This window comes from Vibrio hangzhouensis, assembly GCF_900107935.1.
GTDB lineage: Bacteria > Pseudomonadota > Gammaproteobacteria > Enterobacterales > Vibrionaceae > Vibrio > Vibrio hangzhouensis.
Map to the genome: position 1 here is coordinate 1 of NZ_FNVG01000019.1, position 57,671 is coordinate 57,671.

Consider the following 57,671-nt stretch of genomic DNA (forward strand, 5'->3'; position numbering starts at 1 on the left):
TCTACAAGCTCGCAATGAAGCGGGCTTTATGATCACCTCTCATCACAAACCTATACTCAAGTGACCTCAAGATGCAGGACTCAGAGCTTCATCAAGGTGTTCAGTTCAAGGAAAATAGTTGAAGGAATGGCTATTCCCTTTCGAAGCTATTTGACGCAGAAATGGGCACCTTGATGAGCTCCCAAAGGGCGAGTTTACTTGGCTTCTACGCTTTGTTAGCGATTTTCGATTTAGAGCCACTAGATCTTCAAATCACTGCCGCGCCTAGAAGCCAAGTAATTCTCGCTGAACAAGCATCTTGAGGTTACTTGAGTATATACATAAGCCTATTATTTTCAATAAGTTGGCAACAGACTTTTAGAGATAAATCTAAACTGATGCTTACAAATTTGTATCCGTTTACCAGCCATATCACAGCCTTTTACTGCTATGATTCGCGCAAACCAATGAACCTCCAATTTTTCTCATCCTATTTATTGGTCAATCGGCCTGTCAGGCTCAGCATCTGACGGGCCTTTTTACAAAACGAGCAAACAAAAACGCCCCGAATGGCGATATTCAGGGCGCTATTTTTTATTGTCTGTCACTCTTATGATGCCCTCAAACTATAAAGGGCGAAAAGCAACGTAATCGGATTAACCGCCAATCAGAGCAGGAATACCTGGTAATTGACCTACGACAGCCAATGACCCTACGCAAACGACAAACGCCAATCCTGGAATCAGGTATTTATCTTTAGCAGAAAGCTCTTTCGCTCGTTCACGGTCACCAATAAAGCCCATGTTATCGAGCAGCATGGTTGTCGCCCAGCCAAATACCGGATTAACAAACGCACACGAGAAAATACAGATACCTGCACTCAGAGAATCTTTGTGCTTGTGAATCATCTGCATACCTGCTTCAAGTAGTGGCAGGAACACGCCCACGATCAATGCCACGCGAAGTACTGGTTCCCACATCGCCAAATCCATTGGATAGCCAAGTACAGACGCTAAAATACACAAGATACCAGTTAACAGAGCGCCTCCCGGAATAGGACGCTTAGCGATCGCTGCCGGAATCATGTAGGTTCCCCAAGAGGACGCAAGGTTACCGCCCCCTAGCAACGCACCAACACCCTGACGAATAGAAGCCCCCATCATGGTATCGTCAACGTTCATCAGAACACCCTTGGCATCTTTCGGGTAGTTGAGCTCCTGAAACACTCGGTGTCCCAGATAATCAGGGGACCACATTGCCACTGCAAGCAGAGCAAAAGGGATAACCGCGATGTAGTGCTCAAGCGTCGGCCAACCTAATTGCCAGCCAGTATCTTCACCCCACCAGTAAAACGGACTTAGATGAGGCAAGCCCGGTTCAGTGGTGAATGCAAACTCAGCCCCCATTGCATAAGCCACAATACCCGCCAATGCGGAGCACAATGGAATCGCGAGCCAGCGCTTGTTCACTTTCGCCAGATACGCATACACCAGTACGGTAATCCCGATGACGGCAAAAGAAATGTAACCGTGGCCACTGGCCGAGGCCCAGGCTTCGGTTTTATTGATCTGGCTTATCAATCCAACCGCCCCGAGGTAGATCAGCAAACCGCCCCGGACGCCGACCCCGGTTAGGGCCATCAGCTTCGATCCCCCCTTAGTAAAGGCAAGTATCAAACCAAAGACACAGACCATAAGCCCCAGTGCCAACGGGTGTCCGCCCGCTGCAGCAATTAACGGGATAAGAGGAATCATAGGGCCATGTGTACCCGCCAGGTTGGCATTGGGGTTCAGGATAGCCGAGAAAAGAATCACAAACAGAGCACCAGCGATAAGCAATTCATAACGCACGTTCTCTGCGACAAACTCTGGCGATAAGCCAAACTGAGCGGCAAATGCCGCTACCATTGCCGTTACCATAACCACTTTACCAATGGTTGCCGCAATGGCTGGTACCCAGTCTTCGATCTCTACACTGTAATCACGAAACGGAAGGTGGATCCCCCAGCGACGAAAACTCATGATTCTCAAATCATGATCGAGGAACTCTTCCCTACTCTCAAATTCCTGCGCCTTGCGGCGCATATCCCTATAAAAGGTTTTACTACTTCCAGACATACGTCTATTTCCTTAATGAACATGAGAACAACCTTGAATCGCTTTGCTCTGCTTACGTAAGGTATATCAACCTTCGATTGATACGAGACGACATCCCAGCCGCTACCGAACTTCTTCTTTTGACGCCAGAAGAGAGAGTAAAGTATTTGGTTTTCTCCTTAGTGATAATCAGCAAGCAATTGCTCACCGATTGAATCCGTGTTTCAACATGGAAGAAAATGTAAGCAAAATTTACGTGCTATTTTTTGATTTGAATTAGCGTCCGGCCACTCTTAACAAGGTAAGGTGGTATTTTTGTCGTAGTTGTGAAGCGGCGCACAATGACACTTGTTATGTATCTTTTTGAAATGCAACGAATTTAATAGGGCTAATATGAAGATCTCTGAGCACGCAAATCGCACCGAGAAGCTTTATGGCATAAGGGCTGAAGATATTCATAAGTGGATTGATGGTTTCTTTGACTACGACCGATTCGACCACGCGCTAAGAATGGGATCCGTCGTTGGTCGGGACCCCTATGACCATCGTCGCTTTCGTCACTGCAAAGAGGCCCTGGAAGAAGCCTACTCGGAGTTCGACAGCAAGTATTCTCGCCAGCAGATAAAAGACGTGTTTGAAGCCCACATCAAAGACGACTACGACGGCTATCTACCCTCTCGAACCGATTTTGAAAATGGCACATTCAAAGCCAAGTATCATGATGCCCGAGACTCGGACGAATTACGCGCAGTCCTGAGCGCTAACGAACTTGCCGAGTACTTTGATGGTTTGCACGCCACCAAGGAAGATGACCGTCGTTTTTTCACCCGGTTCAGCCTGCGTATTGTCGCCCCTTCTGTTTTAGCCTTAGTCCTGTTTGTCTCAGCCATCATCTTTATGATTCTGCCCTTTGTTGAGGACTCTATGGTCAATCAAAAGCGCCAGATGCTGGCAGAACTGACTTCTTCTGCCGTAAGTATTGTCGACAGCTATGTGGACCTGGAGAAGCGTGGTGTACTTTCCAGACAGGAAGCGCAGAATAGAGCCAGCACCGAAATCGGAGCTATGCGGTACGGTTCCGAAAATAAAGACTATTTCTTTATCATCGACATGCATCCAAATATGGTCATGCACCCTTATCGACTCGATTTAACCGGACAGGATCTGACGGATTATCAGGATATCGACGGAGTCGCTATTTTTGTTGAGTTCACCAAACTGGTACAGGCGCAGCAGCATGGCTTTCTGGAATACCTGTGGCAGTGGAATGACAGAGCAAACATTACCGCACCAAAGCTGACCTATGTAGAGGGCATTGAAGAATGGCAATGGATCATCGGTACCGGTGTGTATTTCGATGATGTTCAGCAAGGCATCGATAAACTGGAAGGCTCCCTGTATCAGATATTTGCCGCTATTTTCTTTGGCCTGTTAATTTGTATGGGCTTTGTCATGTCGCAAAGTAAGTCGATTGAAAACCGAAAAAAACGTGCAGAGCTCGCTTTACACGAGGCCAAAGACCGATATCGTGCCTTGGTCGAATCCTCCAACGAGGGCTACATTCTCGAGACTGACGGCAATATCCTCTATTCCAACGATTGCTTGCATCGGATGGTTGGCTACAGTGAATCGGAGCTGCGCGACCATTCAATCTGGCATAAACTGTTCCCTGAAAGCCCACAGAACTCGCCTGTCGTGCAACACCTGCTGGCACTGTTCAGCCAAGCCGCAAAGCCGGGCGAGTTCGAAGCGCAACTTCGAACAAAGAGTGGCAATACCGTTGATATTCTCCTTAGTTCATCTCGAATCTTCCTGTCTGAAAAACAAGGGCACGTGCTGTCGTTTCGCCCCATCACACGTAAAATATATGGCGGCAGTTTTGGTCTGGTTGAACAAGTCAGTAACTATCAGGAATTAACTAGCGCCATCACGACTGAGATTGAACAGAGTCAAACTCAAGGGCATGCGGTAGACGCGCTCAACCGACTGGCTGATGTGATCAGAGAAATGATTGAATCGGGCTCACGCCCTGATATTTTACGCCGTACTATCGGGACGGCCTACGATGCGGCAATCCGACGTTTTATTGATCTGACGATTTCGGAAATTGGAGAACCGCCTGTCCCGTTCAGCTTTATTTCGTTTGGTAGCAACGCGCGCCACGACATGACGCTCTTTTCCGATCAAGACAATGCCATCGTATTTGAAACTCCCGACCCTGACGACCTCAAGACGGTTCGGCGCTACTTTCTCCATCTGGCTGAGAACGTCTGCGCCATGCTAAATCAAGCCGGTTACCGATATTGCGAGGGGCTTATCATGGCCTCGAATCACCAGTGGTGCCTGAGCCTGGAAGAATGGAATAACAACTTCAGTCACTGGATTGAACAGGCCACACCAAAATCCATACTTGAGCTCAATGTTTTTTTCGATATCCGTGCAACTTATGGGGATCCCAGCCTGATCATGGCGATGCAGGATAATATTCAGGTGTTGCTAAAACACAATCCGGCATTTCTGCCCATTTATGCCAAAAACTGTCTGGCACACAAGGTGCCCGTCACGATGACCAAGCACATCAAGACAGAGAGACTGGACGGGCAGCCAACACTGAACTTAAAAGAATGTTTGCGTCCGATGGAGATATTTTGCCGAATCTATGCGCTGAAACATGATATCCGCGAAAGCAATACCGTGACCCGGCTAAAACAGCTGGCAGCGAAACAGGAAATTGACGCACCGACATTACGTGAAATGCTCTATGTCTTTGATCATATTTGGCATTTACGCTTTATGAACCAAATCGTAGAGTATACTGACTTGCGGAAAATCAACGATAACATCGTGCTCAACGAACTATCCAGTCTGGAAAAGCAGCATCTGGAAGCCGTGCTCAACCGCATCGTTGTTTTTCATGAAAAAGTGCAGCGAGACTTCCTCAAATAGCCGGTTTTAGTAAAGGGCATAATCACTTCATTCAGGAAGGTGCTGAATGACATTCCCTACAGTGCCAGCGTTCAAAACAGTATATCCCTGCTTTTTTAACCACAAGCAGGCACTACCTGAGCGCATACCAGAAGCACAGTAAACCACTAGGGTTTTACTCTTATCGAGTTTTTTAGTGTTTCCGGCAATCAGCGACTGTACCGGGATATTGATACTTCCCGGAGCACTGATGCCTGCATACTCCATTTCACTGCGCACATCGAGCAACTGGATGTCATCGAGACTAAGCTGCGCCAAGACACGACTCGCGCGGTTTGCTTTCCACTTTTTATAGATAAAAATGACTGCCAACAAACTAATTGCGATTAAAAACTGTTCGTTCACCTATACTCTCCAAACCGAAATATGACCTTTAACGCGCACCAGTATAACTACATTAATTAGCAATTGCTAATATTACTTAAGTAAGCTGCAATTAAAAACAGTCCTGAATCAAGTTGTCATTTTTCAAACAAACGTACCGTGAGGCTTCCTCCAGTAACCTTTGCCAAGAGGGACGCAATGCGCTGCTTTGCGCCCTCTCAAAGGTCAGTCATCCTTATTTCGCAACGCCACCTTTAGAACGGCAGGCGGTCATCGGCATCGCTACAACCTCACCATTTAACTGGCAGTCGACCAGAAAGCCAATTTTGCCGGAGCTTGGCCCCGCATAAGTCATGCTGGAAATCGCCAACAACACGCCAGCTAAAAACGACAACATCCTCTTCATAACAACATCTCCTTACTTTTGCCAAGTGGCTCACTAAGTATGAATGACCATAAAAAATACGCCGCATTCTCTTGGAAATAATTGTCGCTCGCGGCTTTTCATCGTAGTGAGAAAACTGCCTGGACCTCAAACAAAGGGCGAAAGGGATACCCTGACCAATAACTTGCTCACACTTTAGAAGTTACGGAATTAGCGACTATAATAAACTAAATGAATAGAAATCTATTGCTTACGTCCATTATTGCATCACTCATTATTACCCTCTCTGGGTGGTATTGGGTGTACTCGCTTACAACTCATCTCCAGCAAGATAAAATTATTCACGCCCAGCAGGTGGCGTTCGATAAAGCACGAGCGATTGAACTGGGACTCACACAGGCGCTTTCCATCACTCGCGTACTCGGGTTATTCGTTACACAAAATAGCGGCCGTGTAGACAACTTTGAAACATACGCGCATCAACTTCTCACGGACACTACGTTTATCGGCAACATCCAACTTGCCCCAGATGGAATCGTACAGCATGTCTATCCCTTGAAGGGGCATGAGGCAGCGTTAGGTCACGATCTACTGAACGATCCTGAACGACGGCTTGATGCCCTGCATGCCATCAATACTCAGGAATTGACCTTAACAGGCCCTATTCAGCTCAAACAAGGTGGAAGAGCATTAATCGGGCGGCTACCCATTTTTATTGAAAACCACCAAGGTACGCCGACGTTCTGGGGTTTTGCATCGGCACTGATTTACTTTGACACACTACTAAATAGTGTCGGTTTGGCCGAGAAAAATGAATCGTCTCATTGGTATAGCCTAGCAGTGGTAAATACAAAAACGGGTCAGCATTTACCCGTTGCCAACAATAACACCTTCAAATCACTAGACACTCAGGCTAAAGCTACCTCCCCAGTTTTATTGCCAAATCAACACTGGCTTTTGACTATTGGCGTACCCACGGCCACCTGGGAAGTCGTCGCGACACGACTCGGCTACTTCATGGTGATGTTAATTGGCGTAGCTACTGGTTTTTTGACCTGGAAATACTTACACCTTCCCAATCAACTACAACAAGCTGTCAAAAAGAAAACTCGGCAGCTAGAAACACTCTCCTTCACTGACAGTGTCACAGGGATTGCCAATCGTCGCTTTTTTATCAAGACATTGATTTCTGCACAGATCAACGAAAAAGCATACCACCCCAATGTTTTATTATTTGTCGACCTCAATGAGTTCAAGGTTATCAATGACAGGTATGGCCATCTTTTTGGCGACAAAGTGCTAAGGAAAGTAGCACAACGAATCGAGACGTGTACCCAAGGCCCAGATATCTCGGCTCGATTAGGCGGTGACGAGTTTGGACTGCTACTCTGTGATTGGGGTGATATCCAGAATCTTCAGCGGCGACTGACTGAACTCATGACATCACTGACTCAACCGATAGAAATTTCGGGCAATCGACTCACCCTTTCGGCCTCCATCGGAGCAGCTCTGATCCCAGAGCACGGTCTCCACGCCACAGAACTATTGAAGGCCGCTGATATCGCGATGTACCACGCTAAACAAATTAAGAACGGTCCACAATGCTGTTTTTACGAACCCTCAATGGCACAGAACTACAGGCGTTTACCCGAGTTTAAACGTGAGTTCGGCGACGCTTTGTCACATGGGCAGCTAAGGCTTTACTATCAACCTATCTACTGTTTAAAGAGTCAGTGTATTGCTCATTATGAAGCCTTAATTCGGTGGCAGCACCCGACGAAAGGGCTGTTGGCACCTGGTGATTTTTTAGACTTGGCGGAACAAACCGGATTAATGAAAAGCATGGAGACTTGGGTTCTTTCAAAAGCCTGTTCGGATATCGCAACCCATCAGGCGCTTTACAACCAAACCGTTCGTGTTGCCATCAATATGAGCCCGAACTTTTTGACGGATTCGGATTTGCTGGATTCAGTAGAGCGCTGTCTCCACCAGTACCAGTTAGCGTCCAACGCAATTAAACTGGAACTGACGGAAAGCAGTGTTCTGAGCAACCATGACATTGCTTTGAAAACACTTGTTGAACTCAAACACAAAGGTATTCAGGTCGCACTCGATGACTTTGGCACTGGGTACAGTTCTTTTTCGCTGTTGCACGAACTGCCTCTGCACTCCCTTAAGCTCGACAAAAGCTTTATTGACAAACTGCTTACCGACAATCGCGATTACTGCGTGGTAGAAAGCGTTATCGAGTTAGCCCACAAGCTCAATTTAGAGGTCATCGCTGAAGGCATCGAAACGCAAGAGCAAGAAGATAAGCTCACTACTCTCGGGTGCGATTTCGGTCAAGGCTATTTCTTTGCCAAGCCACAACCGGAGTTCAGCTCAACCAACCATGCTGCCAACTGCACTCAAAAACATTCGTGTCATCACCCATGCCTGCAGTCCACAGAGACCGACAGAGCGGATGCGCCAATTCCTGTGAACGCCATCATCAGTAAGATAACAGCTCACCATAATTTATAACAAGGGGCACGCTAGGCTTTGTGGCTAAACTGCGCTTGTAAAAATGGCAATAACAGCAAGCCTATCGTCGCCGAGCAGACTGAGATCACAACAAAAAAGCCATCCCAGTGAAAATAATCCAGCACTATCGCGATGGGATACCCCGCCAACGCCGCCCCCATATAAGCAAACAGACCGACAAACCCGGTTGCGGCTCCCGCAGAGTCTTTGTGAGAGCACTCTGCCGCAGCCATACCTATCAGCATCTGCGGCCCAAATACAAAAAAGCCTATGGCGAAAAAACCCGCTGACTGAAACACGAAATTGGTTAAAGGCATAAGCCATAATGCAGCCACAGATAAAAAAATACCCATAGCAAAGATCAGGTTCATTGGTCCTCGGTTGCCGCCAAACAGCTTGTCTGATCCCCAGCCAGCCACCAGCGAACCTACAAATCCACCGACCTCAAACAAAGACACCGAAGCATTGGCGTTGATCAAGCTGTATTGATGCTGCTCGGTGAGATACAGATTGCCCCAATCATTAATGGCCGTGCGCACGATGTAAACCAGTACATAACTGAAAGCCAGCAGCCAAATGTACTTATTATTCAGCACATACGACCAAAGGATCTGTTTGGGCTTAAGCCCCACCCCATCATTTTCCTGAGCCAGTTCCAACTTGTCATTTCGCCACTGACCAACACTTGGTAGACCCATCGAGGTCGGTTTATCACGCAGTCGCCAACAGAGAAATAAGCCTATCAGAACGCTTATTACACCCGGAATAATGAACCCTTCGCGCCAACTATAATGAAACGTTAAAAAGCCCACCAGCAAAGGAATCATCGCGCCACCGACGTTATGTGCGGTGTTCCAAAGAGACCAGAAAAACCCTCTTTCTGTTCTTGAGTACCAGGTGGTCAAAAGCTTGGAACAAGACGGCCACCCCCATCCCTGAAACCAGGCATTGAGTATCCACAGTGTAAACAGCGCAAACAATGAACTCGACAATCCAAATGCAACATTGACAAGCCCACTGGCTATCAGGCCAAGTCCCATAAAATAACGTGGATTGGAGCGGTCAGAAATGATGCCGGAGACGAACTTGGAGACTCCGTACATCAGATAAAAAAGTGTCCCCATCAGACCTATATCACCTTTATCCAATCCCAAGTCAGCAATGAGCGCAGGGGCCGTATAGTTGAACGTTTTCCGGCTCAAATAGAAACCGGCATAGCCCAGATACATACCCAGCATGATGTGAAAGCGCCAATATCGATACTGGCTATCGGTATCCACACATTTCTGTAGCTGAGTTTGACTTGCCGTCAGCATAAATCGCTCTCCATCATTTCAACGGTAAGTGCGCATCGATGGTGGTACCGTGCGAATGATCACCTTCATCCATCTGGCTGCGAATTGTCAGTTTGCCGCCCAACGCCTGTACGCGTTCCTGCATTCCCTTAAGACCAAAGCCTTTCTGACTATCTTCGAGACGAAAGCCAACGCCATTGTCTCGAATGCGCAGATTTATCGCCGTCTCCATGGTGATCACAATACTTACATGATTGGCCTTTGCATACTTGAGCACATTGTTCAACGCCTCCTGACACAGCCTGAACAATGTCACAGCCATCACATCCGATAACTCAGTTTCTGTATGACCATTAATAGTCAGCTCAACTTGAATACCTAACTGCTCAAATTCCATCTCACGCACCATCTGACGAATTGCAGAAATCGCATCAAGGTCATCCAGCGTTTTGGGCCGCAGCCGTGTGAGAAGTCCCTTGGTTGTGTCATAGACATTAAGCGACAGCGACTCAATAGTATTGGCGCAGCCTACACTCAGCTCAGGGTTACTAACGCGCTTGATGATGCTGGCCTGTGTTCGAATCGCCGTTATGTTCTGGCCAATTTCATCGTGCAACTCACGTGCTATGTCCTTGCGCACCGATTCCTCTGCCTGTACTAATTGTTTGGAAAGGTTTTTATTGCGATTAAGCTCGGTGCGTAATTGCTGGTTGAGGTCACGCTGTCGCTGAACGGCCATACCTAGCAGGATCCCTGTCAGAGACTGAGCACTGATAGACAAAAGCAAATCCGTAATCTCGATTTGCGATACACCACTTCGCGCCGCAATAAGTGCACAGCTATTCAATAACGTACCCAACAACGCTCCCTGCCAGCCATAGCGAAAAGCCAGCAAAATGATGGGAATCGCCAGACAAAATGGAGCAAAGCGACGCAACTCCTCGGGTAAACCAATCTGTAATGAAATACTGATAGCAAATAAAGTGACAAACAGCAGTATGGGCTTGACTGTCAACTCAAAAGGATGATGAATCAGGTTTGAAGTTAGCGGGCGCCAGGTGCTTTGGAAAAGGTAATTCCAGATGAGATAACAAGTAGGAACCAGCATCAGCCCACCCGTGATACTCACCAGACCAACAAAACTCAACGAATCAGTATGGGAGCCAACTGCCACGATATTGATGCATGCGCAAACAACAATGGCCAATGCCTGAACCGATAACCGTTGCCATTGCGCTCCCTGATAGAAGCGTGTTGCCAACAGAGCAACGGGTATGCTCGACACGCTGGCAGCTAATACCGTTAACCACTGAGGTTGACTCATTAAAGTCGCCAGTGAGATAGCCAATAACCATTCTGCGCTGTAAATGGAGGGCCAGTATTTCTTGGCGGTATGCAGAGTCAACCCTAAGCGCAGCGCAAAAGGAAAAAACAAAATGGCCAATTCCGCATCGTTGACAAAATAGTAGGAAATCACCCATAAGCAAAACCAACTGCATAGGGTTATGAGCCAGGCACTGGCACTCTCAACAAAAAAAGTACGCACTAAAACGCCGCTTCAACTCTGAATAGCTGAGCAAGTTCAACATTGTTTTTTATTGCCAGCTTATCCAATGCGTTAGCCCGATGCACATGCACCGTTTTGTGGCTCAGTCCCAACTTGGTCGCCACGGACTTAACATCTAATCCCGAAGCCAATAATTCACACACTTCGTACTCACGTTTGGTCAGCTTAGCTACCGATTGTTGAAAAGGTCTCGGTGAAGCAAGCTTTACTGCGATATCCGGCGTGAGGTAACACCCGCCATTGGCACTGGTGCGTACGGCTTGGATCAGCTCATCTGGACTGCAGCGTTTGGTCAGGTATCCCAGTGCCCCTAACTCCAGAGCCTTTTCCACCATAGCCGGTGAGTCATGGACACTAAGCATGATGCACGCTACTCCCTTAGGCATGACTTCCAATAACACCAGACCACTCTCATCTGGCATCGAAATATCGAGAATACACACATCCACCCCGCTGCCGGGCAATCCTCTTTGCGCGTCGGCAACAGAACAATATTCACCCACCACATTGATGTCATTCTCCAGATTAAGTAATTGAGCAAAACCAGAACGAACAATGGTGTGATCGTCGACCAAAGCAACATTTATCATAGAACTACCAAAAATTAGGAGGGAGAAAAGCGGAGGGTAAATTAACGCTGATGCATAGATTAGGCAAATAGCATTTCGTTCTAAAAAAGGCGCTATCTATGATGACGCTGATTCAGGCAAATCAGAGCAAAACATCCAAATAGCGCCACCTTGTCGCGTTAAGCTGTCACTTGTTCTAGCTGCTTTTTCGCTTTACGAATCTTCTTCTCTTCAGCAATAGCAACGAAGGCCAACAGTACGATACAAATAGCCGCTGAGGTATCCAGAGCCGCAAACGTCCCTTGCCATCCAGTCAGACCAAAGATAGGCGTGCCATCAGCAATCATACCCAGACCCAACTTGGCAAAACTGTCACCAATCAGATATGCAAACGTCCCCTTAACACCATCAGCCACACTGATCGCTTTCTTCGGAACAAAGCCAACCGCAGCCACACCAATAAGCAGTTGAGGACCAAAGACCAGGAAGCCTAGTACGAACAACGAAGCCAGATACATAAACTCACTTGTCGCATGTTGGTAGAACTCGAGGCTAACAATGATCAAACCTAAGGAAACACAGGCTACCAATGCACGGCGACCATTGGCCAAATCCGAAAGGTAACCCCACATCAGAGTTCCTACAAGCGCGCCAACTTCGAACAAAGTGAAGCCTGAGATGGCCGTTTCTTTTGACAGGCCAAGTTCCTGGTATGCGTAAACCGTTGACCACTGGTCGATACCGATACGCACGATGTACAGAAAGATATTGGCGAAACACAGTAGCCAAATCACTTTGTTTTTCAGCACGTACTCAATAAAGATTTCGCGCTTAGTCATTTGATTCTCTTCTGCCGCTTCGTCTTCCTCACTGACCGATTCATCAAACAACTCTTCCACTTTACCCAGACCGTATGCCTCAGGGGAGTCGCTGCCGTAACGCAGCCCAAAGAAACCAACAACCAATGCAATCATTGATGGGAAGACAAACATGCCAATAACATGACCATCAAACAGGTAATTTGCACCAAACAGTGCCACACCCGCTGCACCGGCACCACCCACGTTGTGCGACATGTTCCAAAGACCAAGGTATGAACCACGTTTGTTGCGCGGTGTCCACTTAGTAATGGTTGAGTAACTTGATGGGCCACCGGTACTTTGGAAAAAACCGCTTAGCGCATAAAACGCAATCATCAGAAACAGGCTGATACTGCCGCCACCCATACTGAAACTGAAGCCCAACATCGCCAGACCCGACAAAATCAACATAAACGGCAAGAACTGCTTAGTGTTTTTGCCATCGGCATAGTAAGAAACAACCGTTTTACCGATGCCGTAGGTGATCGAAAAGCCCAAACCAATCATACCCAGTTCGGTCATCGACAAACCGTAAGTCGAAATCATATCGTTTTGTGCGATATTGAAGTTCTTACGGATCAGGTACATCGTCATGTAACCAATAAAGACTACTAAATAAGACTGTAAGAAGGGTTTAAACCACATTTTGCGTCTTTGCTCGACTGGCAGATCCAGTGTCGGCTTACGCACTTGTTCTAGAAATTTCAACATGATGAATCCTTAGACTCTCAACATAGAGGAAGCACAACCCAAAGAACGACCCAACATCGGCCTTGGATTGGTGCAAAAATATTTTCATTTGAGGATCAGCGCCCTTGGCACTGAAAATCTATGAGCAAGAGTGTAAGAATCGGCAGCGAGAATGGCTTGAGAGGGGGTCCTAGGAGTACTAGGAAAAATTCCTAGTACTCGTTAGTTAAGTAACAATACGTGAATCACATCACAGTTGTACGGGCATGAAAGCGTTCAGAGCTTTTACTTTTTGCTTTTAAACTGACTGGCGCGCGTCTTTTTGTTGGTGCGTCGATTTGCTTGCTTGTCTCGTTTAGGACGCTTGCTTTCCCCTGTCGATGGTTTATCGGTCACCGGAAACTCAGCGAGCTCCTCCAGCACCAAGGCTCGACCAGTTAACTGACGAATCGCGTCAAGATAAGCGGTTTCGCCATGGCAAACTAACGATAGCGCCTGTCCAGCTTTTCCCGCTCTTGCTGTACGCCCCACTCGGTGCACATAAACGGATGGATCGCTTGGCAACTCAAAGTTAATCACTACAGGAAGATCATCAACATGGATCCCACGTGCCAGTATATCGGTGGCAATTAATAGCTGAACCTCACCTTGTTTAAAGGCTTGTAGCGTACGTTCACGCTCCGATTGGTCTTTATTGCCATGTAATGCACCACTGGCAATACCCGCCTTATTCAGCTTCTTACAGAGGGCGTCGGCATTGTCTCGCGCACCAATAAACACCAACACTTGTGGCCATTGATGTTCGGCAATTTGCTTGATCAGTACATTGGCTTTACTGCCCTTGTTTACCAAATAGAGCGTTTCTGCAATCTGCTCCACCACGCTATTGGTTTTGTTGGCGGCAACGGTTACCGGGTTGTTGAGCAGTGTCGTGACTTTTCCGTCCAACGTCTCAGGTAAAGTGGCTGAAAACATTAAGGTTTGCTTCCTATGGTTAAGCACACTCAGTATGCTCTGAATATCTGGCCAAAAACCCATGTCGAGCAGACGATCGACTTCATCCAGCACCACAGCCTCAATGTCTTGAGTGTCCACCAACTGTTTGTTCATCATATCTAGTAAACGGCCCGGAGTTGCAACGACGATGTCTGGAGCAGCGTTGAGCTGGTGCACCTGTTGTTCGACATCTTCGCCACCTCGAACCACTACGACGGAATAACCTAATCGCGTTGCAATAGGATCAATGGTATCAGCAACCTGTTTCGCCAGTTCCCGTGTAGGGACCAATACCAGCGCTTGTTTTATCTTATCGTTTAGCCGTTGGTCTATCAGTCCAAGTCCAAATGCCAACGTCTTACCGCTGCCCGTTTGCGCAAGTGCCAGAACGTCTCGCTGCGCAGTGATTGCAGGAATCGCCAGGGTTTGAATGTGAGTGGCATCAGAGAATTCACTAGGAATGGCATCCATTAATGCCGAGCTTAACGTTAACTCAGAAAAAGACATGATAGATTTACACGTTCGCAGAAAGATGAGCGGATGATAGGAGGAAAGCGCTGGGAACTCCAGTTTCTGTATCAATAAAAGTGTCGAACGTTAGTAAGCTCTTAGACAGAGCAAACCTGCTCGAATGAATGAGCAGGCTCTGATAGCCATTAAGACGCGGTAGCGTACTCTTCTAGCTCTGCGTGCGATGCCGTAGTGATGAACTCTCCGTCTAAATAGAAATCAACCGAATCGTTACCGCTCACACCCACAAGCGAGCGCAACTTGCCAGATTCGTCGATAAAGTCCATTTGTGTCGTGTTGTCATCAAGCATTGATAGTTTCACTGGAGCAGTAGACAGGTTCTTACCCACTTTGTGGTTCACTTTGATATAAGATTCTGCCGGAGTATCTGCGACCGCTTTTTTCTTGGTAATTGGGTTGGTACCCGTCCAGAATTCAATGGAGTTAACCACAAACAAGTCCGCCGCTGCCGTAATGGCATAGACCGGAGACATTAAGGTATACAAACCCGCTCGCGCATAGCGGTTATCGACACCTTTCAGGTTAACTTCATACATCACTAAGCCTGTTGTCGCCATTTGGCCAATACATCCTGTAAGCATGGTAGACATAAGTGCTGCAGCAATCGTAGTTTTAACAAGTTTCATTTTTTCGAATATCCTCACACACCTCATAATGATGGTGTGACTGACTAACAATGACAGTGATATGAATTGGGCTGAAAGGATTAGAACACTCATAACCACTACCAATAAATTGGCGCGGGATTATAGCCAATATAAGGTGTGCAACAATCTCGAGTTTGAATCGAAAAAAAGTGTGCGATGGCGGGTAAAAAAGGACAAATAACGCGAAAGCTGCCAATAAAAATCTTTACTAACAGACAGTTAATTCAAGAAAGTGTTTTGGGGACAGAAAAAAGAGAAACAGCCGACCAGCGACAATTGCTCCTCTTATTTCTACTTACAGGTCGATTCCTACAGCATCACCAGACTTGCCGTACCCAGAAAGGCAAAAAAACCGACAACATCGGTAACGGTCGTGAGAATCACGGAACCGGCCAGAGCAGGATCCAGATTGAACTTGTCTAGCACCAAAGGTATCAAGACTCCGAATAAAGCGGCAGTGATGATATTAACGATGATTGCTAGCGCAATAGTCGCCCCTAATATCGGTGACTGGAACCAAAGCCCGGCCATCGCGCCGATAATAACCGCCCAGAGCAGACCGTTAATGGCACCAATTCCCAACTCATTTTTGAGCAAAGCAACGCGGTTACTAGCCGTGACCTGATTGAGGGCCATTGAGCGGACAATCAAGGTCAATGTTTGACTGCCTGCAATCCCCCCCATAGAACCGACGATCGGCATCAGAATGGCGAGTGCGACAACTTGAGCAATCACATCCTCAAACAGCCCGATAGTGACTGAGGCTAATATAGCGGTCAGTAGATTTATACCCAACCATACTCCGCGTTTCTGGGAACTTTTGACTACAGGCGCAAACAGATCATCACCTTCATCCATACCAGTTCCCGCCATCAAACGGGACTCGTATATCTCACGCTGCGTGCTCAGCGCGAACTTCCAGTCGATTTCCCCCACCAGCAACCTGCGGTCATCCAAAATCGGCAGTGCACTGAAGGAAGAACGTTCCATGGCTTCGACCGCTTCCGCCAGACTGAGTTTCGCACTGAGCGTTGTGACGTTGTCCAAAATCAGTTTATAGATTCGCTCATTGGGTTCACTTCTCAGCACATTGTTATAATCCACCATACCCCTGAAGCATTTATTTTTATCAATCAGATAGATGTGCGTTGGTTGCTCGTAGTTGTATTTCTCAATGAGCAATCGTGCCCTTTCCACAGAAATGTTGAATGGAATGGCGATTACCTTTCGCTCAGCCCAACGCCCAAGCTCTTCCTCATCGTACTCATTGGCTTGGTCGTAGAGCTCAAGTTCGTCTTTCTCTAATAATGAAATCGCCTCGGTAATGATTTCATCGGGCAACGAATCCGCCCACTCAATCAAAGAAAGATTATCTAGCTTGGCAAGTGTCAGTTTGAGTTCCGTCTCCGACAGCGCATCCAGAATGGAGAAGCGCACCTCGGCACGCGAGTCCGTCAATACCTCAATATGCATTTCAAGGGGAAGCTCCCGCCACAAGCGAACCCTCTGTTCAATGGGGAACGCTTCAAGAATCAGTGCCACCGAACCCGACTCTAAACCCTGTTCGATTAACTGATTCAAAATGTGAGGTTGCTGCTGCTCTTCTACATGGGAGATTTGCTCGATTTGAATCGACAGATCTTGGAATTCGCTCACTGCGGGCTCCCTTTGCAACTCTATTTACTGAACGAAAATAGGCCTGGTGAACAGATCGCGCATCCATTCACTTAAGTGATAGTTTTCAACATTCTACCACGGCTGTATGCTTAGCCAACAGCGGTTAATCCTAGCGAGGCTGATCGTTCTGCCTGCACATTCTCCCTTCTACTCTAACCTCACAGGGCATGACAAACACACAAAAGCTGTCGCGGTTACCAACGACGCTGCCTCGGCTGAAACTCAGGCAGCGTTTTATTTCGAAGGGCTTTTTGCACTCTGGGAAAGTTTCTCCCAAGCATAATGCGTATCTGGCTGTAGGTTTCATAGGCCAGCAGTTTCCATGCAGGGGCTGTCCAATATCTGGTATACATATGCTTCATTGCTGCGGTGACGTCCGGTGACTTTTGTATGATCTGCTGGCAAAGAGCCAACGCCTCATCCATAGGAGTATGGCTGACCTGGGTCACCAACCCAAGTGACTGAGCTTCATCCGCATCCAGTTCTGTGGCTAGGATAGAAATCCGCAATGCTTGATCTTTGGGCATGATTTCACGCAAAGCGACAGAGCCTCCCATATCGGACGTAAGCCCCATTCTCGACTCCATAATCGACAAATTGGCATCGGTGGAACAGATACGAAAATCGGCACCCAGAGCGATCTGCATCCCGGCTCCCCAGCAATAGCCTTCTATTACTGCTATCACTGGTACCGGAAGTTTTCGCCAGTTAGTACTCACTTGCTGAGCTCGATTTGACTGTCCCGGCAACCACTTAAACAGCAATCGCGCGGCAAAGCTCTTATTCTTCATCATTGATTTGAAATCCAGCCCTGAGCTGAAGTGACCTCCACTTCCCGTTAGAATCACCGCCCTTAATCGCCTGTCACGCCTAAGTAGTTTGCTTATGTAAATAAGCTCATCAAACATGGTCATGTCGACACCATTCAGCTTATCGGCCCGGTCTAAACGGACGGTGACAATATCTTGCTCACGGCTCACTTTAATTCTCTGATACTTCATACTATTCCCTTTCAATTTCGCTTAAAAAGCGCGATAACTCCTTGTATTGTGTTCCTAGTGTAGTTGGGAATTGGTTAAAAAATAGATTAGTTACTCTAAAATGAGAATCAGTACCGACCTACAACATCATGCACCTAACGAGGAGTGTGAGATAAGTCTACTTCTGACAAGGCAGTTTGTATAAACCATGAGGCCGATCCAATTAATCTTTCTATCAACTTGAGTCTCAAGGCCCACTCATTGGATAGTCAAGGCTGGTTTGGATAATGGTAGGAAACAGTCACCATGATTAAGGACAATCGCCCACAGAACCAAAACTCTCAGGATGAGTCACTCTGGCACAGTGCCCTGTTCGCTGGATTCACCTTTATATTACTAAGATTCGTGCTGCCCAATCATGCGCAGCTTGGCAGTCAAGCAGAAACTGCAATCATTGAGATCGCAGCAAACTATGCATTAGCAATTTCAACGTTATGGTTCATTCCACCGCTGGCGGCACGAATCAGACGTCGAAAACAGAGCGCCTTACAACCCGATTTGAAAACATCACTCTAAAATTTGCACTTACTCGCAGAAGTAGCCTGAATAAAAATTTTTCGTCGCTTTTTTTGATAACTATGCGTGTTTACAACAGGTTACAACTAGCACGTCAAAATCCCGCAAAAAGTGTGAGCAAGATCAACTTGATCCCATAAATTCATAATGTTACTGTGGTTTTGATGACGAAAATATGACCACAAGGAGTGTGCTTTGCCGAATATTCAAGTGAGTCGTTGGCGTGTTGAATCTTGTCCTGAAGCTCTGGAACAGAAGATCATTTCAGCCGTCGCCTACAAAGAAATGAAGGGAACTATTTCTGATTTTGAGTTGTGTCAGATATTCGGAGAAACCGTTTGGAAGAGCGGTGATGATTACCATACACATGCAGTCTCGGTTTTGATTGATGAAGCCGAAAGATGTTGTAGAGTCATACCAAGGCAGCCTGTCATTTAGCTGCACAGACATCAAAAAAGGTCTACCTACTGGTAGACCTTTTTTATTACTCTTAACTTAGCGGAGCGATTTAGCTCTCTGAGTAAATAGCTTCAAGCTTATCGTCCTTACGTTTCCAGACATCGTTCAGCCAATTGTGAAAACGGCGCTTAAACACTTTGTCATTGAAGTAATCACCGTTGAGATTTTCGTCCATGGCATGAACATCAATTTTGACAACGACTTTACTTAGCTTTCCTTTGAGCATATCGCTAAATGGGGAGGTACGGTTCTCCGGGTAAGCCAAAGTAATGTCAACCACACCATCCAGTAAGTGATTCATGGCATTAAGCGTAAAAGCCACACCGCCTGTTTTCGGCTTTAGCAGGTGTCGATAAGGTGTTTTCACTGTCGCCAGTTTCTCTTCTTTGAACCTGGTTCCTTCAACGAAACTGATCATCGTCGTTGGCACATACTCAAACTTCTTACATGCTTTACGAATTGCATTGAAGTCATCGTTGCGTCTTTCTGGATGCTTAACCAGATACGCTTGTGAATGACGCTTCATGAAAGGCATGTCCAATCCCCAGCACGCAAGGCCAACAAACGGCACATACAGCAGGCTTTGTTTAAGAAGGAATTTACACATTGGCATTCGATTTTTCATCACGGAAGTGATGATCACGATATCGGCCCAGCTCAAGTGATTTGACAATAGCATATACCATTGCTCAGGAGACAAATCCTCGCCACCTTCGACCTGCCATTCAATATTGTTGTTCAGGTTCAGCAGCCACAGGTTTAATGTCGCCCACAACCACATCTGCTTGTTAGACAAGCTGGTCATCGAAGTTTGCACAAACTTAAGAGGCAGGATCAACTTGATAATGGAAAATGTACAAACCACGAGTGCTGTGATGGCGGTGTTTGTCATAACCAACAGTGAATTAATAAACAGTCGTAGATTGCTAAGCATACATTTTGTTACATCTGGAAAAATTGATGCCAATCATAACAACTTTTAACCAAAGGTATAGTAATGCTTTGTCAGGAAAACGGGCCATAAAAATAGCCCGTTAATTTATTGTTTTATAACAGTAAGTTACTAAATCCAGCCTGCCAGATGTCCGACCAGATATAAGGCAATTGCGGCCATAATTCCGGCAACAATATCATCAACCATGATGCCCAGGCCACCGTGAACACGCTTATCCAGCCAACCTATCGGCCACGGTTTTACCATATCGAAAAAGCGAAATAACACAAAGCCGGTGACTAGCCACTTCCAGTCATCGACCGGCAACTTCAGAATCGGCACAATGGCCATGGTGATCCAAAAACCCGCAAACTCATCCCAAACGATAGAGCCATGGTCATGCACGCCCATATCATCAGAAGTCACCTGACATATCTTGATGCCAATGACACAAGAGACAAACACAAGGAATAAGTACACACTTAGTGGCAACTGAACCAGCAGTAAGTAGAGTGGCACAGCCGCCAGCGTCCCCATGGTGCCGGGAATGATGGGCGATAAACCACTACCAAAACCTGTTGCAAGCAGGTGCCAAGGGTTTTTCAGTGAGATGAGATTAAGTGGATTGCTCATTGATTTACCTTAAAATGATCGAAGCCACCTAACTGCCAGTTAAGCGTCTGTTCGTTTTCGTGAAGTTCGAGATACTCAGTGCCAGTGATTTGACCAATACAGGTAAATGGCGTATTAACGAGTGCCACTTCCAACTGACCTCTGTTGGCCTCGGGTACGGTAAAGCATAGCTCGTATTCTTCACCGCTGGTTAACGCATACTGTCGCGCCTGAGTATCGTCTTTAATGAATGCTCTCAGTTCAGTTGATAGTGGTAGCTTAGCAACATCAACTCGAGCCCCGACATTTGAACGTTTTAAAATATGCCCCAAATCAGAGATCAGTCCGTCGGATATATCAATGGCAGCGGATGCAACATCGCGCAATGCAAGACCCGCTAAGACTCTGGGGACAGACTCAAAATGACGACGCTCAAGCTCTTTGTTCAGCGCACTGTCATCACTGATGTTCTTTTCAAGAATGACGTCCAGTCCGGCTTTGGCGTCACCCAGTGAACCGGTAACGTAGATCCAATCTCCGACGCTGGCCCCACTGCGAGTCAGCGCCTTACCTTCAGGTAGGCTGCCCTGAACCGTTAGCGTGATAGCTAATGGTCCTCTGGTGGTGTCTCCACCGATAAGTTGAACGCCATAGTAATCCGCCAGCTCAAAAAACGCCTGACAAAAACGCTCTAACCAAGGCTCATCAACTTCGGGCAATGAGATCCCCATTGAGACCCAGCAAGGTGATGCCCCCATGGCGGCCAAATCACTGATATTTGAGGCCAGCGCCTTATGAGCTATCCATGCGGGATCAGCATCTGCTAAAAAGTGAGTGCCCGATACCAGCGTATCAGTACTAATGGCAATATGGGTGCCAGAGGCAGGTGCCACTATTGCGCAATCATCACCTTGCGCCAATATGACATCTTTACGTTGCTGTTGCCTGTGTGCGAAATACTTATCGATTAAACTAAATTCACCGGCCATCTTGTTGAATGCGTGCGGAAAAGATGGAGAGAGTATATAAAAAAGGCCAGCAATTTGCTGACCTTTTTACGAATAGACAAACTTAAACCGTTACTTTTTACGAACGTGTGGTGCAGCTTTATCCAGTACACCATTGACGAACTTGTGGCTGTCTTCTGCTGCGAAAACTTTAGCCAGTTCGATCGCTTCGTTAATAACCACTTTGTAAGGTACGTCTTCACGGCTCGTCATTTCATACATCGCAAGACGAAGAAGCGCGAGCTCCATCATGTCCAGATCTTGCATAGGACGAGATACGAATGGACGCAACTTGCTGTCTAGTTCCGTGTGATTCAACGCGACACCCGTGAGCAGGTCACGGAAATATACAACGTCAGTCTCTGGCGCAGTCAACGCAGGCTCAGCAGCATGATGTTCTTCTTCATCATACTTACCACCTGATAAGAACTGTTCTTCAACAGTGGCAACATTTTCTTTAGTAATTTGCCAAGAATAAATTGCTTGCAGAGCAAATTGACGTGCATTACGACGTGCGGCTGGTTTCACACTGGCCCCCATTAGGAATCGATTTCAGAAAGAACGTTGATCATTTCAAGCGCGCTCAGTGCAGCCTCTGCACCTTTATTACCAGCCTTGGTTCCTGCACGCTCGATTGCTTGATCGATGGTATCAACAGTCAGTACACCAAATGCTACTGGTAGGCTATATTCCAGAGACACTTGTGCAAGACCTTTATTACACTCACTACAAACATAGTCGAAATGTGGTGTACCGCCACGAATAACTGTGCCTAGAGATACGATTGCATCAAACTTACCTGTTTTTGCAACACGCTGAGCAACCAATGGTAGCTCAACCGCACCCGGGCAACGTACAACAGTGATGTTGTCTTCGCTCACCTGACCGTGACGTTTTAAAGTATCGATAGCACCAGACAGTAGGCTTTCATTGATAAAACTATTGAAACGAGAAATAACAATAGCAATCTTTGCGTTCGGTGCTGGGAAGCCACCCTCGATAACTTTCATATGCTTTCCTTATAAACTATGTTCATCGCGCGAGAATCGCCGGATTCTAGCACAACTCAATTATTAATATCTACCGCTAACTTCGCTCAAACATAGGTTTCACAATGCTTGTCGGCCACAGCGGTCAATCTAAACAGAAAAAGCCTTTGCATATCATAGGCAAAGGCTTGGATTTTATTATTCAGTCACGTACTCGGTCACACTCAGGCCAAATCCGCCCAGCGCGTGATATTTCTTATCAGCTGAAGACAACAGTTTCATTTCATGGACGCCCAGATCAGCGAGGATCTGCGAACCGACGCCAACTCGACGAGACGTACCCTGTTTTTTAGCCATCGTAGGAGCCTGACCATTGTCCTGCTGCTCGAACACTTTGATTTTATGCACGATAAAGTCAGTACTTTCTTCGTTGCCAAGAATAACCAGTACTCCCCCTTCTTTAGCAATACGTTTCATTGCTTTATCCAGGGTCCAGCTGCGGTCTGAATTGCGGTTAGAACGCAAAATATCCGTAAAGGTATCTTGCAGATGAACGCGGACCAACGGAGTGTTCGCACTCAGATCACCAGCGCACATCGCATAGTGGATTTGATTGTCGATGGTATCGCGATACGTCACCAGTTCAAAATCACCAAATTCTGTTGGCAGATGGCAGGCAGCCACACGTTCAATCGTTGTCTCGTTGTTATTACGGTACTCGATCAAATCGGCAATCGTACCCAGTTTGATGTCGTGCTTTTCTGCAAACACTTCTAAATCCGGACGGCGAGCCATGGTGCCGTCGTCATTCAGAATTTCGACAATCACCGATGCTGGCTCCAAGCCAGCTAATTTGGCTAGATCACAACCCGCTTCAGTGTGGCCTGCGCGAGTCAACACTCCGCCATCTTGCGCAGCTAACGGAAAAATGTGGCCAGGCTGAACAAGATCAGCCGCTTTAGCATCTTTTGCTACTGCGGCCTGAACCGTGCGCGCACGATCCGCTGCCGAGATCCCGGTGGTCACGCCTTCTGCCGCTTCAATCGATACGGTAAAGTTCGTGGTGTATTGTGCATTGTTATCTTGCACCATAGGTGGCAAGCCTAATGTTTCACAACGCTCTTTGGTCATTGTCAGGCAAATCAGCCCCCGACCATGGGTCGCCATAAAGTTGATCGCTTCCGGCGAAATGTGCTCGGCGGCCATAATAAGGTCGCCTTCGTTCTCACGATCTTCGTCATCCATCAGGATAACCATTTTCCCAAGACGAATATCTTCTATGATTTCTTGCGGCGTACTAATAGGCATTTCACGTTCCTGTTGTTCTATTGGGCATCAAACGGTCTTTGGCGTTAAGCAAAACCATTTTGTTGTAAGAATTCCATTGTAATACGAGACTCAGGCTCACTTGAGGTCTGCGCTTGTAGCAAACGCTCCATATAACGAGCAAGGACATCGACCTCTAAATTTACTCTACGACCAACCTGAAAATGGTCAATGGTGGTCTCTTCAGAGGTATGGGGGACGATCGTCAGTTTAAAGGCATCTTTGCGGATGTCATTCACAGTCAGGCTAATGCCATCCACAGTAATCGAGCCTTTTTCTGCCACATACTTGCTGAGCTCTGAAGGCATCTGTACCCAGAACTCAACGGCACGGCCTACCTGCTGACGGTCAACAATTTCACCGACACCATCGACGTGACCCGAGACAATGTGACCACCAAAACGCGTTGTGGGTAACATGGCCTTTTCCAGGTTCACTTTATCACCGACACTGTAGTGGGCGAATCCGGTTTTCTTCAATGTTTCAACCGATAAATCAGCTTGATAGCTGTTCTCGGTATAGTCGGTCACCGTAAGGCATACGCCGTTGGTCGCAATACTGTCACCAAGCTTTACATCGCTCATATCCAGTTTGCCCACTTCGACATGAACGCTGATGTCTTCACCCTTTGGCGTAATTGCTTTAAGCGTACCAACCGCTTCAATAATTCCTGTAAACATGACTTCTATTTCTGCTTAAATTGTGGTGTGGCGACAATGCGAATATCACGCCCCACCATTCGAATATCTTTAATATTTAGGTCAATCACATCCTGCATGTCCGTCAGACCCAACGCTCCAATCAGCCCTCGGCCATCGGCACCCATAAGCTTAGGCGCTAAATACACGATTAGCTCATCCACCAGCTGCTGTTGAATCATGGCGCTGGCGAGTGTTGCCCCGGCTTCCACCCAGACGTGATTGATTTGATGCTGTGAAGCAAGCGTCGCCAAGACCTGCGACAGATCAAGACGTCCGTTCTCATCGGCAGAGACATTCAGCTCACTGTCTTGCTCGGCGATACGTATCACCTCACCGCCCGTCTGATATAACTTCAGTTCCTGATTCAGATGCTGCTGTCTATCGAGAATGGCACGCAATGGCTGGCGCAGCCTCTCAGGTTCGATAATATCAGTTACACCGCTGGGAAGTTCATTCCATCGAACGTTTAATGACGCATTGTCTTCGATAACAGTTTGACTGGTAGAGAGTATCGCCCCCGCCACCGCTCGATAGGCCTGAACATCCTGACGAGCTTGTGGACCAGTGATCCATTGACTACGACCATTCGCCAGTGCGGTTTGCCCATCCAGGCTGGCCGCCATCTTCAATTGCACAAATGGCATCTGGGTTTCCATTTTCTTCAAGAAACCAGGGTTCAATGCTCTGGCATCCGACTCCATCAGCCCCACTTGTACATCAATGCCCGCTTCTCTCAACATATTGAAACCACGGCCGGCGACTTGGGGATTGGGATCGGACATCGCACAAATCACCCGAGCAACACCTGCCTTGATCAACCCTTCAGCACACGGTGGAGTGCGACCATAATGAGAACACGGCTCTAAAGTCACATAAGCTGTTGCACCTTTAGCACGTTCACCTGCCATCCTCAGAGCATACACCTCGGCATGAGGTTCACCCGCCTTCTTATGGTAACCTTCGCCAACAATTTGGTTGTCCAGCGTGATGACACAACCCACATTTGGGTTAGGCGCTGTAGTGAAACGTCCTCTTTTGGCGAGTGCTATTGCGCGAGTCATCATCTGATAATCGTTAGCGCTAAACTGACTCATAACTTTCCATACCTGTGGCTGATCTCGTCATAGTGGCACTCAGTCTTCAAGACGGGCAATTTCTTCGCCAAACTCTCGAATATCTTCGAAACTGCGATAGACTGATGCAAAGCGAATATAAGCGACCTTATCCAACTCTTTGAGTTGAGCCATTACCAGATTACCGATCATTTCGCTCGGAACCTCCCGCTCTCCTGTTGCCCGTAACTGAGATTCTATGTGGCTAATGGCCAATTCAATGGCATCAGCACTCACTGGACGTTTTTCCAGCGCACGCTGGATGCCTCCGACCATTTTATCTTTATTAAACGGTTCTCGGTTACCATTCGACTTGATCACTTTTGGCATGACCAACTCAGCGGTTTCAAAGGTGGTGAAACGTTCGCTGCATGCCAGACATTGACGTCGGCGACGCACCTGGTGACCATCGGCCACTAGCCGAGAGTCGATAACTTTCGTGTCATTTTCGGAGCAAAAGGGACAATGCATAACACCTCCTGTGGTTGAATCCACAGTTTAGCGAAAATTGATCTATTAAGAAATCTACTATTTGACCTGTTAAGTGAGGTTACTTCATGTATTCCTGAATTGCCTCACACTCTTGCCAATCAAATTCAGTGACAAGATGATGCCACACGTCATCAAATGGCGCTCTGATGGTCACCTCCTGTTCCGTAACAGGATGCGTAAAACTTAACGAAGACGCATGCAATAACAAACGATGAGCATCGTAATGCTCCCTGAACAGACGATTGTGGCGCCCATCACCGTGAGTGGTATCGCCAATAATCGGATGACTCAAATGATGCATATGTCTTCGCAACTGATGCTTACGACCGGTTTTTGGCTTCATCTCCATCAAGCAGTATCGGCTGGTTGGAAATCTGCCTGTTGAATAAGGGACTTCCACTGTAGCCAGAGGCTGATACGCGGTAATCGCGGGCTGTGCTTCTTTATCCTGAGTAGCAAATTTGTCAGCAATTTTATCCAACTCGACTTTAAGTGGATAATCAAGCACATCACCCTGCTCAATCCAGCCACGAACGACTGCATGATAAGTTTTTTCAATGCGGTGCTCTGCAAACATCGGCATGCCCTTTGCGGCGACTTCTTTTGACAGCGCGAACAGTAACACCCCCGATGTAGGTCGATCTAAGCGATGTAAAGGAAACACATGCTGACCGATTTGGTCACGTAGCGTCTGCATCACAAAGCGCGTTTCGTTCTTATCCAGCCATGATCGATGGACGAGCATCCCTGCAGGCTTGTTCACCGCCACCAGGTGTTCATCTTGAAAGAGGATCTCTAAAGGTGGCACTTCAACTAGCGAGTCAGATTCGGTCATTTTGCTGCCCCATCGATTTTTTTCAGCACGGTAAGAATATCCTGGTATTGACTTTGCCCTTTCCATACCTGTTCAAAGTAAGGAGCGATCTCAAACCCAGAAGGCGCGGACTGCCCGGCGGCTAACATAGACTCGATACGATGAATAAAGATCCATTGCAACCACTCGTGTGGTTCCAGTGTGTCGATGGCGAATGGTTGTTGGCTGCTCAACGCGGCTTCTGACGGCGCTTCACGCTGCCACAGCGCGTGTTTTTTGAGCAGCTGTTTAAGTTCAATCAATAATAGTTGCATTGTTATGTACACAATTCTCGGTCAAGCTTTCACCACTATAGCTAAGTGGCCTCAATATCGAGTAAAAAGCCAACCAATAACTTGAAAATTCAAGATAGAATACCATCTATTGTTGTATACCCAAACCGTACTAGGAATAACTCCATGGATACCATTCATACTTTGACGGACCTTCTGGTGAACAGTGGCTGCCAATATCAGATCTACGATATCTCGCGACGTGTCCAGCGTATTGACAATGATCAGTTCGCAAACGTTGAGCGCGCCAATCAGCCCTACCCCTATCCGATTCAAAGACAAGCCCAGTTCGCCATTGCGTACTGGAATGAAGCAAGACAACCATGGATTTGGTTCCTGAAGTTTAACCTTGACGAGCGCGGTCTGTTAAATCAAGCCGATGTCGGGCAATTTCTCAAATATGTCATCGAAGCAATGGGAAGCAGGCTCAGCAATGACATGTCAGAAGAGCAACAACAGAAATTGGCCAACAATCCGTTCACCTTCAAACCAAAGGATGACAAGCTGGCGGTGTTCCACAGTCTGTTACGTGCCAAATTGCAACTTTCCACCAGTCAGTATTACCAACATGCTCAAGACTATTTCTCCGGGCAACTCGGTTGGGAGAACTGGCAGACGGTGGGTTTGCAAGGTATAACCGATATGGCGGCGAGATTGGGTCATGACGAAAACGGGCGTACTATCCGGGCCGCCCTTAAAAACATCGCCAGCGAACCTAAGTATGCGTTACTCGGGGCACTGGAACATGTCACTCTGCCCGAAAAACTGTCTGACACCCTGTTTGAACTGACACTCAATGAATGTCACTCAGCTGAACCAGATTTGTTTTTGCTTTCAGCCTACGTCCGTGCGCTATCTGGCGGTAAAGCTCAACAATTAGAGTCTCTGGTTGGCACTATTTTGGCAAGCGCTCGATTGAGTCATCAGGAAATTCTTATTGCAATTGCCGGTCGGTCCTGGCTGCCACTGACCACGCCTTCTCTGGCGGAAAACTACTTGATTCGTCTGGCGCAGACAGGTAATCAAACTCTGTTTAATCAGGTGTTTGCCGATTTAGTCATGATGCCAAGCTTACGTCTGGTGTTATTGCCACTATTGCATTCCAGTCCATCGCCTGAACTGGCTCAGGCTTTGCTCGCATTGCAACAGTCCACCACGCAGAGTCGTCCACACTAGGAGGGGGCAGTGATAGACAATCTACTTATGATATTGGCACTGAGTGTTTTTTGCTTTGTGTTCTGGCAGCAGCGACGACAGTCTGAGATTGCTAAGGCGGCGGTGATCCGGCGCTGCAAGGAACTGGATCTGCAAATGCTCAGCGTCTCTTTCGGCGCTCATAAACTCAGAGACGCCAACGGAAGGTGGGGGTGGCACACTATTTATGAATTTGAGTTTTCAGCGCTAGGCGATGACTACTATCAAGGGAAACTGCTGATGAAAGGGTTTTATGTGCTGAACTTTCATCTGCCTCCACACCGTATGTAGATTGAAATATCAGATAAGGGCCATGCTCATCTTTATCATGGCCACATTGCGCAAAGCCTAATTTTTTCAGCAATCGGATGGACGGTTCATGGTCAATATCCACATTGGCCGTCAAAGTCTTTAACCCTAACGTGAATACTGCATCGGGAATAAAGGCTCTTAGTACCTCCGTACCAATACCCTTATTCCAGTACTGTTTATCAAAGATATACCCTAATTCCGCCGTACCGTCGTCCAGATGTTCAATAAAGACATGCCCCAGGTAGTCACGGGTTCTGATATCCAGCACAGCCATTGCATAGATATTCGGATTATTAAGAATTGAACGAAATATCGTGCGCGCTTTAGCCAGTGAATGTGGGCCATTCATATGCTTTCTGTTCTTTGCACAAACGTTGAGCATAAGGAAGTCCGACTCTAAATGGTCGGTATAGGGAATCAATATTGTCCTTAAAGTAGCAATCGTCATGACTTCTTTTCATTCCTTTGAGTTGGCGTGCAGACTATAACAAGTGGAATACGGAGAGTTTTTGATCTTGGCTATGCCCGCACAAATAAGATCCGGGTCAGCCAATAAGAAAAGCCCCAACACTCGCGTATTGGGGCTATAGTCTTACTCGCAGCAGTCCGGCTACTAAAAATGCTCCATGCATCATCCGTAATAGTGGCTGAATCCTTCAGCTTTATCCTTTCTTCGCCGTCCTAGCGGTGTCCATTTCATCCAATGACGCTAACTATCCCAGTCAGCTCGCTTCACTTGTTCCCTGAGCGGTGTCCCTGACATCATCCTGATGCTGTTCCTGCACTCTTCCTGAGTGTGTCCGTTTCCTTTAAAATCATCATCCTGACGATTGTTCGCATCCCGCGCTATCCTAACATCCTTGCTGGTTACGGTTCCTTTGGTAACCAAATCTTCTTCCTGAAGATGACCTTCCAATGTCTTTCCTGTTCCGTGTCAGCATCCTTCCGACAAGTTCTAATTTACGCCGATCCCTGATTATCACAATGGACTCTGGTAGTAAGTTTTTTAAAAAAAGATGTTAAAAACTATTTAAATCCTATAACAAACAGAAAGTTAACTAAATGAGCTTCCTTTTTTCTTGCTGTTTTTTCTCTTTGTCTCACAACACCTGTGAGAGATCTCGCACAGGGGATTTCCTATTTACCCACGAAGCCTTATTTGCTCGCGTCTGCACAGTGTGATCTTGCTCAAGCTGTACCTCTCGCTTGATCACGGGTACTATTTGTCTATCACCTCAGTTATGGAAAATCTCATATGCTTACTAAAGACGTATCTGCAGAAATTGAAGCAGTGCTCAGTGCGCTTGATGCCGAAGGAAAAGAGCCTTCAGTGGCATTGGTGAAAGCCAGACTTAAGTCAAAAGTTCCGATGCCAGCACTCATCGCGGTCATCAAATCCTGGAGAAGCAGTCAACACGTGCCTAAAGTGGAAGTGGCCGCTGACACTCAGGAACCATCTCTGGAACAACGCGTAAAGCAACTCGAATTACAGGTAGCGGAACTGACTAGAAAACTGACGGCACTGGAGCAAAAGCATGGTTAAGATTTGGGTTGATGCAGACGCCTGCCCCAAGGTTATTCGTGAGACCCTCTGCAGAGCAGCAGAGCGAACTGGGCTAACCTGCACATTTGTTGCCAACCATACTGTGCCGGTTCCAAAGCGTGACAACATTCATTCACTGACCGTACCATCGGGCTTTGATATTGCAGACAATGAAATCGTCAAACGCGTTTCCCAGGGGGATCTTGTGGTGACCTCAGACATTCCTCTTGCGGATGAAGTCATCAGCAAAAATGCGTTGGCGCTCAGCCCACGGGGTGAACTCTTTACCAAAGACACCATAAAGGCACGACTCAATATTCGTGATTTTATGGAAACTATGCGCTCCAGTGGCATCCAAACCGGCGGGCCAGCCCCATTAGGGCAAACGGAGCGACGAGAATTTGCAAATCAACTGGATCGTTTTCTGGCAAAAGCAACAAAATAGCCATAAAAAAACCAGAGCAACAATGCTCTGGTTTTCTTTGTATCAAGGTTTAAGGTCGAGGCAGGTAATCTGCTTTTCCAACCCATTTGTAGCTCGTCAACTCTTCCAGCCCCATTGGACCGCGAGCATGCAGCTTCTGAGTAGACACTGCCACTTCTGCCCCCAAACCAAACTGAGCACCATCAGTAAATCGGGTTGAAGCGTTCACATATACGGCAGCCGAGCCCGCAGAGTTTATGAACTTCTCTGAGTTGGCCAGACTGTTCGTCATTATGGCATCTGAGTGGCTGGCATTGTGAACGCGCATATGATCAATGGCTTCATCAATATCTGTTACGACTTTTACGCCAAGCGTATAGCTGAGCCATTCGGTATCAAAGTCGCCGTCACCCGCCATACGAAGATCTTGCGTGCCATCCAGAATCGAGTACGCGGCCGGCTGCGCCACCAGTGTGACTTTACCTTGTAGACGCTCAGCGATCATCGGCAAAAACTCATGGGCGACCTTTTCGTGGACTAGCAAGGTATCCAACGCGTTACAGGCCGACGGGCGTTGTACTTTTGAGTTTTCTACCACATCCAGAGATCGCAGCAGATCAGCAGACTCATCAACAAATATATGACTGATACCAAATCCGCCAATGATGACTGGGATATTGCTGTTTTCTTTACACATTTTGTGTAAACCCGCACCGCCACGAGGAATAATCATATCCACGTAGTCATCCAGTTTAAGCAGTTGAGACACCAACTCGCGGTCCGGCTTTTCAATGTATTGTACCGAAGCCGCTGGCAAACCCGCTTTGTCGAGCGCAGACTGAATCACTTTAACCAGCTCCATGTTCGAGAAAAACGTCTCTTTGCCCCCACGGAGAATACTGGCATTACCGGTTTTCAGGCACAACGCGGCGATATCGATCGTTACATTTGGACGAGCTTCGTAGATCACACCGACCACACCCAGTGGCACTCGACGACGAGACAGGCTCATGCCATTCTCAAGAACTTTACTGTCAATTTCACTGCCCACAGGGTCAGAAAGTGTGATCACGTTACGTACGTCATCGGCAATGCCTTTGAGGCGCTGCTCATTGAGCAAAAGTCGGTCGAGCAATGCATCCGTCAACCCGGCGTCACGACCTAGCTCAATATCTTTAGCATTCGCTGCAAGAATCATATCCGCATTGGCTTCCAGCTCATCGGCAATGATCTGTAGTGCCTTGTTCTTTTGTGCTGTCGACGCGGTAGCCAGAGTAAAACTCGCTTGTTTCGCGCTCTGACCCAGTTTAATCATATCCATAATTTGTCCCTTAATGCTTAATCTTGAATGACAACCATATCGTCACGATGAAGGACCTCAGCGCCATAGTCATAGCCCAGTGTGTCAGCAATTTCTTTACTGTGCTTACCTGCTATTTTCGCCAGATCTGTATCGGAGTAGCCACAAATTCCCTTTGCAACCAACGCTCCGTCTTTGGTTGTCACACGCACCACTTCGCCTCGAGCAAAGCGGCCTGATACTTTTACGACGCCTTTCGCCAACAAGCTACTGCCTTTGCCGATAACTGCATTCACCGCGCCTGCGTCAATCACAATATTGCCTGTTGCAGCAGGGCCTGCCAGAATCCAGCGTTTACGATTTTCCAACGCTTCGGGTAGTGGTAAAAAGCGTGTACCTTGTGGGGTATCTGAGAGTGAATCAAACACCACGTTTTCGGCACTGCCTGCGGCGATAATCACTTCAATACCAGCACGCCTTGCGATGTCTGCCGCCTGGAGTTTGGTGGCCATACCACCGGTACCTAACGTCGTACCGCTTCCACCCGCTATCTTACGCAGTGTTTCATCGATGGTTGTGACTTCTCGAATCAGTTCAGCATTAGGGTCCTTACGCGGATCAGCGGTAAACAGCCCACGCTGGTCCGTTAACAGCAGTAACTTATCTGCGCCGCACAAGATCCCCACCAGAGCTGATAAGTTGTCATTGTCACCGACTTTAATTTCACTAGTGGCGACGGCGTCGTTCTCATTAACCACCGGAATAATGTCATTCTCAACCAATGCGTTGATGGTGTCACGGGCGTTTAGGAAACGCTCACGATCTTCTAGATCGGCACGAGTGAGCAGCATCTGACCAATTTTAAGGCCATAAATCGCAAACAGAGACTCCCAAACCTGAATCAACTGACTTTGTCCGACCGCAGCCAGTAGCTGCTTGCTCGCCATAGAATTGGGAAGTGCGGGGTAACCCAGATGCTCACGTCCAGCCGCAATCGCACCCGAAGATACCATCACTACTGAATGGCCTAGCTTCTTGAGCTCAGCACATTGTCTAACGAGTTCCACCATATGCGCTTTATTCAGCGCTAAGGAACCCCCTGTCAGGACGCTGGTTCCCAACTTCACCACGACAGTTTTCTTGTCTGTCGCTTGACGATTAATATCCGTTGTCATCTCTGTTTGTTTGACGTGAAAAGTTTAATAAGGAGTGATGTTTTAGCAATCAAACATCATTTGTACAAGTAAAAAGTGAGAAGAATGAAAAAGTAGAACAAAAAAGGCCTCAATCGCAATGTTGAGGCCCTCTCTACGTTATACGAACTCCACCGAGTCGTCATCAATGGTCACATCCAGAGAGAACTTCTCCTTCAACATTGTAACCAATTTTTCGTGAAACGCTTCCTGAGTACGAGTGATCTCAGCTAATGCTGATTTTGGGGTCTGCTCCAGAACCCATTCACCCACCTGGTTGTAACGCCCCATTTGATAGGTTGCCTCAAATGTTTGCTCAACCAGAGATAGATCTAGCCACCAACCCCAAAACTCTCTGTCTTCCGGAGACTTGGTATCATCGACACAGACAGATAAGCAATCGAAGTGATAACTACCATCCTTACAAAGAGGCTCCCTTAGGTAAGGCCCAATAGCCTTTAGAGCTGATATCAAACGATAATGAGTAGGGGCTTTAGCCGCTTCTGACATAGTGAAACTCCGTTTCTATGTTGAATGAGTTATTGAACTGAAATAGCGTTAATTTTAATTAGATATTTATTGTTTTATCATATAGTTGATTACATGCTTATTTCATACTTAACTAAATCAACACAAATGTCACCTCAAAAGTTCATCCTCTAACCACTTTATCGCCATTTCGAGGGATTGCTCATACCCTTTAGCAATGCCCTTAGCCGGGATTTCCTTAGCCTTTCCGTAGTGACTGAACATCGCCAACAACTTGTTATCTGACAACGGAGAAATCATGTCTCCCTCCATGCTCAGCGCCAGAATCGGTACCTTAGTGCGTCTGGAAGTCAAAAAACCCTGAACCTTCAATGACCACGCAGTCAGTTGTCCTGCCAGGCTGTTAATGTCTACCGCGTCTTTCCCTAGTCGTGAAGCCAGCATGTCCAGATACATCTTAGGCATCTGTTGAATCATCTTGGGATTCGCCAGACAACTATGTATCGGAGCCCCCAGGGTGACACAGGCCTTGATCCTATCCTGTTCCAGAAAAGACAACCTCGCCATCGCATTACCACCAAAACGGAACCCAAGCAGACCCACCTTAAAATGGTCTACCCAGGGGATAGCTGGCAACTCATTCAAAACCGCCTGGTGCAGGCAGGAGGTGTCTTCGGTTAGTGGCCAGTGAGAACTGTGACCAATGGAGGGCATATCAACGGTCAGCATAGCAATTCCCGCGGGGGCCAGATAATCCCGGAACAAGCGCCACATGTCTGTCTGTAAAGAGTCCAGGCCGGCGCTAACAATAACAACAGGCTGGGGTTTATCCGTACTGACCAGATGAAGATTAGCGATGATTCGCTTGTTCTGATAAGGCACTTCAATTTGCTTAATGATATGGCTGGTGCGTTTCGCTGCCTCGTTATAGGCTGTATTCGCCAACACTTGAGACTGTATCGCCAGGTTATCCCTTTTAAGGTGAGGATAACCGGCAATACTGAAACATAAAGAGGCTTTAAATAACTCTTCGGCCGCTTGGTCACCCTCTCCATCATTGGCCTTCTTCTGGTGTTGCATACCCAGTCTGGTCCACTCGTAATTCCAGTTACCACTGTGATAGCCCATTACAGTATCAAGCCACTCATCCGTTGTTCTGGAGTGTTCAGAGCTGGCAATACGCGCTAACACACTCTCTTGCTCTATCGGGTCTATCCCCTGCCACACCCATTGCAAACGCGATAGATTCCGGTACCAGGAACTCGGATTTTCTGCACGACGCTGCTCTAGAATCTTCTCACTGCTTGGCATATATCGAATCAGCCGAGAGGTTTCCTTCGCCTGTTTATTTTTCTCAAATAGAGTTTCAGAGATGTTTTTGCTGATTTCTTCAGACATGGGCGGACCTTTTAATGGAGCTGTAACCTATATAGTAATAAAAAAAATGACCCAATAAAGGGTCATTTTTCGCAAATACAGTTTGTAATGCTTACTTTTGCTTACGGTTGATAGGCTCAACGTAGGCTAATGCCATATCCCAAGGTTGCTCAATCCAGCAATCTTGCGCGATATCGACAATGTACTCATCCACAAGCTCAACACCTGCAGGTTTTGCACAAACAGTAACAAGTTTAGCTTTAGGGTACATTTCGCGGATCTTGCGCGCAGTGTCGCCACTGTCTACGAGATCATCAACGATTAGGTAACCTTCACCATCATGCTCAGGTGCTTTTAGCACTGTCATGTCACGCTGATGATCGTGATCGTAGCTAGAGATACATACTGTATCTACATAACGAATACCTAGCTCACGAGCCAGAATAGCAGCAGGAACCAGACCGCCACGACTTACGCCGATGATGCCTTTCCATTGCTCAGCTGGCATTTGACGCTCAGCAAGTTGACGGCAATATGCGTGCATATTGTCCCATGTGATGATGAATTTGTTAGCCATAGTAAAAACCTAATTAAAACGTGTTCGTGTCTTATGCTGCCACAATGTACTTGAAGATAAAGATTGCTGACATTACCCATACACTCATAGATACGTCGCGTCCTTTACCACTCAATGCCTTAATTGCAGCATAAGCGATGAAACCTAGAGAAATGCCTTCCGCGATTGAGAAAGTGAAAGGCATCAGCAAGCAAGTGACCACTACTGGCGCAGCTTCCGTAATGTCTCTCCAGTCAATGCCAACCAGACCAGACATCATTAGAATCGCTACGTAGAACAGTGCACCAGCCGTTGCATAAGCCGGGATCATGCCCGCCAAAGGCGAGAAGAATAAAGCAAGTACGAACAAAATGCCAACTACAACTGCAGTTAGACCTGTACGACCACCTGCGGCAACACCAGCCGTACTTTCTACATAAGAAGTTGTGTTTGATGTACCTAGTAGTGCACCTACTGATGTCGCTGTTGAATCAGCCAATAGAGCTTTGTTCAGACGAGGAATTTTGCCATCTTTACCAATAAGGTCTGCTTTTTGAGCCACACCAACCAGCGTGCCCGCAGTATCGAACAAGTCAACAAATAGGAAAGCAAAAACAACTGAAATCATGCCAATCTCGAACACTGCCGAGAAATCTAGCTGCATGAATGTTGGTGCGATGCTTGGTGGTGTCGACATGATGCCGCCCCACTGAACGTCACCAAAAACAAGGCCTAGGCCTGTCACTGCCAGGATCGCAATCATTACCGCACCCTTCACGCCGCGGTGAACCAGAGCGATAGTGATAAAGAAGCCCACTGCTGCTAACGTCGCAGGAAGAGAAGTAATGTGACCTAGAGAAACCAATGTCGCAGGGTTGTCGACGACAATACCAGCATTTTTTAGTGCGATAAGCGCAAGAAACAAGCCAATACCTGCTGAGATACCGGTACGAAGCGACATGGGAATAGAGTTAATAATCCACTCACGAATTTTAAATATGCTGAGTAGAATGAACAGCACACCCGAGCAGAATACCGCTGCCAGCGCCACCTGCCATGTATAACCCATTCCCAAGACTACCGCGTAGGTAAAGAACGCATTGAGTCCCATACCAGGAGCCTGAGCGATTGGATAGTTCGCCACAAAGCCCATGATAAAACAGCCGATAGCTGCTGCTAAACAGGTAGCAACGAATACTGCGCCGCGATCCATGCCTGCGTCAGCCAGAATAGCTGGGTTAACAAAAATAATGTAAGCCATCGTCAGGAAGGTTGTGATACCTGCGATGATCTCAGTGCGCACAGTTGTGCCATTTTCACTGAGCTTAAACAGCCTTTCGAGCATAATCGAATCCCTAAAAGTGTAAAAAGTAAACGGTTGCGTAAACGATTGGCGCGAATTATAAGGTTATAAAAAGGCAAATTCCACCTAGAATTTAGACTCTAATCCAATTATTTTCGCTTTCATATGAAACCTATCCGCTAACGATTAGTAACAATTTGAGACAGTTATCCAATCATCAGTTAGATCCAGTGTAGTAACTGAGCTTTCTGATTGTCTGGTTTTTGCACAGTTTGTGAGGTAAATACGGCGGCTGGAGGGCGCATGAGGCAAAAAAAACGCCACTCTTTTGAGTGGCGGTAGAATAATCTGGTCATCAATTGGGGTAATATAACCAACAATAAATTCTAAATAATAGGGGTATAACTCGTTAACTTATCTACCGAAGTAGACGTTGTACGCGAAGTCTTTTGTGTATACGTTTTGATTCGTCCAAAACATCGCGCTTGCTAAACCTTTCATAACATCACCTTCTGACAAAACATGAAAAAATTGCTTTGAGTCTCGGTTCCTTGGAGGCGATAAATCGGGCTCTAATCCTTGAACAATTTCGTTGAATCACTCAACTGTTCAAAAGAATACCATATTGAATTTAAATTACAAGCATAAAAGCGATCTGCATCACACTAATTTCATTTATGACCTTTTTTATTCATTATTCTGTAATTTTATTACAGATATTTATATCAATAATATGCCTTGAGTAGCATTTAGACTGACTGGAGTTCATAACAATGATCACCACACGTTTGCCCCATTTTACTACTACCTGTTTACAAGTAATGATATCCTTTGCTTCATCTTTAATAAGCTAGAAAATCAGATGGTCACATTGCAAAAGACTCAATCTGAGGATGAACTATCTAGCAAAGCCCGAGTAAAGGAGAGTTCCGTGTCTGAATTCCATTCTGAAATCAGCAGCTTGTCACCTGCACCTGTTTGGCAGTTTTTCGATAAAATCTGCTCTATCCCTCACCCTTCTAAGCACGAAGAAGCGCTAGCTGAGTACATTGTAGGTTGGGCAAAAGAGCAAGGTCTTGAAGTCAAGCGCGATAAAACCGGTAACGTATTCATTAAAAAGCCCGCTACTGCTGGTATGGAAAACAAGAAAGGTGTGGTACTCCAAGCTCACATCGATATGGTACCGCAGAAAAATGAAGATACTGACCACGACTTCACGACAGATCCTATTCAGCCATACATCGACGGTGAATGGGTAACAGCAAAAGGCACCACACTAGGAGCCGATAATGGTATCGGTATGGCCACATGTCTGGCGGTTCTGGCGTCTAACGACATCCAGCACGGCCCACTTGAAGCACTACTGACAATCGATGAAGAAGCGGGCATGACAGGGGCATTTGGCCTTGAAGCAGGTTGGTTAGAAGGTGATATTCTTCTGAACACTGACTCTGAGCAAGAAGGCGAAGTCTACATGGGCTGCGCGGGAGGTATCGATGCAGCCTTGACGTTTGATATCACGCGTGACGCAGCGCCTCAAGGTTACATCGCTCGCCAATTGACACTTAAAGGTCTGAAAGGCGGACACTCTGGTTGCGATATCCATACTGGTCGTGGTAACGCAAACAAACTGTTGGGTCGTTTTTTGGCCGGTCATGCAAAGGAACTGGATGCACGCCTGATTGAGTTTCGTGGTGGCAGTCTGCGTAACGCGATTCCACGTGAAGGTTTTGTCACTCTGGCTTTGCCAGAAGCTAACCTTGGCAAACTGGAAGAGTTATACAGCTTCTACACCGAGTTGCTCAAATCTGAACTAGGCGCAGTAGAAACCGATATTGTGTCTTTCAATGAACCGGCCGATCTTTCTGATGTCTTCTCCAGTGACTCTCAGTCACGCTTTATCGGGGCACTCAACGCCTGTCCAAATGGTGTTATTCGTATGAGCGACGACATCGAGGGTGTAGTGGAAACTTCTTTGAACGTTGGCGTGATCACGACTGAAGCAGACAAAGTTGAAGTGCTTTGCTTAATTCGTTCATTGATCGACTCTGGCCGCTCGCAAGTTGAGGGCATGCTGGCATCTATTGCAGAGCTTGCTGGTGCCACCATAGAGTGCTCAGGTGCATACCCGGGCTGGAAGCCAGATCCTGAATCTGAAATCATGGCGCTTTTCCGTGATATGTATGAAGGTATCTACGGTCACAAGCCAAACATTATGGTGATCCACGCAGGTCTTGAATGCGGCCTGTTCAAAGAACCGTATCCGAACATGGACATGGTATCTTTCGGTCCAACAATTAAGTTCCCTCACTCTCCAGATGAGAAAGTGAAAATCGATACAGTTGAGCTGTTCTGGAACCAGATGGTTGCACTACTAGAAGCGATTCCTGCCAAGGCATAATCGCGTAAAACTCATCAAAGAAAAGCCGATGTTTAACCAAAACATCGGCTTTTTTGTTTAATATCAATTGGGGGTTTTGAGTTTCTTTATGACCCTGTGTATATTGAGACCAGTTATCATTTATAGAGAAAATCATTATGCAAGTTTACGGTTGTTGTGAATTAGTTCGCGAAATTTACGCTCAGATTGGTAGTGGTGACCAGGCCTACATTCCACAAGCCATTTCATGCGCAGTTCGTGCGCTCAACGATGTGGCAGCAGATGAAAATCTGCCAAAAGAAGTTCGCGAAAAAGCCGCCTTTGCTGCTGCGAATCTGTTGATATCTGACTTTGAAGACAAATAGGAGTCAGCAATGAACCTAGCCAACTTTGAAACTATGGACCCGGTCATGCTGATGAGCATTGTCAATATGAAGCTTCGAGACGATTTTGGTGGCGATATTGATAAACTGACCAGCTATTTCGACATCAGCAAACCTGCACTCATCGACAAGTTGGCCAGTGCTGGCTTTGAATTCTTACCAGAGGCTGGTCAGTTCAGGTAACAAGAGCCGCCAGACTCTTTATGCTTTAGGTCTGGCGGCCTTTCCCTATTTCAGCTTAACCAAATGATGCCCAGATCACTGTCATCACCAGAATCGGACAAACGAACTTGACATAAAGAGGCCAGATTTTTCCGAACCACCCCAACTGGAAGTCCGGACAACCCTGTTCCAGTTCTTTGATTTTGCTAGCCCGACTCCACACCCAACCACCAAACAGGCAGAACAGGAGTGCTGCGATAGGCTGTAAGTACTGGGTCGCGACCATGGCAACCAATCCAAACATGTCAGCAAAATTAAACACGATGTAGATACTAAACAAGGCAATCAAAGTACCGAGTACCCAACTGGTTTTCTTTCGACCGGTATCAAAGCGTTCATCCACCAGGGCAACCGGACACTCGAGCATTGAAATTGATGAAGTCAGGGCTGCGATAGTCAGCAGCAAAAAGAACACTACCGAGAAAATGAGTCCCAACAACCCTAATGACTCAAACATCAGAGGAAGAACCGTAAACACCAGTGTGTCAGAGCTCAGTAGTGAGCCATCATCTGCGTAGATTTGAACTCCTTTCTGCATGGCCACAAACATAGCAGGCATCACCACTAATCCAGCGATAAACGCGACTGACGTATCGACTAACGTCACATTCATTGCCATTTTTGGCAGATTCTCTTTCTTCGACAGATACGATCCATATATCAACATGGAACAGCCCCCGATAGTGAGTGAGAAGAAGCCCTGTCCCATAGCCGCCAGAATAAGTTTTCTGTCCCATACTTTTTCAAAATCCGGGATCAGATAATGCTTTAATCCCTCTACGGCCCCCTGTTGCATCATGATATAGATGAAGAGCAATGCAAACAGAACGAACAGTGAGGGCATCAGGCGCGTCGACCACTTTTCAATGCCCTGTTTAACCCCTCCTTGAACAATGAGTACCGTGAAAAGATAAAACAACACAGTACCAAACACATTGCGCTCAGCACTGAATCCTTTCAACCATTCGGCTACCTGCTGTAAGCCAACAATGTCTGCCAGCGCACCCAGCAAGAAACAGATGAGCCATCCCCCTACAATCGAGTAAAAGGCCAATACTGCACAAGGCACGGCCAGCCCAATCCATCCCACTAAACCACCAATATGCTGACCGATTGGATGCTGGGTAACAGATTTCATACTATCTACTGGGTTCGCCTGACCGTGTCGACCTATCCCCATTTCGACCACTAACATAGGGAAGGCAACAACGAAAATCATCACCAGATAAACAAGCAAAAAGGCACCACCACCATTGCTTGCCGCCTGAGTTGGAAAGCCCCAGATGTTACCCAATCCCACAGCCGCGCCCGCTGCCGCCAGAATAAAGCCCAGTCTGGAACCAAAGTGCTCTCTCGGAGCTGAAGATGTACTTGAAATATCCACTGTCATTATCATAGTGTACTAGTTTGCTGGTACACTATGATAAAAATGACTCCAGAGCAAATGTTTTAGTCGATAGCTCTGGCTTTTATTTACTATTCAATCGTAAATGTTTATAGACAGGGAGTTATTGGTGAAGAATTCAACCATACCGCTTAGAAGGCAAAAGAATCATCTAATGTGTTTGGCTACATTCATTGTGAGAGCTTAAGCAAAGTGCTTTTGGAAAGCGATCCCCAATTTCGTGAGGATCTTGGGTAATAGTCGTGCCCTCAACCCTGCATTCAGAGTATCGTTGACACCGTCTCGGGACCTATTATCAAATGGTAAACACCTGATAATCTTTCAACTCAGGAATCTTCTTCTGGAGTTGCTGTTCTTGTTCAGCCACCTCATTCAGGGAGTCACAATACTCTTTCGCCTGCAGCTTCAAAGACTCAGATTGCGCCTTCATTGTTTCTGACATTCGAGTTTTAAGTTCATCCATCTGTCGCGAAAGCTCAGTCAGATTGAGGCCACCCTCATCTTTCATCTTTTCTTGCAACGCCGTAAATGCACTGCTAAAAAACTCTGTGTTAAACACTTCTTTGGCTTTCGCCAGATCTTGCTCCCAGTTGTCCATAAATGAACTGAAGGCTTCTGACTTCAGCACAAAGTCGCCGTCGTTCTCATAACGTGACTTGATATCCGCGAAAAACTCACCAACCGCCTGCTTCACATTTTGAAAAGCCTCAGAATTGTCGAAACTTTCCGCGACATCGTCAATAAGATCATTTGTAAGATCGAGACCGTTTTCTGCGAGCTCTTTCGCTTTCGGGACGTATTTATTCATATTCTCGCGATAACTGTCGAGAGCGTCCTGTTGCAACGAGTCCAGTTCAATCGCTCTTCCGTCGATATATAGATTGTTGTCTTCGTCAATGAGCACTTTGGATGATGATTTGACGATCTCAACCTGTTCACCGTCAAGATGGACTTCATTTTTGATGTCCACGCCACACTGACCAAACGCGTGTACATTATTCGCCATTAATGCAGTACCCAGAAAGACGATAGAGACTGCCGTTATTTGCCGTAGCTTCATAATAAATCCTAGTCAACAACGATTATTCGATCGAGATAATAGCATAGTGACAGACCTTCCCTGCGATAGAAAGACTCACTTCCTCATCACGACTTTGTCCTAGCAGCGACTTTCCTAACGGAGAGTGCGGGGTTACCACTGTGACACCATAACCGGGTATACTTATCCCACCAGCACAAGGCAAAACAAAGTACCAGGCAGTGCGCTCTGAATCATCCTCCAACTGCACTAACGCTGTTAGCCCTACTTTATTGTCACCTGAAAATGGACGTAATACGGTTGTTCTAAGCGCCGTTATATCATTCTTAACTTGTTCTAAACGCATTGCCTGCCCATGAGCAAGATAAGAGGCTTCTAAGGCCAGTGTGTCGTATTTATGCTCCGGCACTGTCTCCTCGTTTGTTGCTGCATCGACAGTCTGCTCCATCGCCGAGACTAAAGTCGCGACTTTACTTTCTAGCTCATCAATCACTGCACTCAGCAGCACTTTCTTATCCATATCATTCCTCAAACATTGAAAGCTGCCGTGCCTGCTCCAAAGGCTCAAGCATCACACTAAGTCCTAGTAACCGAATCTCTCTGCCCTGCTGCCTTTGAAGAACTTCACGAAGAAGCTGTCTAAAATAGGCAAGATCTAATTGGTTGTGAACGTGTTCAATGGTCGTCAGTTTAAAGTCCGCAAACTTTACCTTAATTCCCTGCTTGATGACATTGCGTTTCGGTTGAGCACGGTTTAGTCGTTCCTGCAACTCAGGGTAAAGCTTGTCTTCAATCACCTGCCAACACTCATCAAAGCTTTCGATGTTGACGCTAAAAGTTCGCTCTACCCCTATGGATTTACGCTCTCTCTCAACTACGACTTCTCGCTCATCAATTCCATGACTCTTCTTCCACAGTGACGCCCCCAGGCGGCCAAAACGGACAATTAACTCACGGTAATCACTATTGCGTATGTCCAGACATGTGTAAAAACCCGCTTTGTTGAGCTTTTCTAAACTGACCTTACCTACGCCTGAGATTTTGCCTAAGTCAAGCTCATCGACCACTTGCTGTACTTGACTTGGCGGAATAACGAACTGGCCATTGGGTTTGTTCATATCAGAAGCTATTTTCGCGAGAAACTTAAGGGGAGCGACCCCAGCAGATGCCGTCAGATGAAGTTCATTCCAGATATCATTACGGATACTTTGTGCTATGCGTGTTGCCGAGTTCTGACAGTGAGGTGAATCCGTAACATCAAGATAAGCTTCATCCAGTGACAAGGGTTCAATGAGAGAAGTATAGCGAGAAAAAATTTCCCGTATTTGCTTTGAAGTTTCTTTATAGACGTGCATTCTGCCAGGCACCAGAAGCAAGTTTGGACAAAGCTTCAATGCCTGCGCAGTCGGCATCGCTGAGCGCACACCAAACTTTCTCGCCTCGTAATTGCATGTACTGATCACTCCGCGCTGGCGTTCACTACCGCCTACTGCCAGTGGTTTTCCTCGATAGTGGGGGTTGTCGCGCATCTCTACAGCTGCATAAAAACAATCCATATCCACATGAATAAATTTGCGAATGGTGTCTGACACGATGTTATTTACTGTTCATTTATACAGCTAAAGTATACGACTTTTTCGCCCTTTCTCAAACAAAAAGACCAGAGCTTAACTCTGGTCTTTTCAACTGTATTAGATTCGATTATGCGATTCGGTCTTTTTCCCAGGCCGCGAGTTTTTCTGCTCGAGCCTGTTCACGTGCCTCACGCTTTTTACGTGCATCACATGGTTCAGGACAATTACAAACCTTGTCGATACCCACAGCGCCAAGGCCACCACAGCTACCTTTAACAACTTTTTTCTGGAAGATATAGCCTACGGACATCGCAACAATAACGGCCAGAAAGACGCCAAATGTGATTAAAAATGTACTCATGATGATAACCCGTTATTTGTTCAGATAAGGTTTGAATGCTTCGGATGCTAGCTCTTCAAAACCGTCTTCTGTTTTTACAATAATAAATGCTGGAATGTTATACTGTTCAGCCACTTCTAGCGCCTTCTCTTCACCCAGAACCATCAGTCCGGTTGCCAGACCGTCCGCTGTCATTGATGACTTATCGAGTACGGTTACCGACACTACTTTGTTGTCAATCGGCTTGCCCGTTGATGGGTCGATAATGTGAGAGTAGCGAATACCATCCTTCTCGAAGTAATTGCGATAATCACCTGACGTGGCAATGGCCATATCACCCGGCTCTATGATTTCCTGAACATTACGCTCATCCGCCGACGGTTTCTCAATTGCGATACGCCACTTTACGCCTTCACGGTTTAATCCTTTCAAACGCATTTCACCGCCCACCTCTACCATATAATCCTGAATACCAATGTTCTCAAGATAATTCGCCAGAACGTCGACGCCCCAGCCTTTTGCGATAGTCGACAGATCCACGTACAGACTACGAAGATCTTTCTTCAGCGTTACTTCTGTCGCTGATAGGTGTTCAATACCTGTTTGCGCTTTTCTTTCTGCCAGTTGCTCCTCTGTTGGTACTACCTCAGGTCTGGCTTCTGGACCAAAGCCCCAGAGATTTACTAAAGGACCGACCGTCACATCTAGCGCGCCTAGGGTCACTTCATTCAGGCGAATGGCCTCATTCACCACTATTGCGGTCTCTTTAGACACAGGAAACGGCTCTGTACCGTAAAAACGATTAAAGCGACTCAATTCAGAATCCTGACGATAGGTCGACATCTGATCGTTCACTTCTTCAAGTAGTCGGTTGATCTCTGCCTGAATCGTTTCTGGCTTTGGTGTATTGTCTGTGACGATATACTTAACATTGTAGATAGTACCCATTGTCGGGCCACTCAGGTGTACCTGCTCACGGTTATTTCCGCATGCGGTTAGTACCAATGCAGCAGCGAAACCCAGAATGATGAATTTTGCTTTTTGAGCTAGATGAAACATGCCCTTACTCACCTATGTTATTAAAAGTATTTGTGTTTATGCCAAAGCTGACGCAAACAGAACTACTCTAAAATGTTCGACTCTTTTAAAACACAAATGGCCGGCTCACATGAGCCAGCCATGTTTTCACTTCAAAAGTGATTAACCACCGAAGTCATCAAGAAGGATGTTTTCATCTTCTACACCGAGGTCTTTCAGCATGCCGATTACAGCAGCGTTCATCATCGGTGGACCACACATGTAGTATTCACAATCTTCTGGCGCTTCGTGATCTTTGAGGTAGTTCTCATAGATGACGTTGTGGATAAAGCCTGTGTAGCCATCCCAGTTATCTTCTGGCATCGGATCTGACAGAGCTACGTGCCACTGGAAGTTGTCATTTTCAGCCTGTAGGCCGTCAAAATCTTCTACATAGAACATCTCACGACGAGAACGAGCACCATACCAGAATGACATCTTACGCTTAGACTTCAGACGCTTAAGCTGGTCAAAGATGTGCGAACGCATAGGTGCCATACCTGCACCACCACCGATAAAGACCATCTCGTTGTCTGTTTCTTTCGCAAAGAACTCACCAAATGGACCAGAGATAGTACACTTGTCACCTTCTTTAAGCGACCAGATAAACGAAGACATGATACCAGGTGGTACATCAGGATTATTAGGCGGCGGCGTAGCGATACGCACGTTCAGCATAATAATGCCTTCTTCTTCTGGATAGTTAGCCATTGAGTATGCTCGGATGCATTCTTCATTAACCACTGACTCGTAGCGGAACAGGTTAAACTTGTCCCAGTCTTCGCGGTACTCATCTGGTACGTCGAAGTCTGAGTATTTAACATGGTGAGCCGGAGCTTCGATCTGGATGTAACCACCAGCACGGAAAGGTACTGATTCGCCATCTGGAATCCGTAGCTTAAGCTCTTTAATGAATGTCGCTTTGTTATCGTTAGAGATAACCGTACATTCCCACTTCTTAACACCGAAGATTTCTTCTGGAAGTTCGATGTCCATGTCAGTCTTCATGTTTACCTGACAAGCCAGACGCTCACCTTCACGCGCTTCACCTTTTGTAATGTGGTCAAGCTCGGTAGGCAGAATGTCACCACCACCAGATTTCACTTTCACGCGGCACTGACCACAAGAGCCACCACCACCACAAGCAGAAGAGACGAATACGCCAGCACCAGCCAGAGCACTCAGAAGCTTACCGCCTGGTTGAGTTACGATTGCCTTCTCAGGATCGCCGTTTACAGAGATCGTGATGTCGCCTGTTGGTACTAGCTTAGATTTAGCGAACAAAATCACTAAAACCAGGGCTAGAACAATCAGCGTAAACATCACTACACCAAGAATAATGTCCATTGACTATTCCTTATACCTTACAGTTGAACACCAGAGAAAGACATGAAGCCTAGTGCCATCAGACCTACAGTGATGAACGTGATACCAAGACCACGCAGACCAGGAGGTACGTCAGAGTACTTCATCTTCTCACGGATACCCGCTAGCGCAACGATAGCTAGCATCCAACCCACACCAGAACCAAAGCCGTAAACGACTGACTCTGCAAAGTTGTAATCACGCTGTACCATGAATGATACGCCACCAAAGATCGCACAGTTAACCGTGATTAGCGGTAGGAAGATACCTAGTGCGTTATACAAAGGTGGGAAGAAGCGGTCCAGTACCATCTCTAGGATTTGTACTAGTGCTGCGATTACACCGATAAAGGTAATAAAGTTCAGGAAGCTAAGGTCGACACCTGCAACCAGCGCGTTTTCTTTTAGAACCAGGTTATAAAGCAGGTTGTTTACCGGTACTGCTACTGTCAGCACCACGATAACCGCTACACCCAGACCGAAAGACGTTTTCACCTTCTTTGATACCGCTAGGAATGTACACATACCTAGGAAGAAAGAGAGCGCCAAGTTTTCGATGAAAATCGACTTAACCAGTAAGCTAATATAATGTTCCATGACTACCTTACTCCTTCGCTTCTACTTGTTCTGGTTTGATAATACGAATTACCCAGATCAGGAAGCCGATTAGGAAGAACGCCGAAGGCGCTAGTAGCATCATACCATTTGGCTGATACCAACCACCGTTACTCACTAGTGGTAGTACTTCCATACCGAACAGCTTGCCCGAACCAAATAGTTCACGGAAGAAGCCAACAGTAATAAGAACAAAGCCATAACCCAGACCGTTACCAATACCATCGATAAGTGATGGCAAAGGCTCAGACTTCATAGCAAATGCTTCTGCGCGACCCATTACGATACAGTTGGTAATGATAAGACCAACGAATACCGAAAGCTGCTTAGAGATATCGTATAGATACGCTTTCAGGATCTGGTCTACCACGATTACCAATGATGCAATGATCGCCATCTGAACGATGATACGCACGCTATTTGGAATATGGTTACGAATTAGAGATACGAAGAAGTTAGACAATGCAGTAACGAAGATTACTGCCAGCGTCATAACAAATGCTGTCTCTAGCTTTGTGGTTACTGCAAGAGCAGAACACACACCAAGAACTTGAAGTGCGATCGGGTTGTTATCCAACACCGGCACCAACAGGCTCTTTTTCATATCTTTAGCACTAGACATTAGTTCAGACCTCCGTCACGAACTTTTGCTAGGAATGGACCAAAGCCCATATCACCCAACCAGAAGTCAAACGTACCTTGAACGCCGTTACCTGTCAGTGTTGCTCCAGATAGACCGTCAACACCGTGCTCAGAACCTTCAGGTGCGCCACCTTTTACGACTGCAATCGCTGGCTTGAAGTTTTCATCAAACAGTTTTTTGCCAACGAACTGTGCGCGCCAAGATGGGTTTTCGATTTCGCCACCCAATCCCGGAGTTTCACCTTGCTCATAGTATGTAATACCGTTCACAGTATTACCGTCTGTTTGAACCGCAACGAACGCGTACATCATAGACCAAAGGCCTGTACCGTGAACTGGCAAAATAATGCTGCTCACTTCTCCGTCTTGCTTAACCAGATACACGGTACCTACGTTTGCACGACGAATGATCTTGGCAAAGTCCTGGTCTGCAGTAAGACGAATAGACTCCGATGGGTCTTTCGCTGCCTTACGCTGATCGTAGCTGTTTGCATCGCTGCCATCAGGCGTTGTCTCTACGAATTCACCTGTGGTGAAATCGACCAGACGCGGCTCAATATATTGGCTGTAAAGCTCAGCAACTGAACCTTCCGCTTCAATACCGGCTACTTCGATGATTTTTGACTGTTTGTCTAGTAATGCGTTCGCGCGTTGCTTGTCACGCAGACCTACTGCTGCAAGCGATACAACGATTGAGCACACTAAGCTCAACGCGATAACAACAAACAGCGTCTTTTTAATGCTATCGTTATTACTTGCCATAGCGTGCTTCTCTCCGTTTGATGTTCTTCTCGATCACAAAGTGGTCGAATAGAGGTGCGAACAGGTTAGCAAATAGGATTGCTAGCATCATACCTTCAGGGTACGCCGGGTTAACCACACGGATCATGACACACATTGCGCCAATCAAAATACCGTATGCCCATTTACCCTTGTTAGTAAACGATGCAGAAACAGGGTCCGTTGCCATAAAGAACATACCAAATGCGAAGCCACCCAGAACCAGGTGCCAGTGCCAAGGCATTGCAAACAGTGCATTGGTGTCAGAGCCAACAACGTTGAACAGAGTGGCCACTGCAATCATACCGATCATTACACCAGCAATAATGCGCCATGACGCAATACCCATGTAAACGATCATTGCCGCGCCAATCATCAGTGCTAGCGTTGATACCTCACCAATCGAGCCTGGGATGTTACCGATGAACGCATCCATCCAAGTGATTGTTTGACCAGTGATGTTGTTAATTAGTGCGCCTTCGCCACCTTGTGCCCATTGGCTCAGTGCTGTTGCACCAGAGAAGCCGTCAGCCGCAACCCATACTACGTCACCCGAGATTTGAGCCGGATAAGCGAAGAATAGGAAAGCACGGCCAGCAAGCGCTGGGTTAAGGAAGTTACGACCCGTACCACCAAAGATTTCTTTCGCGACAACAACACCAAAGGTAATACCTAGCGCTGCTTGCCAAAGAGGAAGTGTTGGCGGAACGATCAATGCGAAAAGGATAGAAGTAACAAAGAAGCCTTCATTCACTTCGTGCTTACGCACCATACAGAACAGCACTTCCCAGAAACCACCAACAATAAAGACTGTCGCGTAGATAGGCAGGAAGTAAGTCGCACCCAGGATCATCTTACTGCCCCAACCCGCATCGGTGCCTAGCGTGCCGCCAAGACCTTGAGTTAGCCAGTAGTGCCAGTTGCCATCGATAACACCCGCAAGCTCTGCGCCCGTGTAAAGATGGTTAAGTGCCATAATGGCTTGGTTACCTGCATTGTACATACCCCAGAACATTGCTGGGAATACCGCGAACCAAACCATGATCATGATGCGTTTTAGGTCAACGCTATCACGGACATGCGAGCTACGTTTCGTGACAAGACCTGGCGTGTAGAATAGCGTTGCCGCTGCTTCATACAGTGCAAACCATTTTTCATGTTTGCCACCTGGCTCGAAATGATGCTCGATATCCTCGAGAAATTTCTTAAGCATGGATTACCCTTCCTTCTCAATCTTGTCTAGGCACTCACGCAGGAGTTGACCGTATTCGTACTTACCTGGACAAACAAAGGTGCATAGCGCCAAATCTTCTTCATCTAGTTCAAGCGCACCAAGACGCTGAGCGCTGTCTTGATCGCCAGCACATAGATCACGAAGTAATAGCGTTGGCTCCATATCAAGTGGCATCACTTTCTCGTAGTTGCCGATTGGAACCATTGCACGATCACTACCATTGGTTGTCGTTGTCATATTGAACAACTGACCTTTGAATAGGTGACCAAGGAATGATTTAGTAATTGAGAACTTGTTCTTACCTGGCATTGCCCAACCAAATAGCTCTTTGTCACGACCTTCGCGCAACACAGACACCTGTTGATGGTAACGGCCAAGATAAGCGTGAGGACCTGTGGCATGAGTACCAGACAGAACCGAACCAGAAATGATTCGTACTTCGCCAGGCATCAGTTCATTATCCGTCACCTCTTCCAGGCTTGCACCTAGTTGAGTTCTCACTAAACGTGGGTTATTGACTACTGGACCAGCAAGTGAAATAACACGGTCAGTGTAGAGTTCACCAGTGGTAAAGAGCTTACCGAATGCAATCACATCTTGATAATTGATACTCCAGGCCACGTTATTAGCGTTCACTGGGTACAGGAAATGCATGTGAGTGCCAACAAGACCTGCAGGGTGCGGGCCATTGAAAACAAACTCTTTCACATTAGATTGGCTTGAGCGAGGAAGACTGGTGCCTTTTTTGCAAACATAGACTTTCTCATCTGTCAGTTTAGACAGGAGGTCAAGACCTGCAACAAACGCGTCTTTTTGCTCGTTGATGATCAATTCTGGCTCTGCTGCTAATGGGTTAGTATCCATAGCAGTTACGAAAATCGCTTGAGTTGTTGAATCGATCGCCGGTACCTTGCTGAACGGACGAGTACGCAACGCAGTCCACAGGCCTGATTCAACCAGTTGAGCTTTAATCACATCGCGATCAAGACCCACTAGTTGGTCTGCTGTGTAGCTATCGAAAGTAACTTGCTCGTCGCCCGCCACTTCAATCACAACAGATTGTAGGACACGCTTCGCGCCACGGTTAACTTCAATAACCTTACCGCTTGCTGGAGAAGTGAACTTAACACCAGGGTTCTTTTTGTCTACAAAAACAACCTGACCTTTTTTCACTTCATCACCCACGCGAACATGCATCGTTGGACGCATACCCACGTACTCTTCGCCAAGCAAGGCGACTTTAGTGATGGACTTACCATCATTAATCACCTGGGAAGGAGTTCCTGCGATAGGAAGATCCAAACCCTTCTTTATTGTAATCATACGCACTTGCACTACTTTTATCGGGAAAAAGATTCTTTTAAATTGCGTAACATTAGACACGACATTAAGTGTCTGGCTTTGGTTTTTTTGAGCGCCAAAGCAGCAACATCACTTTAACAATCTCGTCATAGAATCACTGCGAGATTTTTCTGGTGCGGTAGTTTAGCATCATTTGCGAAGGGGATGCCATGACGAATCCCGGCAATAGCCCCATTATTTCGAAACTTTTGTTATCTCTAGGGTTACCAATATGTATAACTTTGACAGAACGCACATAGTCTTATTAACCCTTTTAAAAATTGGCGACTAGCTTGTTCATATTCTGAAATATAACTTTTTAACAAAATCACACAACAATATATGTTGAAACACTGTTAATATTTTTACCCCTAAAGAGGTAGAACAGCAGTACCTCTTTAGGGGGGCATTGACTCAAATTATGCTTCAGGATCGTTTGTTACAAAATAGTAGATCACCGCACTCAAACCAGATGGAGTATAGACTTATTTGCCGCCGCCTGCGCAATTAGGACTGGACGGAGCAAGACCATTTTGCTGTCTCCACTCGTCTGGGGTGTATGTATGAATTGCCAGAGCGTGAACCGGACCCGCAAGTTCATCAGCCAAAACAGAATTGACTTTACGGTGCCGCGCGACAAGACGCTCGCCTTCGAAGCTCTCACTGACCACAATGACCTTAAAGTGGCTCTCTGAGCCCGGGGGAACATTGTGCATGTTGCTCTCGTTGCGAACATCCAGATGTATGGGATTGAAAGTTTGATGGAGCTTCTGCTCGATGGTTTGTTGAATCATCTTACTTCCTTGGGCGTAACTGTTATTTTTATTTAGTCGGTAAAGTATATACTTTACTTAATCAATAATCTTCCCCTAAATCACTTTCTTCTTGGCTAATGTTCAGGGATTTTGTCAAAATACAACCATTGTCACCAATTTGCATCATTATGAAGACTGAACTTACTCTCCAAGACCGTTCCTACACTTTGTACCGCTACCCAAAGCTTTCCAATGAACAACTACAGGCGTGGGATGCCGGCGATGAATATCTGATTAACCACGTAGAGCAGTTAGGGCTAGCCTCTGACTCTCGTATCCTGATCCTCAATGACAGTTTTGGCGCATTGAGTTGCTGGTTTTCGAGCCAACATCAGGTGACTACGCTAACGGACTCGTTTATTTCACACAAAGGAATTGAAAATAATCTTGCACTCAATCAATGCCGCGATATAAAGCTACTCACCTCAACCGACGGGTGGCCGCAGCATATTGATCTCGTTTTGATGCAGATCCCGCGTAATAATCGTTACCTGACCTGGCAACTGAATCAAGTCCGTCGCCACTATGGTGAACATTGCCCGTTAATCGCAGTCAATAAAGCAAAGGAGATCCACTCTTCTACACTGAAATTATTTGAAAAATATGCCGGTGAGACCACCACATCACTGGCATGGAAAAAACACCGTCTGGTGTTTTCTAAGCTCAATTCCGACCGCCTTTCATCCATTGACCCCTACACAACCTGGCCAGTCCAGGAAGAGTCGTTGACGTTAGGCAACCTTCCTAACGTATACTCAGGAGAAAGCCTCGATCTTGGTGCTCGATTTATCCTTGATCACCTCCCTGCCGACCTTAGATATCGCGACATCATTGATCTTGGTTGTGGTAATGGCGTTCTGTCACTGAAACTCAAACGTTTGAACCCTGAAGCGTCGGTGACAGCCGTGGATGAAAGCTATATGGCGATAGCGTCAGCACAGCACAATTTCACAATCAACCAATTAGACCAGAAAAACTGCCAGTTCATTGCCAACAACTGTCTGGATGGCTTTGAAGGTCAGAGTCAGGATCTTGTTGTGTGCAATCCCCCTTTCCACCAACAACAAGCAGTGACGGACCACATCGCCTGGCAGATGTTCTGTGATGCAAAGCATGTTCTACGCTCTGAAGGGGAATTATTGGTTATCGGCAACCGTCACCTGGGATACGATAAAAAGCTGGCTAGGCTGTTTGGCAAACACAAGGTAAGACTTGTCGCATCTAACGCCAAATTTGTTATTTTACAGGCAACTAAGTAAAGTTTGAGTCATAGTTGCCGTTGACAAACATCAATCACAGCAATTATCGGATACTATGTACAAAGACACCGCGTCGAAACGTTACTCATCGTTTCCATGAGTGTGAAAAGGAATCATCAATGAAAAAGCTTGTCCTGGCGGCTTCAGTCGTATTGCTTGCAGCGTGTGCAGGCCCTCAACAAGAACAGATTAATTTTGCCCCGACAGCGGCAACCTCAGCGGCTAAACTGGTCGAAGGCAAATCGATGTCTCTGTCGAGTCAAGATGTGCGTACCGCTCAGTACGTCGCTCTACTGGATAACGGTCGTGCCAACATCACGCCCGTTCATACCAAACAGAATGTCAGGATTGGCATCGAAAATGCGTTGGTCAATCAGTTTTCTTCTCAGGGTTATCGCGTCACTGTCAACAGTAAAAACGCTCTCAAAGTCGAAGTTCAGGAAGCGTTGGTATCGGTAAAACATACCGTCATGGAAAACGACATGAACGCCACCGTTGTTCTTGAGCTTACTGCCGAAAACGAGCAAGGAAAACTGGTAAAAACCTATACCGGCAAGGCACAACGTTCAGGGTTAATGAGTGCATCGAATGACGAAATTGAAACGGTATTAAACGATACGGTCAACCTTGTTTTGAAAGAGATTGCTAAAGATACTGAACTGCAAGACTACATGAAGGAGCGCTTCTGATGATGAAATCTTTGATTGCTTCACTGGCCTTGGTTGCGACAACCGTGTTTGCGGGTCCTAAAGTTGAAGTGGAAACTAACCTCGGTTCATTTGTGGTCGAACTCAATGAACAAAAAGCACCGGTAACGGTGGAGAACTTTTTGAAGTATGTCGATGACGGTAGTTATGTAAACAGCCAGTTCCACCGGGTAATACCTGGATTTATGGCTCAGGGCGGCGGCTTTGACAGTAAATTTAATCGTCTTCCCGTTTATGCACCTATTAAAAATGAAGCATCCAACGGTTTGGATAACGATGCAGCGACCATCGCCATGGCACGAACTCAGGATCCGAATTCTGCCACACGACAGTTCTTCATCAACTTCGTCGACAACGATTTTCTTAATTACAGTGTGACTAACCCAGGCTATGCCGTGTTCGGACAAGTTATCGAAGGATTTGATGTTGTCCAGAAAATGGCACAGAAACCGACACGCAGTGTAAGAGGAATGCGTGATGTTCCTCTAGAACCTATTGTAATTACTAAAATTCAGCGTATCGAAGACTAAACTATAACAATATGAGAGAGGTTCGCCTCTCTCACTGCTTTCTCGTCTATTCACCTTCGCAAGGAGCACGCACGTGGAACATAAAATGACTTGGCAAGAAACCGTCAAGAGCTATTGGGATAAAAGGCTACTTTGGGTCTTTATGTTAGGGTGTTCAAGTGGTTTCCCTTGGGTGCTCATCGGTTCAAACATGTCTGGCTGGCTAAAAGATGCAGGCTTAACTCGTGCGGCGATTGGCTATTTCGGTTCCGTATTTGCCGTCTATGCCATCAACTTTCTCTGGGCTCCGTTGGTCGACAGGGTAAAACTGCCGATATTACATAGAGCCCTTGGACAGCGTCGTAGTTGGATCTTTCTCTGCCAGAGCTTCATCCTTGTTGCCACTTTGTTCATCGCCGGCGTAAACCCAGCCAACGATCTGATGTTTACTTCCATGCTTGCGTTGTGTATCGCCATCTCTTCCGCGACACAAGATATTGCTATTGATGCTTTCCGTATTGATACCTTCCCAAAAACGGAGAGCAGCAAACTGCCACAAGCCTCGGCAATGGCAGTTATTGGCTGGTGGACCGGCTATTCACTACCTGGTTACCTGGCATTTATCAATGCCGATGCAATGGGTTGGAACGGTGTTTATTATGGTATGGCCGGAATCATCATAATTCTTATGCTGTTCACTCTGTTTGTTGGCGAACCATTTACAGAACGTGAAGCGTTGCAAGCTAAGGCAGAACAACGCCATGAAAAAGTGGTGGGTAACCATATCGTCAGCTGGTTCTCGGTCACAGTGATCGAACCTTTCCTCGACTTTTTCCGTCGTAACGGTGTTCAGGTCGCGATTACCTTATTACTGTTTGTGTTCTTATTTAAAATTGGTGAGGCCTTCCTGGGCCGCATGTCCATTCCGTTTTACAAGGAAATTGGATTTAGTAATGAACAGATTGGTTATTACTCCAAACTCATTGGCTGGGGTGCGACGATCGCCTTCACGCTTCTGGGAAGTATGTTCAATGTCCGCTTTGGTATTGTGAAAGGGTTAATGATTGGCGGTATTGCGATGAGTGCAAGTAACCTGATGTTTGCCTGGATCGCGAAAGTGGGTCCAAGCGAACACCTGTTCCTGGCAACCATTATCGTCGACAACTTTACTACGGCCTTCTCCACCGTTGCGTTTGTATCCTTCCTGACAGTGCTAACGGGTCAAGCTTTCTCCGCAACTCAATACGCTTTGTTAGCGTCATTAGGGAACTTCGGCCGAACCACACTGGCGTCATTCAGCGGAGAGTTGGTTGATGCGCTCAACGACTGGGCACTGTTCTTTGTCATCACCTCTTTGATGGTCATTCCAAGCCTGCTCATGCTGTACTCACTGCGCCACTATTTCCACGATTTACTGGAAAAAGCCAAAGCGCGAGATACACAAGTCGAATCGTGTGAGGAGACTAAGGAAGAGACTAAGATTGTCAGTTGATAAATCACGGCATAAAAAAACGGGCTTTCGCCCGTTTTTTTATGGATACATACCTTTGCCGAACCGGTTGAATATCCGAGCCACCCCTTGGGTAAATATCATAGGCTCAGTCAAAATAGACAGGCACAGGCAATCTTGGTCAGGCGGGGTCTGCGGCGAATGTTTTGTTCGGCTGTCCTCGCGAATGAAGTCTCCCTGTGAATAGGTTCCTTTCTCGTCACTGAACCTACCATGCAGCACCAGTGTCGATTCAAATCCTTTGTGGGTATGTTGAGGAACCTGTACGCCTTGTGAGATGTACAACAGACTCACCCGACAATCCTCATTCAAATCAATACTGGATGTAAAAACCTTACCCCCATAACTGCGCCATTCGCCCATTCTCTCGACCAGCGGAGTGAGCGCTGACGGCACTCGAAAAGACTTACCATTAACCTTGACGAGCGCTGGCTTCCTTGACTTGGGCTCCGAGAAATCCTCATCCAGTGTCATAATATCTTCGAGCATATTGTCGAAAACGATTTCTAAATCTGAACCTGTAAGGGTGCCCTCGCTGCCGGCCGCCACTAACTCCTCAGCAGCCTCTTCTTCAAAATCAGCGACGATTTTACGACAATGAGAGCAAGAGTCGATATGAGATGCCACAGCAACACCGTGACCAGAGTCTATCTCACCAGTTGCGTATCGTTTTAAAAGTTCATTTTCAGGGTGATAGCTCATCTTATTCCGCCTCCATTGAATGTCTCAACTTCTCAACCGCCAGTCTTAAACGGGACTTCACGGTACCCAATGGTATATCAAACATTTCTGCCACCTGTTGATGAGGAAGCTCTTCGAGGTAGACCGCTCTGACTACCTCTCGCTGTGCTTTCGGAAGTTCATCAAGGAAGCGAATGATCTGCTCTTTCAGACGATCTGTTTCCGGAGAATAATGCTCCACAAAGTCAGGCGGACAATAATCGGTGGGCCAGATATCGTCGGCGTGAACATGAAGTTCTTTCCCTTTCTGCTTGCGTAACATGTCGAAGCAAAGATTTCTGGCTATTGTATAAATCCATGTAGACAGAGAACTTTTACTACCGTCGAATAAATGCGCCTTTTGCCAGACAGTCGCCATTGTCTCCTGAACCATTTCAATAGCGACTTGCTCATTACCCATGTGTTTGAAGGTAAATTGCTTCAGCCTGGGCGAAAAGTAATTGAAGAGGAATGCAAAGGATGCTTTGTCACGCTGCTTAACGCGTTCCATGCACTCCGACCATTCCTGCCTGCTCAAAGCAACTGGACTGTCTGTTGTCATACCTTTATCCCTTACACATGATGACAGAACGACCTGTCATATCA

General features: G+C 46.6%; 59 protein-coding genes. 15 read left to right on the forward strand and 44 right to left on the reverse strand.

Annotated features, from left to right (window positions below):
• Positions 1-635: 635 nt before the first annotated feature.
• Positions 636-2,096, reverse strand: a complete 1,461-nt coding sequence (locus C4S60_RS16815) for a DUF3360 family protein (protein WP_103881524.1) — start codon at positions 2,094-2,096, stop codon at positions 636-638.
• 372 nt (positions 2,097-2,468) lie between these two features.
• On the opposite strand from C4S60_RS16815, the gene C4S60_RS16820 reads away from it, so the two are divergent.
• Positions 2,469-5,021 carry a DUF294 nucleotidyltransferase-like domain-containing protein gene (locus tag C4S60_RS16820; RefSeq protein WP_103881525.1) on the forward strand — a complete coding sequence of 851 codons (2,553 nt, stop codon included), beginning with the start codon at positions 2,469-2,471 and terminating at the stop codon, positions 5,019-5,021.
• Between the two features lie 27 nt (positions 5,022-5,048).
• On the opposite strand, the gene C4S60_RS16825 is transcribed toward C4S60_RS16820, so the two are convergent.
• Together C4S60_RS16825 and C4S60_RS23565 are read right to left on the reverse strand one after the other, a co-directional pair.
• Positions 5,049-5,405, reverse strand: coding sequence for a rhodanese-like domain-containing protein (locus C4S60_RS16825; protein WP_208623282.1), 357 nt, complete (start codon positions 5,403-5,405; stop codon positions 5,049-5,051).
• A gap of 214 nt (positions 5,406-5,619) precedes the next feature.
• Positions 5,620-5,790 carry a hypothetical protein gene (locus C4S60_RS23565; protein WP_160111376.1) on the reverse strand — a complete coding sequence of 57 codons (171 nt, stop codon included), beginning with the start codon at positions 5,788-5,790 and terminating at the stop codon, positions 5,620-5,622.
• 210 nt (positions 5,791-6,000) lie between these two features.
• Between C4S60_RS23565 and C4S60_RS16830 the strand changes: the two genes are divergently transcribed.
• Positions 6,001-8,292 (forward strand): bifunctional diguanylate cyclase/phosphodiesterase, encoded by a 2,292-nt coding sequence (locus C4S60_RS16830; RefSeq protein WP_103881526.1) that lies wholly within the window; start codon positions 6,001-6,003, stop codon positions 8,290-8,292.
• Positions 8,293-8,303: 11 nt separating this feature from the next.
• On the opposite strand, the gene uhpC is transcribed toward C4S60_RS16830, so the two are convergent.
• From uhpC to C4S60_RS16870, 8 genes are all read right to left on the reverse strand, one after another.
• A complete protein-coding gene (uhpC, locus tag C4S60_RS16835) occupies positions 8,304-9,608 on the reverse strand; it encodes an MFS transporter (RefSeq protein ID WP_103881527.1) in 1,305 nt (434 codons plus the stop codon).
• A 13-nt stretch (positions 9,609-9,621) separates the two neighbouring features.
• Positions 9,622-11,133, reverse strand: coding sequence for a signal transduction histidine-protein kinase/phosphatase UhpB (gene uhpB / locus C4S60_RS16840; protein ID WP_103881528.1), 1,512 nt, complete (start codon positions 11,131-11,133; stop codon positions 9,622-9,624).
• Entirely contained in the window at positions 11,133-11,744 is a 612-nt protein-coding gene (gene uhpA / locus C4S60_RS16845) for a response regulator transcription factor UhpA (RefSeq protein WP_103881529.1), read from the reverse strand. Before uhpA ends, uhpB begins: the two co-directional genes overlap by 1 nt.
• A gap of 158 nt (positions 11,745-11,902) precedes the next feature.
• Complete coding sequence (uhpT, locus tag C4S60_RS16850; RefSeq protein WP_103881530.1) at positions 11,903-13,294, reverse strand: hexose-6-phosphate:phosphate antiporter; 1,392 nt, start codon at positions 13,292-13,294, stop codon at positions 11,903-11,905.
• Between the two features lie 264 nt (positions 13,295-13,558).
• A complete protein-coding gene (locus tag C4S60_RS16855) occupies positions 13,559-14,776 on the reverse strand; it encodes a DEAD/DEAH box helicase (RefSeq protein WP_103881531.1) in 1,218 nt (405 codons plus the stop codon).
• A gap of 149 nt (positions 14,777-14,925) precedes the next feature.
• A complete protein-coding gene (locus C4S60_RS16860) occupies positions 14,926-15,426 on the reverse strand; it encodes a DUF3332 family protein (protein WP_103881532.1) in 501 nt (166 codons plus the stop codon).
• 330 nt (positions 15,427-15,756) lie between these two features.
• Positions 15,757-17,103: a magnesium transporter gene (locus C4S60_RS16865; protein WP_103881533.1), complete on the reverse strand. Its 1,347-nt coding sequence runs from the start codon at positions 17,101-17,103 to the stop codon at positions 15,757-15,759.
• A gap of 215 nt (positions 17,104-17,318) precedes the next feature.
• Positions 17,319-18,125 (reverse strand): crotonase/enoyl-CoA hydratase family protein, encoded by an 807-nt coding sequence (locus C4S60_RS16870; RefSeq protein ID WP_103881534.1) that lies wholly within the window; start codon positions 18,123-18,125, stop codon positions 17,319-17,321.
• Between the two features lie 285 nt (positions 18,126-18,410).
• Between C4S60_RS16870 and C4S60_RS16875 the strand changes: the two genes are divergently transcribed.
• Both C4S60_RS16875 and C4S60_RS16880 read left to right on the forward strand, forming a co-directional pair.
• Complete coding sequence (locus tag C4S60_RS16875) at positions 18,411-18,680, forward strand: hypothetical protein (protein ID WP_103881535.1); 270 nt, start codon at positions 18,411-18,413, stop codon at positions 18,678-18,680.
• Positions 18,681-18,875: 195 nt separating this feature from the next.
• Entirely contained in the window at positions 18,876-19,118 is a 243-nt protein-coding gene (locus tag C4S60_RS16880) for a hypothetical protein (RefSeq protein ID WP_103881536.1), read from the forward strand.
• 70 nt (positions 19,119-19,188) lie between these two features.
• On the opposite strand, the gene C4S60_RS16885 is transcribed toward C4S60_RS16880, so the two are convergent.
• The 11 genes from C4S60_RS16885 to C4S60_RS16935 all read right to left on the reverse strand — a co-directional run bounded on the left by C4S60_RS16885 (position 19,189) and on the right by C4S60_RS16935 (position 27,440).
• Entirely contained in the window at positions 19,189-20,073 is an 885-nt protein-coding gene (locus C4S60_RS16885) for an acyltransferase (protein WP_103881537.1), read from the reverse strand.
• Between the two features lie 129 nt (positions 20,074-20,202).
• On the reverse strand, positions 20,203-20,706 hold the full coding sequence (pgpA, locus tag C4S60_RS16890) for a phosphatidylglycerophosphatase A (protein WP_103881538.1): 504 nt from the start codon (positions 20,704-20,706) through the stop codon (positions 20,203-20,205).
• The gene (gene thiL, locus C4S60_RS16895; RefSeq protein ID WP_103881539.1) at positions 20,703-21,674 is read right to left on the reverse strand and encodes a thiamine-phosphate kinase; all 972 of its coding nucleotides are present in this window, start codon (positions 21,672-21,674) and stop codon (positions 20,703-20,705) included. The genes pgpA and thiL overlap by 4 nt, the downstream gene beginning before the upstream one ends.
• Before the next feature lie 90 nt (positions 21,675-21,764).
• The gene (gene nusB / locus C4S60_RS16900) at positions 21,765-22,232 is read right to left on the reverse strand and encodes a transcription antitermination factor NusB (RefSeq protein WP_006069876.1); all 468 of its coding nucleotides are present in this window, start codon (positions 22,230-22,232) and stop codon (positions 21,765-21,767) included.
• Positions 22,232-22,702, reverse strand: a complete 471-nt coding sequence (gene ribH, locus C4S60_RS16905) for a 6,7-dimethyl-8-ribityllumazine synthase (protein ID WP_004415274.1) — start codon at positions 22,700-22,702, stop codon at positions 22,232-22,234. The genes nusB and ribH overlap by 1 nt, the downstream gene beginning before the upstream one ends.
• Before the next feature lie 177 nt (positions 22,703-22,879).
• Entirely contained in the window at positions 22,880-23,989 is a 1,110-nt protein-coding gene (ribBA, locus tag C4S60_RS16910) for a bifunctional 3,4-dihydroxy-2-butanone-4-phosphate synthase/GTP cyclohydrolase II (RefSeq protein ID WP_103881540.1), read from the reverse strand.
• Positions 23,990-24,033: 44 nt separating this feature from the next.
• Positions 24,034-24,687, reverse strand: a complete 654-nt coding sequence (locus C4S60_RS16915; protein ID WP_103881541.1) for a riboflavin synthase — start codon at positions 24,685-24,687, stop codon at positions 24,034-24,036.
• A gap of 5 nt (positions 24,688-24,692) precedes the next feature.
• Complete coding sequence (gene ribD / locus C4S60_RS16920; protein ID WP_103881542.1) at positions 24,693-25,802, reverse strand: bifunctional diaminohydroxyphosphoribosylaminopyrimidine deaminase/5-amino-6-(5-phosphoribosylamino)uracil reductase RibD; 1,110 nt, start codon at positions 25,800-25,802, stop codon at positions 24,693-24,695.
• Between the two features lie 39 nt (positions 25,803-25,841).
• The gene (nrdR, locus tag C4S60_RS16925) at positions 25,842-26,291 is read right to left on the reverse strand and encodes a transcriptional regulator NrdR (protein WP_103881543.1); all 450 of its coding nucleotides are present in this window, start codon (positions 26,289-26,291) and stop codon (positions 25,842-25,844) included.
• A gap of 79 nt (positions 26,292-26,370) precedes the next feature.
• Positions 26,371-27,147 carry a tRNA pseudouridine(65) synthase TruC gene (truC, locus tag C4S60_RS16930; protein ID WP_103881544.1) on the reverse strand — a complete coding sequence of 259 codons (777 nt, stop codon included), beginning with the start codon at positions 27,145-27,147 and terminating at the stop codon, positions 26,371-26,373.
• Positions 27,144-27,440, reverse strand: coding sequence for a YqcC family protein (locus C4S60_RS16935; protein WP_103881545.1), 297 nt, complete (start codon positions 27,438-27,440; stop codon positions 27,144-27,146). Before C4S60_RS16935 ends, truC begins: the two co-directional genes overlap by 4 nt.
• Before the next feature lie 144 nt (positions 27,441-27,584).
• On the opposite strand from C4S60_RS16935, the gene C4S60_RS16940 reads away from it, so the two are divergent.
• Together C4S60_RS16940 and C4S60_RS16945 are read left to right on the forward strand one after the other, a co-directional pair.
• Positions 27,585-28,634, forward strand: coding sequence for a DUF3549 family protein (locus C4S60_RS16940; protein ID WP_103881546.1), 1,050 nt, complete (start codon positions 27,585-27,587; stop codon positions 28,632-28,634).
• A gap of 9 nt (positions 28,635-28,643) precedes the next feature.
• Positions 28,644-28,943: a DUF3301 domain-containing protein gene (locus C4S60_RS16945; RefSeq protein ID WP_103881547.1), complete on the forward strand. Its 300-nt coding sequence runs from the start codon at positions 28,644-28,646 to the stop codon at positions 28,941-28,943.
• Here the strand turns inward: C4S60_RS16945 and C4S60_RS16950 are convergent.
• Entirely contained in the window at positions 28,834-29,412 is a 579-nt protein-coding gene (locus C4S60_RS16950; RefSeq protein ID WP_103881548.1) for a GNAT family N-acetyltransferase, read from the reverse strand. The genes C4S60_RS16945 and C4S60_RS16950 overlap by 110 nt on opposite strands.
• A gap of 807 nt (positions 29,413-30,219) precedes the next feature.
• Between C4S60_RS16950 and C4S60_RS16960 the strand changes: the two genes are divergently transcribed.
• Positions 30,220-30,507 carry a hypothetical protein gene (locus tag C4S60_RS16960; protein WP_103881550.1) on the forward strand — a complete coding sequence of 96 codons (288 nt, stop codon included), beginning with the start codon at positions 30,220-30,222 and terminating at the stop codon, positions 30,505-30,507.
• Positions 30,500-30,952, forward strand: coding sequence for a YaiI/YqxD family protein (locus C4S60_RS16965; protein WP_103881551.1), 453 nt, complete (start codon positions 30,500-30,502; stop codon positions 30,950-30,952). Before C4S60_RS16960 ends, C4S60_RS16965 begins: the two co-directional genes overlap by 8 nt.
• A 49-nt stretch (positions 30,953-31,001) precedes the next feature.
• Here C4S60_RS16965 and C4S60_RS16970 read toward each other — a convergent pair whose 3' ends face one another.
• From C4S60_RS16970 to C4S60_RS16995, 6 genes are all read right to left on the reverse strand, one after another.
• Entirely contained in the window at positions 31,002-32,252 is a 1,251-nt protein-coding gene (locus C4S60_RS16970; RefSeq protein WP_103881552.1) for a glutamate-5-semialdehyde dehydrogenase, read from the reverse strand.
• 17 nt (positions 32,253-32,269) lie between these two features.
• Positions 32,270-33,406, reverse strand: coding sequence for a glutamate 5-kinase (gene proB / locus C4S60_RS16975; RefSeq protein ID WP_103881553.1), 1,137 nt, complete (start codon positions 33,404-33,406; stop codon positions 32,270-32,272).
• A gap of 138 nt (positions 33,407-33,544) precedes the next feature.
• Positions 33,545-33,934, reverse strand: coding sequence for a sigma factor-binding protein Crl (crl, locus tag C4S60_RS16980; RefSeq protein ID WP_103881554.1), 390 nt, complete (start codon positions 33,932-33,934; stop codon positions 33,545-33,547).
• Positions 33,935-34,063: 129 nt separating this feature from the next.
• On the reverse strand, positions 34,064-35,311 hold the full coding sequence (frsA, locus tag C4S60_RS16985) for an esterase FrsA (protein ID WP_103881555.1): 1,248 nt from the start codon (positions 35,309-35,311) through the stop codon (positions 34,064-34,066).
• Between the two features lie 91 nt (positions 35,312-35,402).
• Positions 35,403-35,867 carry a xanthine phosphoribosyltransferase gene (gene gpt / locus C4S60_RS16990; protein WP_103881556.1) on the reverse strand — a complete coding sequence of 155 codons (465 nt, stop codon included), beginning with the start codon at positions 35,865-35,867 and terminating at the stop codon, positions 35,403-35,405.
• 31 nt (positions 35,868-35,898) lie between these two features.
• A complete protein-coding gene (locus tag C4S60_RS16995) occupies positions 35,899-37,191 on the reverse strand; it encodes an NCS2 family permease (RefSeq protein WP_103881557.1) in 1,293 nt (430 codons plus the stop codon).
• 889 nt (positions 37,192-38,080) lie between these two features.
• Here C4S60_RS16995 and C4S60_RS17000 point away from each other — a divergent pair.
• From C4S60_RS17000 to C4S60_RS17010, 3 genes are all read left to right on the forward strand, one after another.
• Positions 38,081-39,550 carry an aminoacyl-histidine dipeptidase gene (locus C4S60_RS17000; protein ID WP_103881558.1) on the forward strand — a complete coding sequence of 490 codons (1,470 nt, stop codon included), beginning with the start codon at positions 38,081-38,083 and terminating at the stop codon, positions 39,548-39,550.
• 137 nt (positions 39,551-39,687) lie between these two features.
• Positions 39,688-39,894, forward strand: coding sequence for a YaeP family protein (locus tag C4S60_RS17005; protein ID WP_103881559.1), 207 nt, complete (start codon positions 39,688-39,690; stop codon positions 39,892-39,894).
• A gap of 9 nt (positions 39,895-39,903) precedes the next feature.
• Positions 39,904-40,095: a DUF4250 domain-containing protein gene (locus C4S60_RS17010; RefSeq protein WP_103881560.1), complete on the forward strand. Its 192-nt coding sequence runs from the start codon at positions 39,904-39,906 to the stop codon at positions 40,093-40,095.
• Between the two features lie 55 nt (positions 40,096-40,150).
• Here C4S60_RS17010 and C4S60_RS17015 read toward each other — a convergent pair whose 3' ends face one another.
• The 13 genes from C4S60_RS17015 to bolA all read right to left on the reverse strand — a co-directional run bounded on the left by C4S60_RS17015 (position 40,151) and on the right by bolA (position 52,339).
• On the reverse strand, positions 40,151-41,524 hold the full coding sequence (locus tag C4S60_RS17015) for a sodium-dependent transporter (RefSeq protein ID WP_103881561.1): 1,374 nt from the start codon (positions 41,522-41,524) through the stop codon (positions 40,151-40,153).
• Between the two features lie 310 nt (positions 41,525-41,834).
• On the reverse strand, positions 41,835-42,545 hold the full coding sequence (locus C4S60_RS17020) for a YggN family protein (RefSeq protein WP_167390994.1): 711 nt from the start codon (positions 42,543-42,545) through the stop codon (positions 41,835-41,837).
• 76 nt (positions 42,546-42,621) lie between these two features.
• Positions 42,622-43,098 carry a GreA/GreB family elongation factor gene (locus C4S60_RS17025; protein WP_103881563.1) on the reverse strand — a complete coding sequence of 159 codons (477 nt, stop codon included), beginning with the start codon at positions 43,096-43,098 and terminating at the stop codon, positions 42,622-42,624.
• Position 43,099: 1 nt separating this feature from the next.
• Entirely contained in the window at positions 43,100-44,170 is a 1,071-nt protein-coding gene (gene dinB, locus C4S60_RS17030) for a DNA polymerase IV (RefSeq protein WP_103881564.1), read from the reverse strand.
• Positions 44,171-44,279: 109 nt separating this feature from the next.
• Positions 44,280-44,513, reverse strand: a complete 234-nt coding sequence (nqrM, locus tag C4S60_RS17035) for a (Na+)-NQR maturation NqrM (RefSeq protein ID WP_103881565.1) — start codon at positions 44,511-44,513, stop codon at positions 44,280-44,282.
• A gap of 12 nt (positions 44,514-44,525) precedes the next feature.
• Entirely contained in the window at positions 44,526-45,551 is a 1,026-nt protein-coding gene (locus tag C4S60_RS17040; RefSeq protein WP_103881566.1) for an FAD:protein FMN transferase, read from the reverse strand.
• A gap of 141 nt (positions 45,552-45,692) precedes the next feature.
• On the reverse strand, positions 45,693-46,916 hold the full coding sequence (gene nqrF / locus C4S60_RS17045) for an NADH:ubiquinone reductase (Na(+)-transporting) subunit F (RefSeq protein ID WP_103881567.1): 1,224 nt from the start codon (positions 46,914-46,916) through the stop codon (positions 45,693-45,695).
• Between the two features lie 17 nt (positions 46,917-46,933).
• Complete coding sequence (gene nqrE, locus C4S60_RS17050) at positions 46,934-47,530, reverse strand: NADH:ubiquinone reductase (Na(+)-transporting) subunit E (RefSeq protein WP_006075182.1); 597 nt, start codon at positions 47,528-47,530, stop codon at positions 46,934-46,936.
• 7 nt (positions 47,531-47,537) lie between these two features.
• Complete coding sequence (locus tag C4S60_RS17055) at positions 47,538-48,170, reverse strand: NADH:ubiquinone reductase (Na(+)-transporting) subunit D (RefSeq protein WP_103881568.1); 633 nt, start codon at positions 48,168-48,170, stop codon at positions 47,538-47,540.
• Positions 48,170-48,952: a Na(+)-translocating NADH-quinone reductase subunit C gene (locus C4S60_RS17060; protein WP_103881569.1), complete on the reverse strand. Its 783-nt coding sequence runs from the start codon at positions 48,950-48,952 to the stop codon at positions 48,170-48,172. The genes C4S60_RS17055 and C4S60_RS17060 overlap by 1 nt, the downstream gene beginning before the upstream one ends.
• Entirely contained in the window at positions 48,942-50,183 is a 1,242-nt protein-coding gene (locus tag C4S60_RS23710; RefSeq protein ID WP_208623283.1) for an NADH:ubiquinone reductase (Na(+)-transporting) subunit B, read from the reverse strand. Before C4S60_RS23710 ends, C4S60_RS17060 begins: the two co-directional genes overlap by 11 nt.
• A gap of 3 nt (positions 50,184-50,186) precedes the next feature.
• Entirely contained in the window at positions 50,187-51,527 is a 1,341-nt protein-coding gene (locus C4S60_RS23715; RefSeq protein ID WP_208623284.1) for a Na(+)-translocating NADH-quinone reductase subunit A, read from the reverse strand.
• A gap of 503 nt (positions 51,528-52,030) precedes the next feature.
• Positions 52,031-52,339: a transcriptional regulator BolA gene (bolA, locus tag C4S60_RS17070; protein WP_103881570.1), complete on the reverse strand. Its 309-nt coding sequence runs from the start codon at positions 52,337-52,339 to the stop codon at positions 52,031-52,033.
• A gap of 149 nt (positions 52,340-52,488) precedes the next feature.
• Here bolA and C4S60_RS17075 point away from each other — a divergent pair, with 149 nt between their 5' ends.
• The 4 genes from C4S60_RS17075 to C4S60_RS17090 all read left to right on the forward strand — a co-directional run bounded on the left by C4S60_RS17075 (position 52,489) and on the right by C4S60_RS17090 (position 56,327).
• The gene (locus C4S60_RS17075) at positions 52,489-53,619 is read left to right on the forward strand and encodes a methyltransferase (protein ID WP_103881571.1); all 1,131 of its coding nucleotides are present in this window, start codon (positions 52,489-52,491) and stop codon (positions 53,617-53,619) included.
• Positions 53,620-53,738: 119 nt separating this feature from the next.
• Positions 53,739-54,308, forward strand: coding sequence for a YajG family lipoprotein (locus tag C4S60_RS17080; protein ID WP_103881572.1), 570 nt, complete (start codon positions 53,739-53,741; stop codon positions 54,306-54,308).
• Positions 54,308-54,856, forward strand: a complete 549-nt coding sequence (locus C4S60_RS17085) for a peptidylprolyl isomerase (protein WP_103881573.1) — start codon at positions 54,308-54,310, stop codon at positions 54,854-54,856. The genes C4S60_RS17080 and C4S60_RS17085 overlap by 1 nt, the downstream gene beginning before the upstream one ends.
• 85 nt (positions 54,857-54,941) lie before the next feature.
• Entirely contained in the window at positions 54,942-56,327 is a 1,386-nt protein-coding gene (locus tag C4S60_RS17090) for an AmpG family muropeptide MFS transporter (RefSeq protein ID WP_103881602.1), read from the forward strand.
• Positions 56,328-56,366: 39 nt separating this feature from the next.
• Here C4S60_RS17090 and C4S60_RS17095 read toward each other — a convergent pair whose 3' ends face one another.
• Complete coding sequence (locus C4S60_RS17095; RefSeq protein WP_103881574.1) at positions 56,367-57,047, reverse strand: ChrR family anti-sigma-E factor; 681 nt, start codon at positions 57,045-57,047, stop codon at positions 56,367-56,369.
• A 1-nt stretch (position 57,048) separates the two neighbouring features.
• Positions 57,049-57,627: an RNA polymerase sigma factor gene (locus tag C4S60_RS17100; protein ID WP_103881575.1), complete on the reverse strand. Its 579-nt coding sequence runs from the start codon at positions 57,625-57,627 to the stop codon at positions 57,049-57,051.
• Between the last annotated feature and the right edge of the window lie 44 nt (positions 57,628-57,671).

What these genes read in the sequence shown, in the direction of transcription:
- C4S60_RS16815 (WP_103881524.1), bottom strand. Translation starts at nt 2,096, where the DNA reads ATGTCTGGAAGTAGTAAAACCTTTTATAGGGATATGCGCCGCAAGGCG.
- C4S60_RS16820 (WP_103881525.1), top strand. Translation starts at nt 2,469, where the DNA reads ATGAAGATCTCTGAGCACGCAAATCGCACCGAGAAGCTTTATGGCATA.
- C4S60_RS23565 (WP_160111376.1), bottom strand. Translation starts at nt 5,790, where the DNA reads ATGAAGAGGATGTTGTCGTTTTTAGCTGGCGTGTTGTTGGCGATTTCC.
- C4S60_RS16830 (WP_103881526.1), top strand. Translation starts at nt 6,001, where the DNA reads ATGAATAGAAATCTATTGCTTACGTCCATTATTGCATCACTCATTATT.
- uhpC (WP_103881527.1), bottom strand. Translation starts at nt 9,608, where the DNA reads ATGCTGACGGCAAGTCAAACTCAGCTACAGAAATGTGTGGATACCGAT.
- uhpA (WP_103881529.1), bottom strand. Translation starts at nt 11,744, where the DNA reads ATGATAAATGTTGCTTTGGTCGACGATCACACCATTGTTCGTTCTGGT.
- uhpT (WP_103881530.1), bottom strand. Translation starts at nt 13,294, where the DNA reads ATGTTGAAATTTCTAGAACAAGTGCGTAAGCCGACACTGGATCTGCCA.
- C4S60_RS16855 (WP_103881531.1), bottom strand. Translation starts at nt 14,776, where the DNA reads ATGTCTTTTTCTGAGTTAACGTTAAGCTCGGCATTAATGGATGCCATT.
- C4S60_RS16860 (WP_103881532.1), bottom strand. Translation starts at nt 15,426, where the DNA reads ATGAAACTTGTTAAAACTACGATTGCTGCAGCACTTATGTCTACCATG.
- C4S60_RS16870 (WP_103881534.1), bottom strand. Translation starts at nt 18,125, where the DNA reads ATGAAGTATCAGAGAATTAAAGTGAGCCGTGAGCAAGATATTGTCACC.
- C4S60_RS16875 (WP_103881535.1), top strand. Translation starts at nt 18,411, where the DNA reads ATGATTAAGGACAATCGCCCACAGAACCAAAACTCTCAGGATGAGTCA.
- C4S60_RS16885 (WP_103881537.1), bottom strand. Translation starts at nt 20,073, where the DNA reads ATGCTTAGCAATCTACGACTGTTTATTAATTCACTGTTGGTTATGACA.
- pgpA (WP_103881538.1), bottom strand. Translation starts at nt 20,706, where the DNA reads ATGAGCAATCCACTTAATCTCATCTCACTGAAAAACCCTTGGCACCTG.
- thiL (WP_103881539.1), bottom strand. Translation starts at nt 21,674, where the DNA reads ATGGCCGGTGAATTTAGTTTAATCGATAAGTATTTCGCACACAGGCAA.
- nusB (WP_006069876.1), bottom strand. Translation starts at nt 22,232, where the DNA reads ATGGGGGCCAGTGTGAAACCAGCCGCACGTCGTAATGCACGTCAATTT.
- ribH (WP_004415274.1), bottom strand. Translation starts at nt 22,702, where the DNA reads ATGAAAGTTATCGAGGGTGGCTTCCCAGCACCGAACGCAAAGATTGCT.
- ribBA (WP_103881540.1), bottom strand. Translation starts at nt 23,989, where the DNA reads ATGCCTATTAGTACGCCGCAAGAAATCATAGAAGATATTCGTCTTGGG.
- C4S60_RS16915 (WP_103881541.1), bottom strand. Translation starts at nt 24,687, where the DNA reads ATGTTTACAGGAATTATTGAAGCGGTTGGTACGCTTAAAGCAATTACG.
- ribD (WP_103881542.1), bottom strand. Translation starts at nt 25,802, where the DNA reads ATGAGTCAGTTTAGCGCTAACGATTATCAGATGATGACTCGCGCAATA.
- nrdR (WP_103881543.1), bottom strand. Translation starts at nt 26,291, where the DNA reads ATGCATTGTCCCTTTTGCTCCGAAAATGACACGAAAGTTATCGACTCT.
- truC (WP_103881544.1), bottom strand. Translation starts at nt 27,147, where the DNA reads ATGACCGAATCTGACTCGCTAGTTGAAGTGCCACCTTTAGAGATCCTC.
- C4S60_RS16935 (WP_103881545.1), bottom strand. Translation starts at nt 27,440, where the DNA reads ATGCAACTATTATTGATTGAACTTAAACAGCTGCTCAAAAAACACGCG.
- C4S60_RS16940 (WP_103881546.1), top strand. Translation starts at nt 27,585, where the DNA reads ATGGATACCATTCATACTTTGACGGACCTTCTGGTGAACAGTGGCTGC.
- C4S60_RS16950 (WP_103881548.1), bottom strand. Translation starts at nt 29,412, where the DNA reads ATGACGATTGCTACTTTAAGGACAATATTGATTCCCTATACCGACCAT.
- C4S60_RS16960 (WP_103881550.1), top strand. Translation starts at nt 30,220, where the DNA reads ATGCTTACTAAAGACGTATCTGCAGAAATTGAAGCAGTGCTCAGTGCG.
- C4S60_RS16965 (WP_103881551.1), top strand. Translation starts at nt 30,500, where the DNA reads ATGGTTAAGATTTGGGTTGATGCAGACGCCTGCCCCAAGGTTATTCGT.
- C4S60_RS16970 (WP_103881552.1), bottom strand. Translation starts at nt 32,252, where the DNA reads ATGGATATGATTAAACTGGGTCAGAGCGCGAAACAAGCGAGTTTTACT.
- proB (WP_103881553.1), bottom strand. Translation starts at nt 33,406, where the DNA reads ATGACAACGGATATTAATCGTCAAGCGACAGACAAGAAAACTGTCGTG.
- crl (WP_103881554.1), bottom strand. Translation starts at nt 33,934, where the DNA reads ATGTCAGAAGCGGCTAAAGCCCCTACTCATTATCGTTTGATATCAGCT.
- frsA (WP_103881555.1), bottom strand. Translation starts at nt 35,311, where the DNA reads ATGTCTGAAGAAATCAGCAAAAACATCTCTGAAACTCTATTTGAGAAA.
- gpt (WP_103881556.1), bottom strand. Translation starts at nt 35,867, where the DNA reads ATGGCTAACAAATTCATCATCACATGGGACAATATGCACGCATATTGC.
- C4S60_RS16995 (WP_103881557.1), bottom strand. Translation starts at nt 37,191, where the DNA reads ATGCTCGAAAGGCTGTTTAAGCTCAGTGAAAATGGCACAACTGTGCGC.
- C4S60_RS17005 (WP_103881559.1), top strand. Translation starts at nt 39,688, where the DNA reads ATGCAAGTTTACGGTTGTTGTGAATTAGTTCGCGAAATTTACGCTCAG.
- C4S60_RS17010 (WP_103881560.1), top strand. Translation starts at nt 39,904, where the DNA reads ATGAACCTAGCCAACTTTGAAACTATGGACCCGGTCATGCTGATGAGC.
- C4S60_RS17015 (WP_103881561.1), bottom strand. Translation starts at nt 41,524, where the DNA reads ATGACAGTGGATATTTCAAGTACATCTTCAGCTCCGAGAGAGCACTTT.
- C4S60_RS17020 (WP_167390994.1), bottom strand. Translation starts at nt 42,545, where the DNA reads ATGGCGAATAATGTACACGCGTTTGGTCAGTGTGGCGTGGACATCAAA.
- C4S60_RS17025 (WP_103881563.1), bottom strand. Translation starts at nt 43,098, where the DNA reads ATGGATAAGAAAGTGCTGCTGAGTGCAGTGATTGATGAGCTAGAAAGT.
- nqrM (WP_103881565.1), bottom strand. Translation starts at nt 44,513, where the DNA reads ATGAGTACATTTTTAATCACATTTGGCGTCTTTCTGGCCGTTATTGTT.
- C4S60_RS17040 (WP_103881566.1), bottom strand. Translation starts at nt 45,551, where the DNA reads ATGTTTCATCTAGCTCAAAAAGCAAAATTCATCATTCTGGGTTTCGCT.
- nqrF (WP_103881567.1), bottom strand. Translation starts at nt 46,916, where the DNA reads ATGGACATTATTCTTGGTGTAGTGATGTTTACGCTGATTGTTCTAGCC.
- nqrE (WP_006075182.1), bottom strand. Translation starts at nt 47,530, where the DNA reads ATGGAACATTATATTAGCTTACTGGTTAAGTCGATTTTCATCGAAAAC.
- C4S60_RS17055 (WP_103881568.1), bottom strand. Translation starts at nt 48,170, where the DNA reads ATGTCTAGTGCTAAAGATATGAAAAAGAGCCTGTTGGTGCCGGTGTTG.
- C4S60_RS17060 (WP_103881569.1), bottom strand. Translation starts at nt 48,952, where the DNA reads ATGGCAAGTAATAACGATAGCATTAAAAAGACGCTGTTTGTTGTTATC.
- C4S60_RS23710 (WP_208623283.1), bottom strand. Translation starts at nt 50,183, where the DNA reads ATGCTTAAGAAATTTCTCGAGGATATCGAGCATCATTTCGAGCCAGGT.
- C4S60_RS23715 (WP_208623284.1), bottom strand. Translation starts at nt 51,527, where the DNA reads ATGATTACAATAAAGAAGGGTTTGGATCTTCCTATCGCAGGAACTCCT.
- bolA (WP_103881570.1), bottom strand. Translation starts at nt 52,339, where the DNA reads ATGATTCAACAAACCATCGAGCAGAAGCTCCATCAAACTTTCAATCCC.
- C4S60_RS17075 (WP_103881571.1), top strand. Translation starts at nt 52,489, where the DNA reads ATGAAGACTGAACTTACTCTCCAAGACCGTTCCTACACTTTGTACCGC.
- C4S60_RS17080 (WP_103881572.1), top strand. Translation starts at nt 53,739, where the DNA reads ATGAAAAAGCTTGTCCTGGCGGCTTCAGTCGTATTGCTTGCAGCGTGT.
- C4S60_RS17085 (WP_103881573.1), top strand. Translation starts at nt 54,308, where the DNA reads ATGATGAAATCTTTGATTGCTTCACTGGCCTTGGTTGCGACAACCGTG.
- C4S60_RS17090 (WP_103881602.1), top strand. Translation starts at nt 54,942, where the DNA reads ATGACTTGGCAAGAAACCGTCAAGAGCTATTGGGATAAAAGGCTACTT.
- C4S60_RS17095 (WP_103881574.1), bottom strand. Translation starts at nt 57,047, where the DNA reads ATGAGCTATCACCCTGAAAATGAACTTTTAAAACGATACGCAACTGGT.
- C4S60_RS17100 (WP_103881575.1), bottom strand. Translation starts at nt 57,627, where the DNA reads ATGACAACAGACAGTCCAGTTGCTTTGAGCAGGCAGGAATGGTCGGAG.